The organism is Pseudomonas sp. JQ170C (genome assembly GCF_035581345.1).
Taxonomy (GTDB): domain Bacteria; phylum Pseudomonadota; class Gammaproteobacteria; order Pseudomonadales; family Pseudomonadaceae; genus Aquipseudomonas.
Map to the genome: position 1 here is coordinate 4,977,518 of NZ_CP141608.1, position 56,580 is coordinate 5,034,097.

Sequence of the window (56,580 nt, forward strand, 5' to 3'; positions counted from 1 at the left end):
GGTGTGGTTGCGTGAGGCCGGGGTGGCGCGCGAAACCATCGGCTACGCCAGCCTGATCGGCCTGGCCTATGCCTTCAAGTGGGTCTGGTCGCCGCTGCTAGACCAATGGCGCCTGCCATTTCTCGGCAAGCTTGGCCGGCGCCGCTCCTGGCTGGTGCTGTCACAGGTGCTGGTGGTGATCGGGTTGGTGGGAATGGGCTTTTGTGATCCGCAAAAACACCTGTCCTGGCTGATTGCCCTGGCCGTACTGGTGGCCTTTGCCTCCGCTACCCAGGACATCGCTGTCGACGCCTACCGCCTGGAAATCGCCGATGACCAGCGCCAGGCCGCTTTGGCCGCCAGCTACATGGCCGGCTACCGCGTCGCCGCCCTGCTCGCCACTGCCGGTGCCTTGTTCTTCGCCGAAGGCTTCGGTTCCACCGGCTTCAGCTACCTGCACAAAGCCTGGACCGGCACCTACGTGCTGTTCGGCGTGCTGATGCTGCCCGCCGTCATCACCACCCTGTTGATGCGCGAACCGCCCGTGCCATTGCGCACCCAACTGTCGGCGGCACGGTATGGCCTGACCCACCAGCTGGTCTCGGTGTTCGTGCTGATCATCCTGCTGGTGTCGGTACCGGCGACTTTCACCCAGCTGTACAACACCGACTTCGCCAGCGTGCTGTTCGAGGGCGTCAGCCTGCTCGACCTGCTGCTTGAAGATCGCGCCTTCCTGCGCGCCATCCTCTACATCACCTTGACCGCACTGTGCCTTTCGTCCCTGGGCCGTCGCGGCCTGGCGCCGGTGCTCACGCCGGTCAACGACTTCATCCTGCGCTACCGCTGGCAGGCCCTGCTGCTGCTCGGCCTGATCGCCACCTACCGGATGTCCGACACCGTGATGGGTGTCATGGCCAACGTGTTCTACATCGACCAGGGCTTCACCAAGGACCAGATCGCCAGTGTCAGCAAGATCTTCGGCCTGATCATGACCCTGGTCGGCGCCGGCATGGGCGGCCTGCTGATCGTGCGCTTCGGCATCCTGCCGATCCTGTTCATCGGCGGCGCGGCCTCGGCAGGCACCAACATCCTGTTCCTGATGCTGGCCGACATGGGCCCCAATCTGCAGATGCTGGTGGTGACGATCTCCCTCGACAACTTCAGTTCGGGACTGGCTACCTCTGCCTTCGTCGCCTATCTGTCGAGCCTGACCAACCTCAAGTTCTCCGCCACCCAGTACGCCCTGCTCAGCTCGATCATGCTGCTGTTGCCGCGCCTGATCGGCGGCTACTCAGGCGTCATGGTGGAAAAGTTCGGCTACCACGACTTCTTCCTGATCACCGCCCTGCTTGGCGTGCCGACCCTGATCCTGATCGTGTTGCACTGGCGCCAGGAACTGGGCCGGGGCAAACAGGAACCGGTCGACAATCCCGTTGCCGAGCAGCGCCCCTGAGGCCTGCTGAGGCGTTTGCCGGGTTATTCCGGCAACGCCTCAGGCTGATCGCCCGAAGCGCTCAGAACGATCTTCAGCGGCCATAGCGCGACGATACCGGCAACCCCGGCAGCCACCGCGAAACTCAGCAGACTGGCGCCCGCCCCGATCATCGCCAGCAAGGCGCCGCCCAGGCCGAGCAGTGCGATGGTGATCATCCCCAACATGGCCGAGACCAGGCCTTTGCTCTGCTCGCTGGAAAACAGCGTCATGCGGTACAGCACCGCGTTGGCGATGCCCAGGCCCAGGGCATAGAGCGACAGCCCGGCCACCAGGCTCGCCACGCTGGGCACCAGCCAGGTGGCCAGCATCATGCTCACAAGCCCCGCGAGATAGGGCCACAGCGCGCCGCGCACCAGACGGGTCAGCGCATAACGATCAGCGATTCGGTTGATGATCAGGTTGCCCAGAATCAGCCCGCCGAACACCGGCAACTGCCACAGCGCGTAGTCCAGGGTGCTCAGGCCTTCATCGTGAATCAGCAACACGGGTGACAGGCCGATCCAGCCGATCAGTGGCAGACCGACCAGGCCCAGGGCAGCACTGCCAGCGACAAAACGGCGATTGGCCAGCAACTGCCCGTAACCGGCCAGCAGCGGCAGCAAGTGAATCGGCTGGAATGCCAGGCGCGAACCGTCACGCCGCTCCACACCCAGGGTTTCGGGCATGAACCGGTACAGCGCGAACCAGGCAAGCACGGCCGCTGCACCGAACAACACGAACAGCCAGCGCCACGACACCCACTCCAGCAACAGGGTGCCGACCAGCGGCCCAAGCAGTGGCGACAACAGGGCGATGTTCGCCAGCAAGGCCATCATGCGTACCGCATCGGCCTCGCTGAACGCCTCGTTGAGTGCCGGGTAACTGACCGTCACCACAAAGCCCAGGCCGATGCCTTGCAACAGGCGCAGCACGTTGAACAGCTCGATGCTCTGCACCCAGAACGAAGCCAGGCACGCCACGCAGAAAAACGCACAGCCAACGAGCAGCAACGGCCGCCGACCGTAACGGTCGGCCAACGGCCCGATCAGCCACTGCAGCAGCACACCACCGAGCAGGTAGAGGTTCAGGGCATGGGGGATGAATTCAGGGCTGGCGTTCAGGTCACCGACCACCACCGGCATGGCGGGCATCACCACATCGCTGGCCAGGTAGGTCAGGAGCTCGAACAGGGCCAGGGTCATGGCGAAGCAAAACGCACGCAGCGGCGTGATGTTGATCAGGGGGGTAAGCATGATGAGACCGGGCGTACAAAAGTAAGCCAGCCTGTATGCCAGAAAGCGGGGGGATCAGGTAGGACCAAGACGTGAACAAGTGTAATGGCGATTACAACATCGCGGGGCAAGCCCGCTCCTGCACCTGGCAGGAGCGGGCTTGCCCCGCGATCAGATCGGCATTACTGCACTGCGGTTTCCTGCACCACGCGAATCACACGCTGCGGAAAGGGAATGTCGATACCCTCATCCCTCAGGCGATCACGGGCATGCTCGTTGAGCATGAACATCACGTCCCAGTAGTCGGCGGTGTTCACCCACACCCGCAACGACAGGGTGATGGAGCTGTCGCCCAGCATCGAGACCACGGCCTGTGGTGCCGGGTCCTGGTGAATGCGTGGATCTTTGGCCAGTTCCAGCAGCACCTGGCGAGCCTTCTGCAGATCAGCCTCGTAATCGACACCGACATCGAACACGACCTTGCGAGTCGGCTGGCGATTGGTGTTGGTAATGATGCCGTTGGACAGGCTGCCGTTGGGCAGGATCACGGTCTTGTTGTCACCGGTGCGCAGCACGGTGTGGAAGATCTGGATGCTGTCCACGGTGCCCGCGACACCCTGGGCTTCGATCCAGTCACCCAGGCGGAACGGACGGAACAGCAGGATCAGCACGCCACCCGCGAAGTTCGCCAGGCTGCCTTGCAGTGCCAGGCCGATTGCCAGGCCCGCCGCACCGATGGCCGCGACAAACGAGGTGGTCTCGATGCCGATCATCGAGGCCACGCTGACCACCAGCAAAATCTTCAGAATGATGTTCGCCAGGCTGCTGATGAAACCTTGCAGCGCCAGGTCCGCGTTACGCAGCGCCAGCAATTTGCCCAAGCGGTAGGTCACCTTGTTGATCACCCACCAGCCAATGGCCAGGGTCAGCAGCGCCAGCAACAGGCGGCTGCCGTATTCCATGATCATGGGGACCCAGGTTTGCGACGTTTTAACCAGCTGATCGACTTCAGCACTCAAATCCATAATGTTCTCCTGATGCCGAGGGGCAAAAGCTGTAAAAATCGCGCCGCAATCGTTTCAGCGGCCACAGAGACCTCGGACGCCAAAACGGCGCCAAGGTTCCGAAGTGCGCTGATCAGTCGCGGAAGTTGTTGAACTGCAGCGGCATGCCGAATTCCTTGGCACGCAGGGCGGCGATGGCTTCCTGCAGGTCGTCACGCTTCTTGCCGGTGACACGCACCTGCTCGCCCTGGATGGCAGCCTGGACCTTGAGCTTGGCGTCCTTGATGTGCGCGACGATCTTTTTCGCCAGCTCTTTGTCGATGCCTTCCTTGAGGACCGCTTCCTGCTTCATCACCTTGCCCGAGGCGAAGGCGTCTTTGACTTCCAGGCACTGGACGTCGATCTTGCGCTTGACCAGGGCCAGCTTGAGGATGTCGATCATCGCTTCGAGCTGGAATTCGGCTTCAGCGGTCAGGTTGACGGTCAGTTCCTTTTCCTTGAACTCGAAGCTGCCCTTGCCCTTGAGGTCATAGCGGCGGTCCAGTTCCTTCACGGCGTTCTCAACGGCGTTGGTGACTTCGTGCTTGTCCAGTTCCGATACCACGTCGAACGACGGCATAGAGATTCTCCAAAAATAAACGCGCGCTCGCGGCCCTGATTGAAGAGCGTGATGGAGCGCGTCGGGTTTGACGGTTAAAATGCGGGCTCATTATAACGGTTGCGAAACGCTGATGAGCAGCACCTGGCATATTCTCGGCGCAGGGAGCCTGGGCAGCCTCTGGGCCTGCCGACTGGCCCGCGCCGGCAAAGCGGTCCGACTGATCCTGCGCGATACCGCACGCGTGCAGGCTTACGAGGCCTCCGGCGGCCTGACCCTGATCGAACAGGGCCAGGCACAACTGCACGCGATTCCTGCGCAAACCGCCGAAGACGCCACCCCCATTCATCGCCTCCTGGTCGCCTGCAAGGCCTACGACGCCGAGCAGGCGGTCGCGCAACTGGCCCCACGCCTGAGCCACGGCGCCGAACTGATCCTGCTGCAAAACGGCCTGGGCAGCCAGGACGCCGTGGCCAACAAGGTTCCCCATGCTCGCTGTATCTTCGCCTCCAGCACCGAAGGCGCGTTTCGCGAGGCCGACTGGCAGGTGAACTTTGCCGGTCACGGCTTCAACTGGGTCGGCGATCCGGCCAACCCCCTGCCGCCGGAGTGGCTCGACGACCTGGCCGATGCCGGTATCCCGCACCAGTGGACGCCCGACATCCTCACCCGGCTGTGGCGCAAGCTGGCGCTCAACTGCGCGATCAACCCGCTGACCGTGTTGCATGACTGCCGCAACGGTGGCCTGCAGGATCACGCCTGCGAAGTGGCCACCTTGTGCGCGGAGCTTGGCGAACTGCTGCAGTGCTGCGGCCAACCGCAAGCCGCCGAGGGTTTGAATGAGGAAGTGGAGCGAGTGATCAAGGCCACCGCGGCCAACTACTCTTCCATGTATCAGGATGTTCGTCAGGGTCGGCGTACCGAGATTCACTATTTGCTGGGGCATGCCTGCCGGGTCGCCAGTCGCCACGGACGCCAGCTACCCCATCTGGAACGGCTCTACCGGCGCCTGGTCGAACACCTGAATACGCGCGGTTTGCCCAGCGACTGAACGCAGCGCTACCCTGCCCCTTCACCTACACACCGGGATCTCGCTTACACATGACGCTGCGCGAACGCCTGGAAAACCTGCCGGTCGGCCAGAAATTGCTGGCTGCCCTGCTGGTATTGCTGATCACCATCCTGTTGGTGGCCAACCTGACCTTCATCAGCGCCGCCTACTGGATCTCCCAGGAAAGCATGGCGCCCCAGGCCCTGCAGACCATCGGGCGGCTGGTGGCCAATCCGCAACTGGCCACGCAGGCGGTGGATTCGCCCGAGTCGGCCAAGGCCCTGCTCAAGGAACTCGACAGCTATACCCCGCTGCGCGCTGCCGCGGTGTATGGCAGTGACGGCAAATTGCTCGCCCAATTGCAGCACGGCGAAGTCCTGCCCTTGCCCAAGCGCTACCGCAACATAGAGAACTGGCGCCTGACCGAGTTCCGCAGCACCCAGCTGACCAAGCTGCCACGCCCCGGCGGCCCGCCTGGCTACCTGCTGCTGGTGGCCAGCAGCGAATTGCCCGTGGCCTTCTATACCGGCACCCTCACCGCGAGCCTGGGCATCCTGGTGTTCAGTATCCTGCTGTGGATGATTATCGCCCGGCAGATCAAGCGGCTGATTACCCAACCGATCTACCAGCTCGAAGAACTGTCGCGCCAGGTCACCCGCGAGGAGGACTACGCCCTGCGTGCCAAGCGCGGCAATGACGACGAGATCGGCAGCCTGGCCGAAGCCTTCAACACCATGCTTTCGCGCATCGAAGCCCGCGAACAACAGCTCAAGCGCACCCGCGACGAATTCCAGCAGGCCTATGACCAGGCCCAGGGCCTGGCCGAAGAGACCCGCCATACCAACCGCAAGCTGGAGCTGGAAGTTCAGGTCCGCAGCAAGATCGAGAAGAAGCTCACCGGCTTTCAGAACTACCTCAACAGCATCATCGACTCCATGCCATCGGCGTTGATCGCCCTGGATGAGCAGCTGTATGTCACCCAGTGGAACCAGGAAGCCAGCGCCCTGTCCGGCACGCCCCTGGACGAAGCGTTGAACCAGCCGATTTTCCTCGCGTTCGAGCCGCTCAAGCCATTCTTGCCGCAACTCAAGGACAGCGTCGAAAAGCACCGGGTGGAAAAGATCGAACGAGTCACCTGGACCAAAGGCGACGACGCCCGACATTACGCCCTGACCTTCTACCCGCTGATGGGTGGCGGCGGCCGCGGCGTGGTGATTCGTATCGACGACATCACCCAGCGCCTTTCGCTGGAAGAAATGATGGTGCAGTCGGAGAAGATGCTCTCGGTCGGCGGCCTGGCTGCCGGTATGGCGCATGAGATCAACAACCCGCTGGGGGCGATCCTGCACAACGTACAGAACATCCGTCGGCGCTTGTCGCCAGACCTTGCGAAAAACATGGAGCAAGCCGACGAGATCGGCATCGACCTGCCCACCGTCAACCGCTACCTGGACAGCCGTGAAGTCCCGCAATTACTTGACGGTATCCAGCAGGCCGGCGCACGCGCGGCCAAAATCGTTACCCACATGCTCAGCTTCAGCCGGCGCAGCAATCGCCAGCTGGCGCCCTGCGACCTGCCAGCCTTGATCGACCAGGCCGTGGAGATTGCCGGCAATGATTTCGACCTGACCATCGGCTTCGACTTCAAGGGCCAGGCCATCGTCCGCCAGTTCGATCCCAACCTGGGCCCCGTCCCCTGCACTGCCAACGAGCTTGAGCAGGTCCTGCTCAATCTGCTGAAAAACGCAGCCCAGGCCATTCACTTGCGCGAAGACGACAGCGAACCGGGGCGCATCACCCTGCGCACTCGCCTCAATCCGCCCTGGGCGGAAATCCAGGTGGAGGACAACGGCGTCGGCATGCCTGAAGCGGTCCGCAAGCGCACGTTCGAGCCGTTCTTTACCACCAAGGAAATCGGCCAGGGCACAGGCCTTGGGCTGTCGGTCTCGTACTTCATCATCACCAACAACCACAAGGGCCAGATGGAAGTGCAGTCGGCGCCGGGCCAAGGCACCTGCTTCACCTTGCGCCTGCCACTGGCCAACAGCCCGGCCCCAGCGGCCGAGCCTCACAAGACGGAGTCATGAACATGGGTTTTCGATTGTCGAAGATCTACACCCGCACCGGCGACAAAGGCGAAACCGGCCTGGGCGATGGTCGACGGGTGCCCAAGGATCATCCAAGGATCGAAGCCATTGGCGAGGTCGACAGCCTCAACAGCCAGCTGGGCCTGCTACTGGCCGGGCTGACTGAACAGGGGCTGGAGGAAGTCATCGAGGTATTGGCACCTTGCCAGCACCGTCTGTTCGACCTGGGTGGCGAGCTGGCGATGCCCAGCTACCAGGCGCTGAATGCGGCGGAAGTGGAGCGCCTGGAGGCGGCAATTGACCGCTGGAATGAAGAGCTGGGGCCACTGGAGAACTTTATCCTGCCCAGTGGATCGGCGTTGATTGCCCATGCGCACGTTTGCCGCAGCCTGGCGCGCAGTGCCGAGCGGCGTTGCCAGCAGTTGAACAGCGTCGAGCCTTTGGCCGGTGTGGGGTTGGCCTATATCAACCGGCTGTCGGATTTGCTGTTTGTGGCCGCACGGTTGATTGGGCGGCGCCAAGGGGTGGCTGAGGTGCTTTGGGTGGCTGCGGCGAAGCCTTGATAAATTTCGCGGGGCGAGCCCGCTCCTACCGTAGGAGCGGGCTTGCCCCGCGATTAGTTCTCAAACCTCAGGCCAGAACGCCCGGATACCCGCAACACCCTGGGCACCATGCTGCCAGGCCTTCTCCCGCTCGGCAGCACCCACACCGCCAAGCAGATACACCGGCTTGCTGAAGCCCGCGATCAGTTGCTGCGCCTGTTCCCAGCCCAGCGGCTGGGCATCAGGGTGCGTCTGGGTCGCCTGCACCGGCGACAGGGTGACGAAGTCCACGCCCATCTGCTCGGCCAGGTCCAGCTCCTCGGCGTTGTGGCAAGACGCCGCCAGCCAGCGCTCTTTCGGAAACGGCCGGCCCTTACTCGCATACTTGCGCAACTGCTCGGAGGTCAGGTGCCAGCCGGCAGCCGGGAAATCACCCAACCACTCCAACGGCCCCTTGAGCATGAGTTGCGCCTTGCCTGCACACAAACCCACCGCATCTACCGCCACATCGCGATACTTGGGGTCGTACATGTTCGGGGCGCGCAATTGCACCAGCTTGATCCCGCCGGCAATGGCCTTCTGGATGCCGCGCAGCATCTGCGGCACTTCCAGGCCATCCGGGGTAATCAGGTACTCACCCGGCAGCCGTGCTGCCGCGACGATCGGCTGGTTCGCCTCGGGGAAGTCGTACTGCGGCAATTCACGGGCCGTCACCCAGGCCAGCGGCTGGCCTTCGGCGCCATGGGGTTCACCGCTGAAGCCGCTGACTTCCCAGACATCCAGCAACACCTGTTTGTCCGGGTAGTCATGCTTGATCTTGATCAGCGGCCGGGCGGCGCTGACGACGATACCCAGCTCTTCATTCAGCTCGCGGGCCAGGGCGACTTCGACTGCTTCGCCCTCCTCCACCTTGCCCCCAGGAAACTCCCACAAGCCCCCCTGGTGCTGGCTATCGGCGCGGCGGGCAATCAGGATACGACCGTCAACACCCCGGATTACCGCAGCCGCTACATGTACACGTTTCACCCTTCACGCTCCGCCAGGCCAGCTTTCTGCCAAGCCTGGAAGGCTGGCCAGTTGTAGATTGTCTCGATGTAGGCCGCCGCCTCAGCCGGCACCTCTACCCGATACGTGCGCAGGCGCACGGCGACCGGTGCAAAGAAGGCGTCTGCCAGGCTTGGCGTGCCGAACAGGAATGGACCGGCTTGCTTGGCGGCCAGGCGGCATTCGGACCACAGCGCGACGATGCGGTCGATGTCGACCTGTACATCCAGCGGCATGTTCTCCAGCGCTTCATCGCGAGACAGGTCGAACGGCATGTTGCCGCGCAAGGCGAAGAAGCCGCTGTGCATCTGCGCGCAGGCGGAACGTGCCTGGGCGCGGGCGCCGATATCGGTCGGCCACAGATTGGCTTCGGGGTGACGCTCGGCCAGGTACTCGGCGATGGCCAGCGAATCGGCAATCACGCCATGCTCGCACTTGAGCAGCGGCACCTTGGCGGTGGGCGAATGCTCGAGCAGGCGCGCGCGGGTATCTGGCTGATTGAGTTTGATCAGGGTTTCTTCGTAGTCAGCGCCGGCCAGTTCAAGGGCCAGGGCGCCGCGCAGCGACCAGGAGGAATACAGCTTGTCGCCGATGATCAGGTGGTAGCTCATGGTTCGGCTCCTTGCGCGGGGCAAGCCCGCTCCTAGACGTAGGAGCGGGCTTGCCCCGCGATGATGTCAGGTACGGTACTCGGCGTTGATTTTCACGTACTCGTGGGACAGGTCGGTGGTCCAGATGGTTTCGCTGCACTGGCCACGGCCCAGCTCGATACGGATGGTGATTTCTTCTTCAGCCATCACTGCCGAGCCCTGGGCTTCAGTGTAGGTGGCACTGCGACCGCCCTTGCTGGCGATGCAGACATCACCCAGGTACACGTCGATCAGGCTGACGTCCAGGTCCGGCACACCGGCACGGCCGACTGCGGCCAGGATCCGGCCCCAGTTAGGGTCAGAGGCAAACAGCGCGGTCTTGATCAGTGGCGAGTGAGCCACGGCGTAGCCAACATCCAGGCATTCCTGGTGGTTGCCGCCGCCATTGACTTCGACGGTGACGAACTTGGTCGCACCCTCGCCATCACGGACGATGGCCTGGGCCACCTCCATGCACACCTCGAACACCGCCTTTTTCAGCGCCTCGAACAGCGGGCCGCGGGCTTCGGTGACTTCGGCGACAGCGGCCTTGCCGGTAGCGATCAGCATGCAGCAGTCGTTGGTCGAGGTATCGCCATCAATGGTGATGCGGTTGAACGACTTGTTGGCACCGTCGAGCATCAGGTCCTTGAGCACATGCGGCGCGACCTTGGCGTCGGTGGCAATGTAGCCGAGCATGGTGGCCATGTTCGGACGGATCATCCCGGCGCCTTTGCTGATGCCGGTAACGGTGATGGTCACGCCTTCGTGCTGGAACTGACGGCTGGCACCCTTGGGCAGGGTGTCGGTGGTCATGATGCCGGTGGCGGCCTCGGCCCAGTGGTTTTCCGACAGATTGTCGAGGGCGGCCTGCAGGGCGCCTTCGATCTTCTCGACCGGCAGCGGCTCGCCGATCACACCGGTGGAGAACGGCAGCACCGCACTGGCATCGACGCCGGTCAGCTCAGCCAGCTTGGCACAGGTGCGCTCGGCGGCGGCCAATCCCGGTGCACCGGTGCCGGCGTTGGCATTGCCGGTGTTGGTCAGCAGGTAGCGAACAGTACCCTGCACGCGCTGCTTGGCCAGGATCACGGGGGCGGCGCAGAACGCGTTGAGGGTGAACACACCGGCAACGCTGGAGCCTTCGGCACAGCGCATGACCACTACGTCCTTGCGCCCCGGGCGCTTGATACCCGCAGAGGCGATGCCGAGTTCAAAACCTGGAACCGGGTGCAACGTTGGCAAAGGACCAAGACCAACAGCCATGTAAGCGCTCCTAGAAAAAAATACACCGGGCCGATGATGCCGGTGCTTGAGATGGAACAACGCCGCGACGGTTCAAGACCGGTCGCGGCGCGGTGTTCATGAATCAGCGTACTGCCGGGCAGATGACTTAGTTGATCTGGCCGTGGCAGTGCTTGAACTTCTTGCCCGAACCACACCAGCACAGCTCGTTGCGGCCCAGCTTCTGCTCGTTGCGCACCGGGGCAGCGGCGACGGCGACTTCAGCGCCTTCTTCCTGCTCCTGGACTTGCTCCAGACCCGGTGCTGCAGCGTGCTGGAACTGCATGCGCGATGCCAGCTCTTCGGCTTCGCGGCGCAGGCGGGCTTCTTCTTCGACCGGATCTTCGCGACGAACCTGAACATGGGAGAGCACGCGGATGGTGTCGCGCTTGATCGAATCGAGCAGCTCCTGGAACAGGCTGAACGACTCGCGCTTGTACTCCTGCTTGGGGTTCTTCTGGGCGTAGCCACGCAGGTGGATACCGTGACGCAGGTGATCCATGGTCGACAGATGGTCTTTCCACAAATCGTCCACTACACGCAGCAGGATCTGCTTCTCGAAGGTACGCAGGGCTTCGGCGCTGGCCTGCTCTTCCTTCTCGTTGTAGGCCGCCAGCAACTCTTCCATCAGCTTCGCGCGAAGGGTTTCTTCGTACAGGTGATCGTCTTCGTCGAGCCACTGCTGGATCGGCAGCTTGACGCCGAAATCGCTGGCCAGGGCCGCTTCCAGGCCAGCCACGTCCCACTGCTCGGGCAGCGATTGCGGCGGGATGTGCTGGGAAACGGTGGCGTCGAGCACTTCCTGGCGGAATTCGGCGATGGTGTCGCCAATGTTGTCGGCTGCCAGCAGGCTGTTACGCATGTGGTAGATGACTTTACGTTGCTCGTTGGCCACGTCGTCGAATTCGAGCAGTTGCTTACGAATGTCGAAGTTACGGCCTTCGACCTTGCGCTGGGCCTTCTCGATGGCATTGGTGACCATGCGGTGCTCGATGGCTTCGCCGGACTGCATGCCCAGGGCCTTCATGAAGTTCTTCACCCGGTCAGAGGCGAAGATGCGCATCAGGCTGTCTTCCAGCGACAGGTAGAAGCGGCTGGAACCCGGGTCGCCCTGACGGCCGGAACGACCGCGCAGCTGGTTGTCGATACGACGCGATTCGTGACGCTCGGAGGCGATCACGTGCAGGCCGCCGGACTCGATCACCTGCTGGTGACGCTTCTGCCAGTCGGCCTTGACCTGGGCGATCTGCTCAGGCGTCGGGTTCTCCATGGCAGCGACTTCGACTTCCCAGTTACCGCCCAGGAGGATGTCGGTACCACGACCGGCCATGTTGGTGGCGATGGTCAGCGCGCCCGGACGACCGGCCTGGGCAATGATCTCGGCTTCTTTTTCGTGGTACTTGGCGTTCAGTACCTTGTGATCGATGCCTTCCTTCTGAAGCAGGTTGGACATGTGCTCGGACGTTTCGATGGTGGCAGTACCCACCAGCACCGGACGGCCCTGGGCCATGCTTTCCTTGATGTCGGCGATGATCGCGGCGTACTTCTCGTCGGCGGTCAGGTAGACCAGGTCGTTGAAGTCCTTACGCGCCAGCGGCTTGTTCGGCGGGATGACCATAACGTTGAGGTTATAGATCTGGGCGAACTCGAAGGCTTCGGTGTCAGCGGTACCGGTCATGCCGGACAGCTTGTTGTACAGACGGAAGTAGTTCTGGAAGGTGGTCGAGGCCAGGGTCTGGCTCTCGGCCTGGATATTGAGGTTTTCCTTCGCCTCGATGGCCTGGTGCAGGCCTTCGGACAAGCGGCGGCCGGGCATGGTACGACCGGTGTGCTCGTCGATCAGCAGGACCTGGCCGTCCTGGACGATGTACTCGACGTTGCGGTGGAACAGCTTGTGCGCGCGCAGGCCGGCGTAAACGTGGGTCAGCAGACCCAGGTTGTGCGCCGAGTAGAGGCTCTCGCCTTCGGCCAGCAGGCCGACCTGGGCAAGCATCTCTTCGATGAACTGGTGACCGGCTTCGTTGAGCTCGACCTGGCGGCTCTTCTCGTCGATCTTGTAGTGGCCCTCTTGGGTCACTTCGCCTTCCACTTCCTCGATGTGCTGCTTGAGGCGCGGGATCAGCTTGTTGATCTCGATGTAGAGCTTGGAGCTGTCTTCGGCCTGGCCGGAGATGATCAGCGGGGTCCGCGCTTCGTCGATCAGGATGGAGTCGACTTCGTCGATCACGGCGAAATTCAGCTCACGCTGGAATTTCTCTTCCATGCTGAACGCCATGTTGTCGCGCAGGTAGTCGAAACCGAATTCGTTGTTGGTGCCGTAGGTGATGTCGGCCGCATAGGCAGCGCGCTTCTCTTCTGGCGGCTGGAACGGCGTGACGACGCCGACGGTCAGGCCGAGGAATTCATACAGTGGACGCATCCAGTTGGCGTCACGGCGGGCCAGGTAATCGTTGACCGTAACCACGTGCACACCCTTGCCCGACAAGGCATTGAGGTATACGCCCAAGGTTGCGACCAAGGTCTTGCCTTCACCGGTGCGCATTTCTGCGATCATGCCTTCGTGCAAGGTCATGCCGCCGATCAGCTGCACATCAAAGTGACGCATGCCCATGACCCGCTTGCCCGCTTCACGGGCTACCGCAAAGGCTTCAGGCAACAGCTGGTCGAGGGTTTCGCCTTTGGCCAGGCGCTCTTTGAACGCAGCGGTCTTGGCCCGCAGCTGCTCATCAGAGAGAGCCACCATCTGCTCTTCGAAGGCATTGACGATCTGTACCGTCTTGAGCATGCGTTTGACTTCACGCTCGTTCTTGCTTCCAAAAAGTTTTTTTAACAAAGGCGCAAACATATTGGCAGGATCTTCCACACGTAGGGATGGAGGGCGGCCCCGTGAGTCGCCCGTGCAGCCCTTATGGCCGCATGCGAACGAGCATTCTACCCGGAAACGATGGTGAGGAAAGTGGTGGATTTCCACGATGCTGGCACAGCGCTTTGACGGGGCTTTTTTACAATAAGGGCTTTTTTGACAACTTCAACCCATTGGCTACATGAAGTTTTCAACCGGCACCCGGGCACGGCGCTTGCCAGGGGATCTGATAAGATGCCTGTTCTGTAACTTCAGGTGTATCCCCATGGCTTTTCGCCCCTTGCCGGCACGCGCCCCAGCCGTTCTGCTGCGCGAAGCACGGCCGCTCAAAGCCCTGTTCAGCCAGGCCCAGCGCCTGGCGCAACTGCAAAAGCTGCTCGACAGCCAATTGCAACCGGCTGCCCGCGAACACTGCCATATCGCCTCCTGGCGCGAAGGCACGCTGCTGCTGATTGTCACCGACGGCCACTGGGCTACCCGCCTGCGCTACCAGCAAAAACGCCTGCAACGCCAGCTGCAGACGCTGGACGTGTTCGCGAGCCTGACCCGCATCCTGTTCAAGGTACAACCGCCGACCACCCAGAGCCGCGCTGCGGGGCACACTGCCGACCTCTCTACCCGCGCCGCCGAAAGCATCCAAGCCACCGCCGAAGGAATCAGTGATCCGAAGCTGCGGGCGGCGCTGGAGCGTCTGGCCAGCCATGCGCGCGACAAGAGCGCTGACTGACACCGTGGGAGCGGGCTTGCCCCGCGATAACTGTGGGATCGCAATCGCGGGGCAAGCCCGCTCCAACAGGCATAAAAAAGGCCACCCGAAGGTGGCCTTAATCACTAGAGAGAGTGCTCGAACTTACACTGCCGCAACCGGACGCATGTAAGAGATCGGTGCCGTACTGGCATCTTCGAATGTCACCACTTCCCAGGCATCAGTTTCCTCGATCAGCTTGCGCAGCAGCTGGTTGTTCAGCGCGTGTCCGGACTTGTAGCCCTTGAACTCGCCAATCAGGCTGTTGCCCAGCAGGTAGAGGTCGCCGATGGCGTCGAGGATCTTGTGCTTGACGAATTCGTCTTCGTAACGAAGGCCGTCTTCATTGAGCACGCCGTCCTTGTCGACCACGATGGCGTTTTCCACGCTGCCGCCGAGCGCGAGGTTGTGCTTGCGCAGGTACTCGATATCGCTCATGAACCCGAAGGTCCGGGCGCGGCTGACTTCCTTCACGAACGAGGTGCTGGAAAAGTCCACGCTGGCACTTTGGGTCCGGTTACGGAACACCGGGTGATCGAAGTCGATCTCGAAACTCACCTTGAATCCGTCGAACGGCAGGAAAGTAGCGCGCTTGTCGCCGTCTTCCACTGTCACTTCGCGCAGGATGCGGATGAATTTCTTGGCTGCGTCCTGTTCTTCCAGGCCGGCAGATTGAATCAGGAATACAAAGGGCCCAGCGCTACCGTCCATGATTGGCACTTCGGACGCGGAGAGCTCGACGTAGGCGTTATCGATGCCCAGGCCAGCCATGGCCGAGAGCAAGTGCTCCACCGTGTCTACCTTGGTATCGCCATTGACCAGAGTCGTCGACATGGTCGTCTCGCCGACATTCGCCGCGCGGGCAGGAATTTCCACCACGGGGTCGAGGTCGGCACGGCGAAATACGATGCCGGTATCCACAGGTGCGGGTTTGAGGGTCAGGTAAACCTTTTCCCCGGAGTGCAGGCCGACACCTGTGGCACGGATAATATTTTTCAGGGTGCGTTGTTTAATCATGGCATTGGCCGCTTCAGCGCAAATTGCGAACTGGTATCAACAAAGGCTGGGGATAATACCAGACCCGGCCTTTGCTGAACACCAATCACCCTTATACTCCTGATAAATTCCATCAATCGGCCTGACGACGCAGGAACGCTGGAATGTCCAGGTAATCCAGATCGTCTTGCGGATTGAGCTTGGCAGCGGCGGCTGCACCCGCGTGCGCCTGGTTGCGCATCACGGTCGGACGCTCCAGGTCACGGTAGTTCACCGACGGTTGCTCCTGACGCACAGGCGCAGGTGCTGCGGTCTGCATGGCGACAGTCTGCATGGTGTTGTCGATGACCTTGACCGGCTTCTCGATCTTCGCGCCCAGACCGGTGGCAACCACAGTCACGTGCAACTCGTCGCGCATGTCCGGATCGATAACGGTACCGACCTTGACCATGGCGTGATCGGAAGCGAAGGCTTCGATGATGCTACCGACGTCCGAGTACTCACCCAGCGACAGGTCAGGACCTGCGGTGATGTTGACCAGGATACCGCGAGCACCCTGCAGGTTGACGTCTTCGAGCAGCGGGTTGCGGATGGCTGCCTCGGTCGCTTCACGTGCACGGTTCGGACCGCTGGCGCAGCCAGTGCCCATCATGGCCATACCCATTTCGCTCATCACGGTGCGAACGTCGGCGAAGTCGACGTTGATCATGCCCGGACGCTTGATGATGTCGGAGATACCGCGAACGGCACCGGCCAGTACGTCGTCAGCCTTGGCGAAAGCGGACAGCAGGCTTGCATCCTTGCCCAGGATGGTCAGCAGCTTCTCGTTCGGAATGGTGATCAGCGAGTCAACGCTCTCTGCCAGCGAGCGGATGCCTTCATCGGCGATCTGCATGCGCTTGCGGCCCTCGAACGGGAACGGACGGGTCACCACCGCAACGGTGAGGATGCCCAGTTCCTTGGCCACTTCGGCGATGATCGGTGCAGCACCGGTACCGGTACCGCCACCCATGCCAGTGGTGATGAACACCATGTTGGTGCCCTGCAGCACTTCAGCGATGCGCTCGCGGTCTTCCAGGGCGGCCTGACGACCGACTTCCGGATTGGCGCCAGCACCCAGGCCCTTGGTCACGCCGGTGCCCAGTTGCAGGATGGTGCGTGCGCCGATGTTTTTCAGCGCCTGAGCATCGGTGTTGGCGCAGATGAACTCAACGCCTTCGATGTTGCTCTTGACCATGTGATTGACGGCGTTGCCACCGCCGCCACCGACGCCGATCACTTTGATGACCGGACTTTGCGGGACGTTGTCTACGAGCTCGAACATTTTCCCTCTCCTTACTGTTCTCTAGTTTTTGCGCCTACTACTACTGCTTTGAAACTTTTAAAAGTTGCCTTTGACCCAGCGAGTGAAACGCTCGAACGCTGGTGCCTTGGGTTCATCGCCATAGTTGCTGCTGCTGTTGCCGGTCAGGGTCACGCCGTCGGACTGCTTTTGCAGGCCGTAGGTCAGAAGGCCCACGCCGGTGGAATAAATCGGGTTACGCACGACGTCGCTCAGACCCCGAACGCTATGCGGTACGCCCAGGCGTACCGGCATGTGGAAAATCTCTTCGGCCAGCTCTACCGCACCTTCCATCTTCGAGGTACCGCCGGTCAGGACGATGCCAGCAGGCACCAGGTCCTCGTAGCCGCTGCGACGCAGTTCGGCCTGGATCAGGGTGAACAGCTCGTCGTAACGCGGCTCGACCACCTCGGCCAGGGCCTGGCGCGACAGCTCGCGCGGCGGACGATCGCCAACGCTCGGCACCTTGATGGTTTCGCCAGCACCGGCCAGTTTGGCCAGGGCGCAGGCGTAGCGGATCTTGATCTCTTCTGCGTACTGGGTCGGGGTGCGCAAGGCCATAGCGATGTCGTTGGTCACCTGGTCGCCGGCAATCGGGATCACGGCGGTGTGGCGGATGGCGCCTTCGGTGAAGATGGCAATGTCGGTGGTACCGCCGCCAATGTCCACCAGGCACACGCCCAGCTCTTTCTCGTCATCGGTCAGTACCGAGTAGGCCGAGGCCAGCTGCTCGAGGATGATGTCGTCGATTTCCAGGCCGCAGCGGCGTACGCACTTCTCGATGTTCTGCGCGGCATTGACGGCGCAGGTAACCACATGGACCTTGGCCTCCAGACGAACGCCCGACATCCCCAGTGGCTCGCGCACGCCTTCCTGGTTGTCGATCACGTAGTCCTGCGGCAGGGTGTGCAGCACGCGCTGGTCGGCCGGAATGGCAACAGCCTGGGCGGCGTCGAGCACACGCTCGAGGTCGGCAGTGCTGACTTCACGGTCGCGAATGGCGACGATGCCGTGGGAGTTCAGGCTGCGGATGTGATTGCCGGCCACACCAACGAAGGCGGAGTGGATCCGGCAGCCGGCCATCAGCTGGGCTTCTTCCACCGCGCGCTGGATCGACTGCACGGTCGACTCGATATTGACCACCACGCCCTTCTTCAGCCCGCGTGACGGGTGGGTGCCGATACCGACGATTTCCAGGGTGCCGTCGGCGGCGACTTCGCCTACCAGCGCCACTACCTTGGAGGTGCCGATATCCAGCCCGACGATCATTTTGCCGCTGTGCGCATTTGCCATGGTCCTGCCTCTCTCTAATTCTTCGCAACGGCGGGTTGGGCCGTCGTCGGTGCAATCGTTTCCCGCCAGCCAACAGCCAGGCCGTTGGCGTAGCGCAGATCGATGCGGGCGATGTTCGTGATCTGTTCTTTGAGTGTCTTGTCGTAAATGGCAATGAAACGGCGCATCTTTTCCACCAGATGATCGCGTCCCAACAGCAGTTCGACACCAGGCCCTGCGCTACCGGCGCCAGTGGTCAGGAACCAGCTGCCGCGTTCACGCAACTCCAGTCGGGCAATCGAAAAGCCCATTGGCCGCAACATCTGGCTCAGTACCTGATACTGCTGCATCACTTGTTGCTGCGCCCGCTGCGGCCCGAACAGCTGCGGCAGGTGCTCATAGTTGGCCAGCTCGCGCGGGGTGAAGGCCTGGCCCTGGTTGTTCAGCAAGGCCTCCTCGCCCCAGCGCGCCACCGGCAACTGTTCTTCCAGGCGGATCACCACTTCGTCCGGCCACACCCGGCGTACCTCGGCATGGGCGATCCAGGGCATCTGCTCCAGTTCTGCGCGCATGCTGGCCAGGTCGACGGTAAAGAAGCTGGCCGCCACATACGGGGCGATTCGCTGCTGCACCGCCTGCTGGCTGATGTAGCTCAGGTCGCCCTGCACGGCAATCTTGGTGATTGGACGGTCGGCATAGGGCATCAGGCGTTGCGCGCCCTCATAGGCGGCAAAACCTGCGGCCACCAACAGCACCGGCCACAGCAGACGCTTGAAGACGCTGAAGTTGGCCTTGGGCAGGCGCGCCGACAGTGGCTCCTTGGCCACCATCCGGCTGGCACCGCGCGGCACCGGCTTGCTACGGCCGGTGGCGGGTTGCTGATGACGTAACATCGCGCCTTGCATGGGCTTAACCTCGCGCCTCGACGCTGGCCGCCAGGATTGCCAGCACCAATTGCTGGAAGTCCAGGCCGGCTGCGCGTGCCGCCATGGGGACCAGGCTGTGATCAGTCATGCCTGGTGCGGTGTTGACTTCGAGCAGCCAGAAACGCCCCTGCTCGTCCTGCATCACGTCCAACCGACCCCAGCCAGCGATACCAACGGCGTCGCAGGCACGGGCGGTGAGGTCGATCAGTTCCTGCTCTTTTTCGGCGCTCAAGCCGCAAGGAATCCGGTACTGGGTATCGGAAGCCAGGTACTTGGCGTCGTAGTCGTAGAACGTATGGGGGGTGCCCAGTGCGATGGGAGGCAAGACCTGCCCACGCAAGGTCGCGATAGTGAACTCCGGACCGTGAATCCATTGTTCGACCAACACTTGCGAATCGTAGGTGGCGGCGTCTTTCCAGGCGGCGATCAATTCGTCGACGCTGGTCACTTTCGCCATACCGATACTGGAACCTTCATGGGCCGGTTTGACGATCAAAGGGAAGCCCAGTTCCGTGCCCGCAGAAATACAGTCGGATTCGCTGCCCAGTACGGCGTGGCGCGGGGTCGGAATACCCAGGCTCTGCCAGACCTGCTTGGTGCGCAGCTTGTCCATGGCCAGGGCCGAGGCCAGGATGCCGCTACCGGTGTAGGGAATGCCCAGGCACTCGAGCAGACCCTGCATGCTGCCATCTTCACCGCCACGGCCGTGGAGGATGATGAAGGCGCGGTCGATCTTCTCGCGCTGCAGGCGATCGAGCAGGTCGTCGCCCACATCGATGGCTACCACGTCGACACCGGCACTGGTCAGCGCCTCGATCACAGCCGCACCGGACTTCAGCGAAACTTCACGCTCAGCGCTCTTGCCGCCATAGAGCACGGCCACGCGACCGAAGTCTTTCACGGGGATGGTCGAATGCAGCTTGTCGTATTGGTTAACAGTCATTTCGACTTCCCCTGACTGGCGACGGCACCAGCGAACAACGGACTCTTGATAAGTTGCGGGGCCAGGCCACCGATATCACCGGCGCCTTGGCACAGCAGGATGTCGCCTGCACGCAGCAGCGGCTTGACCAGCGGCGCCAGCTCGATGCCGCGCTCGATGTAGATCGGGTCGAGCTGACCGCGCTGACGGATGCTGTGGCACAGCTGGCGGCTGTCGGCGCCCGGGATCGGCTCCTCGCCAGCCGGGTAGACCTCCATCAGCAGCAGCACGTTGGCATCGGCCAGGACCTGGACGAAATCGTCATAGAGGTCACGTGTACGGCTGTAGCGGTGCGGCTGGTAGACCATCACCAGGCGCCGCTCAGGCCAGCCACCACGTACGGCCTTGATCACCGCGGCCACTTCGGTCGGGTGATGGCCGTAATCGTCGACCAGCATCACGCTGCCACCGTCCACCGGCAGTTCGCCGTAGACCTGGAAGCGCCGCCCTACCCCTTGGAACCCCGAAAGGCCCTGGACGATGGCTTCATCGCTGATGCCCTCGTCGGTGGCGATTGCAATGGTTGCCAGGGCGTTGAGCACGTTGTGGTTGCCCGGCATGTTGACCGACACATCCAGCGGCTCGCGGTCGCGACGCAACACGGTGAAGTGGGTCTGCATGCCCGACTGACGAACATTGATCGCGCGCACGTCGGCTTCTTCGGTGAAGCCATAGGTGACGGCAGGACGCTTGACCAGCGGCAGGATCTCGCGCACCACCGGGTCGTCCAGGCACATCACGGCCAGGCCGTAGAACGGCAGGTTGTGCAGGAACTCGACAAAGGTCTTCTTCAGCTTGTTGAAGTCGCCTTCATAGGTCGCCATGTGGTCGGCGTCGATGTTGGTGACCACGGCTACCATCGGCTGCAGGTGCAGGAAGCTGGCATCGCTTTCATCGGCTTCAGCGATCAGGTAGCGGCTGGTACCGAGCTGGGCATTGGTGCCAGCTGCATTCAGGCGGCCACCGATAACGAAGGTCGGGTCCAGGCCGCCGGCAGCGAACACCGAGGCCAGCAGGCTGGTGGTAGTGGTCTTGCCGTGGGTACCGGCAACGGCGATGCCGTGGCGGTAGCGCATCAGCTCGGCAAGCATTTCGGCACGCGGCACCACCGGAATACGACGCTCCAGTGCAGTAGCGACTTCCGGGTTGGCCGTGTTGATGGCGCTGGAGACCACCAGCACATCGGCGCTGGCAGCGTTCTCGGCGCGGTGACCGATGAAGATCTGCGCGCCGAAGGATTCCAGCCGCTCGGTAACTGCCGAGGTCTTGAGGTCGGAGCCCGACACCTGGTAACCCAGGTTCAGCAGCACTTCGGCGATCCCGCACATGCCCACACCGCCAATACCGACGAAGTGGATGCGGCGGATACGGCGCATTTCCGGTTGCGGCATGGCTTTCTGACTTTCAACCATGGGCCACCTCCAGACAGATATCGACCACGGTGCGGGTGGCCGCAGGTTTTGCCAGGCGCCGGGCAGTGGCGGCCATGGTGGTGAGTTTTTCCGGTTGCATCAGCACCTCGTTCAGGCGTTCAGCGAGTTCCGCTGCGCCGGTTGTCGCTTGTGGCATCAGGAAGGCAGCGCCTTCACGGGCCAGATAATGGGCGTTATGGGTCTGGTGATCGTCGATGGCATGGGGCAAGGGCACCAGCATCGATGGCAAGCCGGCCGCAGCCAGCTCACTGACGGTCAGCGCGCCGGCGCGGCAGACCACCAGATCGGCCCAGCCATAGGCTTGGGCCATGTCCTTGATAAACGGCTCTACCTGAGCCTCGACTCCAGCCTCGCGGTAGCGCTCGGCGGTAATCTGGTCGTGTTGCTTGCCAGCCTGGTGGAACACCTGCGGACGAATATCCACAGGCACCTTGGCCAGGGCTTGGGGCAGCAATTTGTTCAAAGGTTCCGCGCCCAGGCTTCCGCCCAGTACCAGCAGGCGTGGCTGGCGCGTGCCCAGTGGCTCACGCGGGGTTTCCATGAACAGCTCACTGCGCACCGGGTTGCCGGTGGTGCGCAGTTTGTCCGATGCACTGAAAGTGCCGGGGAAAGCTTCGCAGACTCGGCCGGCCAGTGGCACCAACAGCCGATTGGCGGTACCGGCGCGGGCGTTCTGCTCGTGCACCACTACAGGCACACCGCACAGCCTTGCGGCCACGCCGCCAGGCCCGGTCACATAACCACCAAAGCCGACCACACAGACCGGCTTGAGCTGACGAATGATGCGACGGGCCTGCAGCACCGCCTTGACCAGGGTAAACGGCGCCTTGAGCAGCGACAGCTTGCCCTTGCCCCGCAGACCGGTGACGTTGATCAGGTGCAACGGCAGACCGGCCTGGGGTACCAGCTCGTTCTCGATGCCGCGCGGGGTGCCCAGCCAATGCACGCTGTAACCGCGCGCCTGGAATTCACGGGCGCAGGCCAGGGCCGGGAACACGTGGCCCCCGGTACCGCCCGCCATGATCAGTACGTTCTTGCCGTCAGCGGCCATGATTGGTCTCCTCGGCAAAATCGCTTTCATCAAATTCATGCTCTTCGCTGCCCAGGTGGGTTCGACTCTCCCACTCGATCCGCAGCAACAGCCCCACGCAGGCACAGCAGATCACCAGCGAGCTGCCCCCGTAGCTCAGGAATGGCAGGGTCAGGCCCTTGGTCGGCAGCAGACCGACGTTCACGCCGATGTTGATCAGGAACTGGCCGATCCACAGGAACGCCAGGCCGAAGGCCATGTAGGCGGCAAAGTATTGTTTGGCTTTCTCGGCCCACAGGCCGATGTACAAGGCGCGCACGGTGACGAACACGAACAGCGCGACGGTGACCAGCGAGCCGATCACGCCCAGCTCTTCGGCCAGTACCGAGAACACGAAGTCAGTGTGCGCTTCGGGCAGGTAGAACTGCTTCTGCACGCTGTTGCCCAGGCCGACGCCAAGCCATTCGCCGCGACCGAAGGCAATCAGTGCCTGGGTCAACTGATAGCCGGAACCGAACTGATCCGACCAGGGGTCGGTAAAGGTGATCAGACGCGCCATCCGATAAGGCTGGGCCTGGACCAGGACGAACACCGCCCCTACCGCCAGCACCACCATCAGGCTGAAGCGGAACAACCCGACGCCGCCGAGGAACAACATCGCAGCCGCTGCGCCCATCATTACGACCGTGGCACCGAAGTCCGGCTCCATCAGCAGCAGGCCAGCCATTGGCAGCAACACGATGAACGGCTTGAAGAAGCCCATCCAGCTCTCGCGCACTTCCTGCTGGCGACGCACCAGGTAGCCGGCAAGGTAGATCACCACGAACACCTTGGCGATTTCCGAGGGCTGCACGTTGAAGAAGCTGAAACCGATCCAGCGCATCGAACCGTTCACTTCGCGGCCGATGCCCGGCACCAGTACCAGGACCAGCAGGCCAAACGCACCCACCAGCATGGTGAAGCCCATTTTCTGCCAGGTCGCGATCGGTACCATCATGGTGACGATGCAGGCGAAAACGCCGATGGCCACGTACACCAGGTGACGGAACATGTGATAGAGCGGGTTGCCCGACTGCGCCGCAGCCACTTCCGAGGAAGCCGAGGTGATCATCACCAGGCCAAGGCCCAGCAGCGCCAGGCAGCCGGCGAGCATGGCGAAATCGAGGTCGATGCCACGGCCGCTGATCAGCGGCGACGGATAGGGCTTGATGATGCCGAAGATCATGCCAGCCCTCCTACGGCCTGGGCGAACAGACGCCCACGCTCTTCGAAGTTCTTGAACATGTCGAGGCTGGCGCAGGCTGGCGACAACAGCACCGCGTCGCCTGGCTGGGCCTGTTCGGCGCATTGCTGAACGGCTTCGTCCAGGGTCTTCACGCGGATCAGCGGGACGCTGTCGCCCAGTGCCTCGGCCAGACGTTCGGCGTCACGCCCCAGCAGCACCACAGCGCGGCAATGCGCCGCCACCGGGGCACGCAGGGCACTGAAGTCGGCGCCTTTGCCATCGCCACCGGCGACCAGCACCAGCTTGCCGTCGATATCGGCGCCCAGGCCTTCGATGGCAGCCAGGGCCGCACCGACGTTGGTGGCCTTGGAGTCGTCGTACCAGCTCACGCCGTTACGCTCACGCAGCCACTGGCAACGATGGGCAAGGCCGGCGAAGGTGCGCAGGCTGGAGAGCATGGCGTCCATCGGCAGGCCAACCGCGTGCCCAAGTGCCAGCGCCGCCAGGGCGTTGGACTGGTTGTGTGCGCCGCGGATTTTCAATTCGCGTACCGGCATCAGGTTCTGGAACTCGAACGCCAGGTACTTTTCACCCTTCTCTTCACGCAGGCCGAACGCCTTGAAGTCGGGCGCGTTCAGACCGAAGGTCCACACCGGCTGACCTTCTGCCAGCAACGGGCGGCTCAGGGCGTCCTGACGATTGACCACCACCTGGTGGGCACCCCGGAAGATCCGGTGCTTGGCCAGGTGATAGGCCGGCAAGCCGCTGTAGCGATCCATATGGTCTTCGCTGACATTGAGCACGGTGGCCACTTCAGCATTGAGTTGGTCGGTGGTCTCCAGCTGGAAGCTGGACAGTTCCATCACGTACAACTCGACGTCGTCGTTGAGCAGGTCCAGCGCCGGGGTACCGAGGTTGCCGCCGACAGCCACACGTTTGCCTGCCGCAGCGGCCATCTCGCCTACCAGGGTGGTGACGGTGCTTTTCGCATTCGAGCCGCTGATGGCAATGATCGGCGCCTTAGCGTTACGCGCGAACAGTTCGATGTCACCGGACAGCTTCACGCCACGGGCAGCCGCTTGCTGCAGCGCCGGGGTGGCCAGGGCCAGGCCGGGGCTCACATAGAGTTCGTCGGCACGGCAAAGGAACTCGACGTCCAGCTCGCCACAGCGCACTTCCACCTGCGGGTAATCACGGCGCAGGGTTTCCAGTTCCGGTGGGGTCTCACGGGTGTCGGCGACCGCAAAGGCAACGCCCCGGTTCGCCAGGAAGCGAACCAGGGACATGCCGCTCTTGCCGAGGCCGACAACGATGCGGAAGTGGTCAGAAGCGATCAATGACACGCGTTTCTACCTCAGTTTCAGGGTGGCAAGGCCGATCAGCACCAGAATCACGGTGATAATCCAGAAGCGGACGATCACCCGAGGCTCGGGCCAACCCTTGAGTTCAAAGTGGTGGTGGATCGGCGCCATGCGAAACACCCGACGGCCGGTCAGCTTGAAGGAGGCCACCTGGATCACCACCGACAGGGTCTCCATGACGAACACACCGCCCATGATGAACAGGACGATTTCCTGGCGAACGATAACGGCAATAGTGCCCAGCGCCGCACCCAGTGCCAGGGCACCGACGTCGCCCATGAACACTTGGGCCGGGTAAGTGTTGAACCACAGGAAGCCCAGACCGGCACCGATCAGCGCGCCGCAGAACACGATCAGCTCGCCCGCGCCCGGCACGTAGGGGATCAGCAGGTATTCAGCAAATTTCACGTTGCCCGACAGATAGCAGAAGATGCCCAGGGCACCGCCCACCATCACCGTCGGCATGATCGCCAGGCCATCGAGGCCGTCAGTCAGGTTGACCGCGTTACTCGAACCGACAATCACGAAATAGGTCAGGACCACGAAGCCGGCACCCAGCGGGATGGTGAGATCCTTGAGCATCGGTACGATCAGAGTGGTTTCCACGCTGCTCGGCGCAGTCATGTACAGGAAGATCGCCGCGCCCAGGCCGAACACCGACTGCCAGAAATACTTCCAGCGGCTCGGCAGGCCTCGGGAGTTTTTCTCGATCACCTTGCGGTAGTCATCGACCCAGCCGATCGCACCGAACAGCAACGTGACGACCAGCACGACCCATACATAGCGGTTGGTCAGGTCGGCCCACAGCAAGGTACTGATACCGATGGCCGACAGAATCAGGGCGCCACCCATGGTCGGGGTGCCGGATTTGGACAAGTGTGATTGCGGGCCGTCGTTACGAACCGCTTGACCGATCTGGCGAATCTGCAGGGTACGGATCATCCAGGGGCCCAACCAAAGGGCCAGCGACAACGCGGTCAGTACACCCAGAATCCCGCGCAGGGACAGGTACTGAAAGACCGCGAAGCCTTTGTAGAACTGTTGCAGATACTCAGCCAGCAGCAGCAGCATTAATGTTTCTCCCCGCTGGAACCGCACAAGGCCGCCACGACGTTTTCCATCGCAGCGCTGCGCGAACCCTTGATCAAAATAGTGGTGTTAGTGGCCTGCTCGGCGGCGCAAACGACGTCGATCAGGTCAGCTTGATTAGCGAAATGTCGGGCATTGGCGCCGAACGCTGCGACCGCGTGAGCCATGTTCGGCCCCACGGCATACAGTGCCGAAACCTTGTCTTTGGCGTAGTCGCCTACCTGCCGATGCCCTTCCTCGGCCCACTGGCCCAATTCGCCGATATCCCCGAGCACCAGGACGGTGCGGCCGGAAAAGCCGGCGAGTATATCAACGGCAGCGCACATAGAGGTGGGGTTTGCGTTGTAGGTGTCATCGATCACTCGCACACCGTTGGCAGCCATTTTCACCACGGTGCGGCCCTTGACCGGTTGCACGTTGTTCAGGCCCTGGGCGGTATCCTCCAGCGACACACCGAACGCGTGTGCGGCAGCGGCCGCAGCCAAGGCATTGCTGACGTTGTGAGTGCCGAGCAAATTGAGCTGGACCCGCGCCGTTCCCACGGGGCCGTGCAGGTCGAACGCGGGGCAGCCTCGCTCATCAAAGGTGACAGTGCCCGCATGGAAATCAGCGGCGCCATTGGTCAAGGCGAAGGTCAGCACGCGGTGATTGCCGGCGCGCTTTTTCCAGGTATCGAAGGCCTTGTCATCAAGGTTCAACACCGCGACGCCATCCTGGCCCAGACCCTCGAGGATCTCGCCCTTGGCTTCGACAATTTTCTCTGGCCCGCCGAACTCGCCGACATGCGCCGTGCCTGCATTGTTGATCAACGCGACCTGCGGCTTGGTCAGCCCGACGGTATAGGCAATTTCACCGATCCGCGAAGCCCCCAGCTCGATGACCGCAGCAGTATGCTCCGGGGCAAGTTCAAGCAGGGTCAGCGGTGCGCCGAGGTCATTGTTCAAGTTGCCGCGGGTCGCCAGAACCGAACCACGGGTGCGCAGAATGCTGGCGAGCATTTCCTTGACGGTGGTCTTGCCGCTGGAGCCGGTGATAGCTGCCACCGGCTTGTCGAACGCAGCACGGTTCAAGGCACCCAACTGGCCCAGGGCCAAGCGGGTATCGGCGACCAGCAACTGAGGCAGGGTGGAGCCTGGCACTTCACGCTCTACCAAGGCGGCGACAGCACCTTTTGCCTGTACGTCGTTCAGGTAGTCATGACCGTCGAAGCGCGGCCCGGCCAGGGCCACAAAGAGCTGCCCGGCAGTGATTGCACGACTGTCGATGCTCACGCCGGTAAAGGTTGCATCGCCACCCACCAGGCGGCCCTGCAGGGGCGCGGTCAACTGGCTTAGGGTCAGTGGCTTAAGCATGGGGGGTCTCCCAGTGCGCGAGGGCTTTCTCGGCTTCAACCAGATCGGAGAAGTCGTGACGCTCACCGTTGATTTCCTGGTAATCCTCGTGGCCCTTGCCCGCCAGCACGATCACGTCGTCGACGCCAGCATTGGCAATCAGCTGGGCAATGGCTGCGCCGCGACCGGCAACGAACGCGACAGCATCGGCATTGGCAAAGCCAGGACGAATGTCGGCAAAGATCTGTTGAGGGTCTTCGGTACGAGGGTTGTCATCAGTGACCAGCACCTGGTCAGCCAGGCGCTCGGCCACTTCGGCCATCAATGGGCGCTTGCCGCGATCGCGGTCGCCGCCGCAGCCGAACAGGCACAGCAACTGGCCCTTGGCGTGCGGACGCAAAGCCTGGAGCACTTGCTCCAGGGCATCCGGGGTGTGGGCATAGTCGACCACCACCAGCGGCTTGCTGCCGCCACCCAGGCGCTGCATGCGCCCGATAGGTCCTTCCAGGGTTGGCGTGACCTTGAGGATTTCGTCCAGCGCATAATCAAGCGCCAGCAATGTGCCGACTGCCGCCAGCATGTTGCTCAGGTTGAAGCGACCCAGCAGACGGCTGCGCAAGGTGCGCTCACCTTGGGCAGTGACGATTACAGCGCGCACACCATCATCGTCGAAGTGCGCTTCGCGGCAGTACAGCGAAGCAGCGCTGTCTTTGAGGCTGTAGGTGATCAAGCGCGATTCGGCATCAGCGTCGGCAAGACGACGGCCGAACTCATCATCCAGGTTGACCACACGGCAACGCAGGTTCGGCCAGGCGAACAGACGCGCCTTGGCATCTTCGTAAGCCTGCATGCTGCCGTGGTAATCCAGGTGATCGCGTGACAGGTTGGTCATCACCGCGATATCGAATTCCAGTGCTGCAACCCGGCCCTGATCCAGGGCATGGGAGGAGACTTCCATGGCAACTGCCTTGGCGCCGCCCTTTTTCAGGTCATTGAGCGTGGCCTGGACGGCAATCGGGTCCGGCGTGGTCAAGCGGCCGCTTTGCAGCTCGCCATAGAAGCCGGTGCCGAGCGTGCCAATCAGGCCGCAATGCTGACCGAGCTTGTCCAGGGCCTGGGCCACCAGCTGGGTGACGCTGGTCTTGCCGTTGGTACCGGTGACACCAATTAGATTCAGTTGACGACTCGGCTCACCGTAAAAGCGCCCGGCGATGTCCGACAGCTGGGCAATCAGGCCCTTTACCGGAATCAGCGGTGCTTCAGTGATCGGCAGCACAGTGGCGCCTTCGGCTTCATAGGCCACGGCGGCCGCACCACGCTTGAGCGCGTCGGCAATATGATCGCGACCATCAACGCGCGCGCCCGGCACCGCCAGGAACAGGTCGCCCGGACGGATGTTACGGCTGTCCAGCGTCAGCTCGCGGATCAACGGATCGCGGCTGGCTTGGGCGAATAGTTTGCTCAGAGGCATTGTCATTAACCGCGCCCTCCCTTGGCGGGCGCAGCATTGACCTGCTGCGGTGGTGTCGCCGGCGGCAGGTTGTCCGGCGGAATATTCATCAGGCGCAAGGTGCCAGACATGACTTTGCTGAAGACCGGCGCAGAGACCAGACCACCGAAGTAGCCGCCTTTGCTCGGTTCATCGATTACCACCACCACCGCATAGCGCGGGTCGCTCATCGGGCCGAAGCCTGCGAACAGCGAGCGGTAGGAGTTCTCGGTGTAGCCCTTGGAACCGATAGTGGCCTTACGCGCCGTACCACTCTTGCCACCTACGTGGTAGAACGGCACCTGCGCACGGAACACACCGCGCGGCGCTTCGATGACCTGCTGGACCATGCCCTGGATGGTCTTGGCGACTTCCACCGGCACCACTTGCGTGGACTCCGGCGTCTTGTCGACCTTGAGAATGCTCAGCGGCACCATCTTGCCGTCGTTGGCCAGCGCGGCGTAGGCATGCACCAGTTGCAGCGCGGTCACCGACAGGCCGTAGCCGTAGGACAGCGTTGCAGTTTCTGCCTTGCGCCACTCGCGGTGGTTAGGCAGGTTGCCCACCCGCTCACCCGGGAAGCCCAGGCCGGTGTACTGCCCCAGGCCTAGCTGGGACATCACGCGGTAGATGGACTCTCCACCGATATCGAAGGCAATTTTGCTCATGCCGACGTTACTGGAGTTGATCAGGATGCCGGTCAGGTCGAGGATCGGGCCTTCGCTTCTGGACACGTCACGAATGGTGTAGCGCCCCAGCTGCAAGGTGCCCGGATAGACCTCGACCTTGTCGGTCGGCTTCCAGCGGCCGCTTTGCAGGGCCGCACTCATCGACAGCGGCTTGACCGTGGAGCCTGGCTCGAACACGTCAATGATCGCCCGGTTACGCATGGCGGCCGGGAACATGCTGCGACGGTTGTTCGGGTTGTAGGTCGGCTGGTTGACCATGGCCAGTACTTCGCCAGTCTTCACATCCAGGATCACCAGGCTGCCCGCCTTGGCTTCCTGCTCGGCAATCGCATTGCGCAGCTCGCGGGTCGCCAGGTATTGCAGGCGCAGGTCGATGGACAACGCCAAGGTCTTACCGGCCTTGGCGTTTTTGGTTACCTGGATGTCTTTGATCAGCCGGCCACGCCGGTCCTTGATGACCTGTCGCTTGCCGGGCACGCCGGCAAGCCACTCATCGTAGGCCAGCTCGACCCCTTCCCGACCATGATCATCAAGGTCGGTAAAGCCAACCATGTGCGCGGCCACATCACCGGCCGGGTAGAAACGACGAAATTCCTCGATGCCATAGACACCGGGAATTTTCAGATCAAGGATCACCTGCCCTTGCTCCGGCGTCAGGCCCCGGACCAGGTAGATGAATTCTTTGCCGGCCTGTTGTTCCAGACGCTGGGAAAGCTGTTGCGGGTTCTGCTTGAGCGCTGCGGCCAGTGCCGGCCAGCGATCCTTGTAGGCCTGCATTTCCTTGGGGTTGGCCCACAGGGTAGTAACCGGCGTACTCACCGCCAGCGGTTCGCCGTTACGGTCAGTGATCAGGCCGCGGTGCGCAGGAATAGGGATATGCCGCAGGCTGCGAGCGTCGCCCTGCCCCTTGAGGAAGTCTCGGTCGACCACTTGCAGGTCGATGATGCGCCAGGCGATCGCACCGACCATCAAGGCCAGCAGGCCGATGACCACGCGAAACCGCCAGGGATAGAGTGCGCCTTCAAGTTTCATCATGGCGCCACCATCCGTACTTCATCGGCCGCCGGAATGCGCATTTTCAGTTGTTCGCTGGCCAGGTTCTCGATCCGACTATGGGCGGTCCACGTGCTTTGTTCGAGAATCAGCCGGCCCCACTCGGCTTGCGCTTTGTCGCGCTCGCTGAGTTCGCCATAGAGAGTGTTGAGCAGTTGACGGTTCCAGTGCGCGCTGTAAGACACCGCCACCGAAGAAACGAGCACGGCGATAAACAGCAGAAGCATCAGGAAGCTTCCGCCTGGCAAAGGCTTGGCGAACAAGCGGCTCACCGCAGCTTCTCGGCAACGCGCATGACGGCACTGCGCGAACGTGGGTTAGCCTTGAGCTCGGCCTCGGAGGCGAACTGCGCCTTGCCGTGAACCTTGATCTTCGGCTCGAAATGCTTGTGCTGCACAGGCAGGTTGCGTGGCAGGTTATCGGACTCGCCCTTGACCAGCTTGCGCATGAACAGTTTGACGATGCGGTCTTCCAGGGAGTGGAAGCTGATCACTACCAGGCGACCGCCTACTTCAAGGGCCTCGAGCGCAGCTTCAAGGCCAGCCTCCAGATCACCCAGTTCGTTGTTGACGTGGATGCGCAGGCCCTGGAACGCACGGGTAGCCGGGTTCTTGCCCTTTTCCCAGGCAGGGTTGGCCACCTTCAGCACTTCGGCAAGATCTGCGGTGCGGGTGAACGGTTCGGTCTCACGGCGCAGCACCACGGCACGGGCCATGCGCTTGGCAAAACGCTCTTCACCGTATTCCTTGAATACCCGGGCGATTTCTTCTTCCGGCGCATTGGCGATGAATTCGGCAGCGCTGACACCGCGCGAAGGATCCATGCGCATGTCCAGCGGGCCATCATTGAGGAAGCTGAAGCCGCGCTCAGGGTCATCGAGCTGCGGCGAAGACACGCCCAGGTCCAGCAGGATGCCGCTGACCTTGCCGTCGATACCGCGCTCGGCCACTTCGGCACCCAGCTCGGCAAAACTGCGCTGCACAATGACAAAGCGGCCGTCTTCGGCCGCCAGCGCTTGCCCGGTGGCAATCGCTTGAGGATCTTTGTCAAAACCCAGAAGCCGTCCTTGCGGACCGAGCTTGCTGAGGATCAACCGGCTGTGGCCGCCGCGACCGAAGGTGCCATCCAGATAGCAGCCATCGGCGCGTACGGCGAGAGCCTCGACGGCTTCGTCAAGCAGTACGGTGATGTGGTTAAAGCCGCTATCTATAGTCACAGGATCAAATCACGCAGTTCGTCAGGCATGGCGCCCGGTTGTTGGATAGCTGCAAGGTCGGCTGCCGAAACTGCGTTCCAGGCATCCTCGTCCCACAGCTGAAATTTGTTCAGTTGCCCCACCAGCATCGCTTTCTTGTCGAGCTTGGCGTATTCGCGCAAACGCGGAGGCACCAGGAAACGCCCACTGCCATCAAGCTCCAGATCCACCGCATTGCCGATCAGCAAACGCTGCAGGCGACGGTTCTCTTCACGCAATGACGGCAAGGCGCGCAACTTGGCTTCAATCAGCTCCCACTCATCGAGCGGGTATACACACAAGCAGGGATCTACCGCATCAATCGTCACGATCAACTGCCCGGAACTACGCGAATCGAGCTCGTCACGGTACCGGCTCGGCATTGCGAGACGGCCCTTTGCGTCGAGGTTGATAGCGTTGGCTCCGCGGAACACGGCTTCGATTCCCCATTTGTTAGCTTTTTTGTGTCAGAAAACCCACTTTATGCCACTTCCTGCCACTTGCGCACACTATAGGAATCCGCCTACCACACCGTCAAGGCACGCTTATAAGGAAATCCCTTACAGATCGGAGATTTAGCGCGGTAGGGGAAGATGAAAGATCAAATCAGAGAAATTTCAGACACAAAAAATCAAACTCACTCAGACGGATAGAGTCCGAAGTTAAAGTAATTTATTAAGAGTAAGATTTTTTCGGTATTACGAAGACACATCTGCTATCGATTCAAGCAGGAGGGGAAAAAGGTGGAGAGTCGATCTGTAAGCCGGGTTCTGTCGAGGACAGTCATTCCTCTACGACGGCCATCACTGGACGCCTTTAGCAACCTACCCGGTTCCAACGCGGGCCGCGCCATATGGAACCCTATTTGGTCTTGCTCCGAGTGGGGTTTACCTAGCCACGAACTGTTACCAGTCGTGCGGTGCGCTCTTACCGCACCTTTTCACCCTTACCGGCACCGAAGTGCTTAGGCGGTTATTTTCTGTGGCACTTTCCGTAGGCTCGCGCCCCCCAGGCATTACCTGGCACTCTGCCCTATGGAGCCCGGACTTTCCTCCCCCCTCTTTTGCGAAACAAAAGAAGGCAGCGACTGTCCAATCGACTCTCCGCCGCAAAGGTTAACGGTAGAGGCCGCCAAGAACAAGCGATAAAACAATTAATATCACGGTGCCACTAGTGGCCTTTCTGTTTTTCCAACGCAACCTGATACAAAACATTCTTGCGTACACCAGTGATTTCCGCAGCCAGTGCCGCTGCACGCTTGAGCGGCATCTCTGCCAACAGCAAATCTAGCACTCGCATCGCCTCGCTGCTGACCGCTTGCTCATCTTCCGGCGCACTCCAGCCAGACACCAACACCACACACTCGCCACGCTGCTGATTACTGTCGGCCTCGACGAAAGCACGCAGCTCACCCAGCGGCAAACCCTTGAGCGTTTCAAAGGTCTTGGTCAGCTCGCGCGCCAGCAACGCCGGGCGCTCGGCACCAAAAACCTCTTCCATGTCCTGCAAACACTCCAGAATCCGGTGCGGTGCCTCATAGAAGATCAGGGTGCGCGGCTCTTCCTTCACCTGGCTCAGGCGCGCCTTGCGCCCTACTGCCTTGGCCGGCAAAAAACCCTCGAAAATGAAGCGATCCGATGGCAGGCCCGCTGCCGACAACGCCGCGATCAATGCACACGCGCCCGGCACCGGCACGACCTGGACCCCCGCCGCACGCGCCTGACGCACCAGGTGGTAACCCGGGTCAGAGATCAGCGGCGTCCCCGCATCGGAGATCAGTGCAACGTTGTCACCTGCCAGCAAACGCGTCAGAAAACGGCTGCCTTCCTCGCGCTCGTTGTGCTCATGGCAGGCCGCCAGCGGAGTGTTGATACCGAAATGCTGCAACAGGCGAATGGAGTGACGGGTGTCCTCGGCAGCAATAAGCGCGACATCACCGAGCACCTTCAGCGCTCGTGCGCTCATGTCATCCAGGTTGCCAATAGGCGTGGCCACCACGTAAAGCGTGCCAGCAGTGGAATGGGTAGCCCCTGGAACTTCAGTCACAACACACACCTGTCATCTAGATCAAACCGCCATTGTAGCCCGACTGCCGGTAACAATGCGTCACCGACAATGTCGCTGTGGTGCGCTGCACGACCTATATTGAAGGATTAGCGCCAGCAAGATCGCGCCCCGGCCAGCGCTTGGGTACAATTGCCAGTTAATTTGATCGAGTAACAGGACCCTTACATGATCGCTTGCCTGCGGCTGTTCACAGCCCTTTGCCTCGCCGCCCTGCTGGCAGCCTGCGCCAGTTCGCCTTCGTCGAGCCTTGGCGAACTGCCACGCACCCCGGACGCCAGCATCGAGCAACTGCTTGAACAGGCCGCCACCAGCAAGACACCGGAACAAGCCGCCCTGTTGCGCCTGAGCGCCGCTGACCTGGCTTACCGACAAAAGGACAACGCTCAAGCCGCGCGCATTCTTGAGCAGGTTCCGGTGGATCAACTCAAACCCGCCCAGCAGATTTTCGCCAGCACCCTGAGCGCCGAGCTGGCCATGGGCCGCAACCAGCCCAAAGCGGCGCTGACTGCCCTGAGCCATCCCAGCATGGCCCGCCTGGGCGAGCTGCCAGAGGACCAGCAAATACGCACCCGCAGCGTCCAGGCCAGCGTACTGGAAGCCAACGGCCAACCCCTCGAAGCCGCCAAGGTCCGCGTAGAGCTCGCCCCCCTGCTCAAAGGCAACGCCGCCAGCAGTAACCAGGATGCCATCTGGAACCTGGTCGCCGCACTGCCCAGCGAGCAACTGCAAAGCCTCAGCACCGGCACGGACACCCTGGCCGGCTGGGCCAGCTTGGCCTTGGCCGTGAAAAGCGCCGGCACCCTGGAGCAACAACAGGCTGCCATCGACACCTGGCGCGGTCAGCACCCCGAACATCCGGCGGCACTGCAACTGCCACTGCCGCTGGTCAAGCTCAAGGAGCTGGCCAGCCAGCCGCTGAACAAAATTGCCCTGCTGCTGCCCCAGGAAGGCCAACTGGCCGGCGTCGCACGCGCCCTGCGCGACGGGTTCATGGCTGCACACTTCCAGGCCCAGCAAGCCGGTCAGAAGCCGCCAGCCATTCAAGTATTCGACAGCTCGCGCCTGACCTCCCTGGATGATTTCTATCGCCAGGCCCAGGCCGCCGGCGTGCAACTGGTAGTAGGCCCGCTGGAAAAGCCACTGGTGAAGAAGCTGGCCGCCCACCCTCAACTGCCGATCACCACTCTGGCCCTGAACTATAGCGACGTCGGCCAGAGCAGCCCGCCCCAGCTGTTCCAGTTCGGCCTGGCCGCTGAAGACGAAGCCCGCGAAGTGTCGCGTCGCGCACACGCCGACGGCATGGTCCGCGCTGTTGCCCTGGTACCGCGCGGCGAATGGGGCGACCGCGTCCTCAAAGCTTTCCGCCAAGACTGGGAAGCCAAGGGCGGCACCTTGCTCGCCGCCGAGCACATCGATCAGCCTGTAGCCCTGGCCCAGCAAATCGCCGACCTGTTCCAACTGCGCCAGAGCGAAGGGCGCGCCAAGAGCCTGCAGAACACTGTCGGCGGCGCCGTTTCGGCCCAGCCGTCGCGCCGCCAGGACATCGACTTCATCTTCCTGGCCGCCACCCCACAGCAAGGCCAGCAAATCAAACCAACCCTGAACTTCCAATACGCGGGCGACGTCCCGGTGTATGCCACCTCGCACTTGTACAGCGCCAGCGGCGACGTCAACCAATACAACGATATGAACGGCATTCGCTTCTGCGAAACCCCGTGGCTGCTCGACACCAACAACACCCTGCGCCAGCAAGTCGTGAGCCAGTGGCCACAAGCCGCCGGCAGCCTTGGTCGCCTGTACGCCATGGGCATCGACGCCTACAGCCTGGCGCCACGCCTGGGCCAGCTCAAGGCGCTGCCAGACAACCGCATCGAAGGCTTCTCCGGCAGCCTGAGCATGAACCCGAACCAGCGTATCGAGCGTCAGTTGCCGTGGGCCGAATTCTCCGGCGGCCAGATCAAGCGCCTGCCTGATACCCCACGCTGATGCCCGGCAGTTCGCCCCGGCGCGCAGGCCAGACTGCCGAACGGCACGCCCTTGAATACCTTCAAGGGCAAGGCCTGCGCCTGCTGGCGCAGAACTGGCGATGCAAACGCGGCGAGCTTGATCTGGTCATGCTCGACAGCGATACAGTAGTATTCGTCGAGGTCCGCTATCGATTGCATGCGGACTTTGGCGGAGCGCTCGGCAGTATCGACGAGCGCAAGCAGGACAAGCTGGCGCTAGCCGCCGAGACTTTTCTGCAAACGGAAACACGCTGGGCCAACCATCCCTGCCGTTTCGACGTAATCGCCGTGCAAGGCAGAGGCCACTCGGGCCAGGCACTTCAATGGCTGAAAAATGCCATCGAACGCTGAGCCCGCCCCTGTACCTTTACCCCTATAACTTTTTTGCTCTTTGCTTCGCGGGCTGCACAGTCATGTGCCGGGACCCTTTCTGTACACTCCCGACACGCCCGACCAGCCGCCCTACTTAAGGTCTCACTGATGGACATGCAATCCCGAATTCGCCAGCTTTTCCAGGCCAGCATCAACACCAAGCAACAGGCGATGGAAGTCCTTGCACCGCACATCGAGCAGGCCAGTCAGGTCATGGTCAACGCCCTGCTCAACGAAGGCAAAATGCTCGCTTGCGGCAATGGCGGCTCGGCCGGCGACGCCCAGCACTTCTCCTCCGAGCTGCTCAACCGCTTCGAGCGTGAGCGCCCAAGCCTGCCGGCCATCGCCCTGACCACCGACAGCTCGACCATCACCTCGATCGCCAACGACTACAGCTACAACGAAATCTTCTCTAAGCAGATTCGCGCCCTGGGCCAACCAGGCGATGTGTTGCTGGCGATTTCGACCAGCGGTAACTCGGCAAACATTATTCAGGCGATCCAGGCCGCACATGATCGCGAAATGATTGTCGTAGCTCTGACCGGACGCGACGGTGGCGGCATGGCCTCCCTGCTGCTGCCCGAAGACGTCGAGATCCGCGTACCGGCCAACGTCACCGCACGTATCCAGGAAGTCCACCTGCTGGCGATCCACTGCCTCTGCGATCTGATCGACAGCCAATTGTTCGGGAGTGAAGAATGACCCCTAACCGCCTCGGCCTGATGGCCCTGACCCTGTGCCTGAGCCTGACCGGCTGCAGCTCGGTCCTCACCGCCACCCGCGACACCCCGATCGAAGACGATCGCGGCACCCGCACCTTCGGCAGCAAGATCGATGACTCACTGATCGAAACCAAGGTTGCCGTCAACGTCGCCAAGGCCAGCCCTGACCTGGACAAGAATTCGCATATCGTGGTCAGCAGCTTCAACGGCATTGTCCTGCTCGCCGGGCAGACCCCGCGTGCCGACCTCAAGAGCCTGGCCGAACAGGCTGCAGGCCAGGTCCAGCGGGTGAAGAAGGTACACAACGAACTGCAGGTGCTGCCCCCCTCCTCGATCCTGGCGCGCAATAACGACGCCTGGCTGACCACCAAGATCAAGACCCAGATGCTGACCGACAACAGCATTCCCGGCTCACGGATCAAGGTCATTACCGAGAACGGTATCGTCTACATGCTCGGCCTGCTGACCCAGCAGGAAGCCACCCGCGCCACCAACCTGGTGCAGGGCGTGTCGGGCGTGCAGAAAATCGTCAAGCTGTTCGAGTACATCGACTGACTTGCCAACTCATCACTGGGCAAGCCCACTCCTACAGGAGCCGGCTCGCCCAGCGATCCAACTACCCTAGGAAGCACCCATGAAAAACGGCCTGCTGTCGACCCTTCTGATCGGCGCCCTTGCCACCCTGGCCGGCTGCTCCACCCCCAGCCTGATCACCCTCAACGACGGCCGCGAATTCCAGGCAGTCGATGCCCCTCGCTTCGAGCGCAGCACCGGTTTCTACGAGTTCGAGCAACTGGACGGTAAAGTGACCCGCGTGAACAAGGACCAGGTACGCACCATCAGCGACCTGTAATCCGGCTGACGCACATAAAAAAAGGCGATCCCTATGGATCGCCTTTTTTATTACTTCACAACCTTCAGGCTTGGACGCCCGGACGGCCGCGGTGGCTGCCCACTCGGCGGGCCGTCGTCATCCGGCTCGATGGTTTCGTCGTCTTCGTACTCATCATCCTCAAGCACTGGAGGCTCGAGTTCGAAGACCATGCCCTGGCCGTTTTCCCGGGCGTAGATGCCAAGAATCGCACCGGCCGGCACGAACAGGGTATGAGCAACCCCGCCAAAGCGCCCCTCGAAGCTCACAGCGTCGTTATCCATGTGTAGATGACGTACGGCATTGGGTGAGATGTTCAGGACGATCTGGCCGTCACTGGCGAAGTTCTGGGGTACCTGTACCGCCGGGTACTCGGCATTGACCAGCATATGCGGGGTGCAGTCGTTGTCCACGATCCACTCATAGAGTGCACGTACCAAATAGGGGCGACTGGAGTTCATCGACAGCTCCTTAAAACCTAGCGCATTTCACGTTCAGCAGCGGACAGGCTTGCCTGGAAAGCCTCACGGGCAAACTGTCGCTCCATATAATCAAGCAACGGCTTGGCCGGCCGCGGCAATTCAATACCCAACACCGGCAAACGCCAGAGTATGGGCAGTAGACAACAATCGACCAGACTTTGCTCCTCGCTGAGGAAACAAGGCTTGTCGGCAAACAACGGAGACACTCCGGTCAGGCTCTCGCGCAGTTCCTTGCGGGCCTGCACGCGGGCGGCCTCCTTGCTGCGCGGATCGAGAATCAGGTCAACCAGTGCGCACCAGTCGCGCTGGATGCGGTGAATCAACAGCCGGCTGTTGGCACGCGCCACCGGATAGACCGGCAACAACGGCGGATGCGGGTAGCGCTCGTCAAGGTATTCCATCACGACCGTCGATTCGTACAACGCCAGGTCGCGATCGACCAGGGTCGGTACACCACCATAGGGGTTCACTTCGACCAGCTTGGGCGGCAGTCGACCGGGATCAACATTGATGATCTCGACGCTGACACCCTTCTCGGCGAGAACGATGCGCACCCGATGAGAATAGTGGTCAGCGGGGTCGGAGTAGCAGGCTAACCGGTTGGTCACGCCCATAGTGGTCCTCCTCGCAGATGAAATTATAGAAGCTACAAATGCAAACGCGCCCTGCGGGCACCTCCGTTGTCCAGAGGCGCCCCAGGGCGCGTTCAACTACCAGAAACTACTGCGTGATCAGTGCACGTCCTTCCAGTATTCGCGCTTGAGCAGATAAGCGAATACGAAGAAGAAGGCCAGGTACAACAGTACGTAGGTACCAATGCGCTGGCTTTCCAGTTTGACCGGGTTGGCCGAGTAGGCCAGGAAGGTCACCAGGTTCTTGACCTTCTCGTCGAACTGCTCTTCGGTCAGGGTACCAGATTTCGGCTCTACAGTTAGCTGGTCGCACGCTTCATGGGTCAACGGCGAGCCGGTCAGCGGGTCGTATTGCTTCTTGCCGTCGACCACGGTCTGCACTTGTTTGCAGCCAATCACCTGATTGCCCTGCAGGCCAACCAGCACGTTCGGCATACCCACGTTCGGGAAGACCTTGTTGTTCACGCCGTACGGACGCGACTTGTCTTCGTAGAAGCTGCGCAGGTAAGTGTACAGCCAGTCGGTGCCACGAACCCGGGCAACCAGGGTCAGGTCCGGTGGCGCGGCACCGAACCAGGTCTTGGCATCGTCAGGCTGCATGCCGATCTTCATGTGGTCGCCAATCTTGGCGCCAGTGAACACCAGCTTCTCTAGCATCAGCTCGTGAGGAATGCCCAGGTCGTCGGCAACACGCTCGTAACGCTGGAACTTGGCGCTATGGCAGCCCATGCAATAGTTTGCAAAGGTGCGCGCGCCGTCCTGCATGGCGGCCTTGTCGGTCAGATCGATATCAACCTTGTCCAGAACCAGGCCGTGTTCGGCCGCGAAGGTCAACGAGGGCATCACTGCCAGGATCAATACTGCAAGTAGCTTTTTCATCAGCCAGTCACCCTTTCCGGAACCGGTTTGGTCTTCTCAAGCCTGGTGTAGAACGGCATCAGAATGAAGTAGGCGAAATACAGGAAGGTGCAAACCTGCGACAGCAACGTGCGACCCGGCGTCGGTGCCAGTACACCTAGCACACCCAGGATCACGAACGAGATGCAGAACACCAGCAGCCAGGCCTTGCTCATCCAGCCCTTGTAGCGCATGGACTTGACCGGACTGCGGTCGAGCCACGGCAGCACGAACAGCACGGCAATCGCAGCACCCATGGCAATGACACCCAGGAGCTTGTCCGGAACCGCCCGCAGAATCGCGTAGAACGGGGTGAAGTACCAGACCGGGGCAATGTGTTCAGGGGTCTTGAAGGCGTTGGCCTGCTCGAAGTTCGGTTTCTCCAGGAAGTAACCGCCCATTTCCGGGAAGAAGAACACCACGGCACAGAACACGAAGAGGAACACGACGACACCGACGATATCCTTCACGGTGTAGTAAGGATGGAACGCGATGCCATCGAGCGGCACACCGTTCTCGTCCTTGTGTTTCTTGATGTCGACGCCATCAGGGTTGTTCGAGCCCACTTCGTGCAGTGCCAGGATGTGCAGCACCACCAGACCGAGGATAACGATCGGCAAGGCCACGACGTGCAGAGCGAAGAAGCGGTTCAGGGTAATACCCGAGATCAGGTAGTCACCGCGGATCCACTGGGTCAGGTCATCGCCGATCACCGGGATGGCACCGAACAGCGAGATGATCACCTGGGCACCCCAGTAGGACATCTGGCCCCACGGCAGCAGGTAGCCCATGAAGGCTTCGGCCATCAGCGCCAGGTAGATCAGCATGCCGAACACCCAGACCAGCTCGCGCGGCTTCTGGTACGAGCCGTACAGCAGGCCGCGGAACATATGCAGATAGACGACGATGAAGAACGCCGAAGCGCCGGTGGAGTGCAGGTAGCGCAGGATCCAGCCGTACTCGACGTCACGCATGATGTATTCGACCGAGGCAAATGCCTCTTCGGCCGACGGGGTGAAGCTCATGGTCAGCCAGACACCGGTAACGATCTGGTTGACCAGCACCAGCAGTGCCAGGGAGCCGAAAAAGTAGAAGAAGTTGAAGTTCTTCGGTGCGTAATACTTGCTGAGGTGGTCTTCCCACATCTTGGTCGCGGGGAAGCGGGCGTCAACCCAATCCATGAACTTACTCATCACGCGTTCTCCTGATCGACGCCGACGACAATGATGTCGTCCGACTCATAAGAGTGCGGCGGCACTGGCAGATTGAGCGGCGCCGGCTGGGATTTGTAGACGCGGCCTGCCAGGTCGTAGTGGGAACCGTGACATGGGCAGAAGTAACCACCGACCCACTTGGGGCCCAAGTCCACAGGAGCGACTTCAGGACGGAAGGTTGGCGAGCAGCCCAGGTGGGTGCACAAACCGACCAACACCAGGATCTCCGGCTTGATTGCGCGGTTCTCCGGGTTGACGTAGGTGGGCTGAACCGAAGCCTTGGACTCAGGGTCGGAGAGGTCACCAGTGATCTTCTTGAGGTTGCCAAGGATCTCTTCGGTGCGACGGACGATGAAGACCGGCTGGCCACGCCATTCAGCAATCATCTGCTGGCCTGGCTCTACCTTGGCGATATTGACCTTCACCGGTGCACCTGCGGCTTTCGCCTTGGCACTGGGGAACCATGACCCCACGAACGGGACCGCAGCCCCCACCGCTCCTGCAGCACCCACCACGGATGTGGCTGCTACGAGGAAGCGACGCCGGCCTGCATTGACGCCGTCATTGCTCATTCAGTCCTCTCCCATCAGCTTTATGGCCTGTTACAACAGGCATCTACTAAGTAATTTCTGAACTGCTTAAAATTTGCCGCATGGTAATGAAAAGACCCTTCTCTGACAAGGTGATTAGCCGTGGCAAAGGGCTGCATCCCTTATAGCACTTGACTTGCGTCTATGCGGCAAGTTGTCACACTAAAGGCCAACATGATTATTCAAGACATAAAAAAAGCCCGGTTCCACTGGAACCGGGCTTTTTTTGACACCGAAGCGAAAATTAACGCTTGGAGTACTGAGGACGCTTACGTGCTTTACGCAGACCCACTTTCTTACGCTCAACTTCACGAGCGTCGCGGGTAACGAAGCCAGCGCGGCGCAGAGCGCTACGCAGAGTCTCGTCGTAGTCCATCAGTGCACGGGTGATACCGTGACGGATCGCACCAGCCTGGCCGCTGACACCACCACCGATAACGGTGACGTAGATGTCAAACTTCTCGGTGGTTTCAGTGAGTTCCAGCGGCTGGCGAACTACCATGCGCGCGGTTTCACGACCGAAGAAGGTGTCCAGAGGACGGTTGTTGATGGAGATGTTACCGGTACCTGGACGCAGGAAAACGCGAGCGGTTGCGGTCTTGCGACGGCCAGTGCCGTAATTTTGAGTCGCCGACATAATGAACTATTCCGTTAAATCTTCAGTTCTTGGGGCTGCTGAGCAGTATGAGGGTGAGCAGCGCCCGCATAGACTTTCAGCTTACGGTACATGTCGCGACCCAGTGGGTTTTTAGGCAGCATGCCTTTAACCGCGGTCTCGATCACGCGCTCTGGGGCCTTGGCGATCAACTTCTCGAAGTTGATTTCCTTGATACCGCCCGGGAAGCCGGAGTGGGAGTAGTACATTTTGTCCGTAGTTTTGGCGCCAGTAACACGGATCTGCTCGGCGTTGATGACGACGATGTAGTCGCCGGTGTCAACGTGAGGAGTGTATTCTGGTTTGTGCTTGCCACGCAGACGGCTAGCGATTTCGGTAGCCAGACGACCCAGGGTCTGACCAGCGGCATCAACTACGAACCAGTCGCGCTTTACTGTTTCCGGTTTAGCAGTAAAAGTTTTCATTCTTTATAGCCTCAGGGGCCGCCCAGCGAAAATTAAGACGGCGGATCTTACTGGATAGTGCGCACCTTGACAAGTCAAGGACACAGCCGCACACGGACGCTATCGGGGGCTCGGGTCAGCGCGTCCAATATTCGGCAGGGTTCTTCTATGAAGCGGGGCATCACTCCCACAGCACGGAGAGGGGCTGAATTATCCAGATTGCGAAAAAAAATTCAACCTGCTTTTATGGTTCTTTTGCCAGGGAGATGCCGATGGACTACCGCCAACTGGGCCGTACCGACCTCAATGTCAGCGCCCTGTGCCTGGGCACCATGACCTGGGGCGAGCAAAATGACCAGGCCGAGGCATTCGCGCAGATCGAACGCGCCAAGGCCGCCGGAATCAATTTCATCGATACCGCAGAGATGTACCCGGTTCCCCCACGCCCTGAAACCTACGCCGCTACCGAGCGCATCATCGGCAGCTGGTTCAAGGCCCGCGGCGACCGCGCCGACTGGATCCTGGCCAGCAAAGTGGCCGGCCCCGGCAACGGTATCAGCCACATTCGCGACGGCCAGCTCAAGCACAACCGCCAGCACATCGTCGCGGCCCTGGACGACAGCCTCAAGCGCCTGCAGACCGACTGGATCGACCTCTACCAACTGCACTGGCCCGAACGCAGCACCAACTTCTTCGGCAAGCTGGGCTACCAGCACCTGCCCCAGGACCACTTCACCCCGCTGGAAGAAACCCTGGAAGTGCTCGACGAGCAGGTCAAGGCTGGCAAGATTCGCCATATCGGCCTGTCCAACGAAACCCCGTGGGGCACCATGAAGTTCCTGCAACTGGCCGAGAGCCGCGGCTGGAGCCGTGCCGTGTCGATCCAGAACCCTTACAACCTGCTCAATCGCAGCTTTGAAGTGGGCCTGGCGGAAATCGCCATTCGCGAACAATGCGGCTTGCTCGCCTACTCGCCCCTGGCCTTTGGCATGCTCTCGGGCAAGTACGAAAACGGCGCACGCCCGGCAAAGGGCCGACTGACACTGTTCAGCCGCTTCTCGCGCTACTCCAATCCGCAGACCGTGGCAGCCTGCAGCCGCTACGTGAAGCTGGCCCGCGATCACGGCCTGGACCCGGCGCAGATGGCCCTGGCCTTCGTCACCCGCCAGCCATTCGTCACCAGCAACATCATCGGCGCTACCAGCCTGGAGCAACTCGACAGCAACCTGGCGAGCTTCGACCTGAAGCTCTCCGACGAGCTGCTGGCAGGCATCGAAGCCATCCACCAGGACCAGCCCAACCCCGCCCCTTGAGACGCAATACCGGTTCTCGTGCATTGCGCGGGAACCGAGGGTAGACACAACGGCCAAAAAATAAGACGATCCAGCCGGTGATTGACCACTCTACCCTATAAGAATAAAGAAAATGATGTTTACCCAACCCTCCGCGTCCTTGCGGCGCGTCAGCATCCTGGCCATCGACAACGTCTTCGCTTCTACCCTGATGCAGGCCAAGGACTTTTTCCACCTCGCCAGCCTGCGTTACGGCAAGCAACTGGGCCTGGGGCTTCGGCCGATATTCGAGACCCGCCTGGTCAGCCCTGACGGCGAGCCGGTGCGCAGTTTCAGCGATGTCCAACTACCCGTAGATGGCGGCCTTGAAGAGGCCGACGTGATCATTCTGCCGGCCTTCTGGGACGACTTTGACGCCCTCTGCCAGCGTTACCCCCAGGTACTGCCCTGGCTGCAGCAACAGCATGCCCGTGGCGCGGTGCTCTGCGGCGAAGCCAGCGGCGTGTTCTGGCTGGCCGAAGCGGGCCTGCTCGATGGCAAGGAGGCGACCACTTACTGGCGCTTCTTCAACCAGTTCGCCGAGCGCTTTCCCAAGGTCAGCCTGAACCAGGACAAGCACCTGACCGATGCAGACAACCTCTACTGCGCAGGCGGCACCACCTCGGCCTGCGACCTGTATATCTACCTGATCGAGCGTTTCTGCGGGGCCAATGTGGCCCAGGCCGTAGCCCGCGACACCCTCTACGAGGTGCAGCGCAACTACACCCCGGGGCGCATAGGCTTTGGTGGGCAGAAACTGCACCAGGACCTGATCATCCTGCAGATCCAGCAGTGGCTTGAAGAGCACTTTGCCGACAAGTTCCGTTTCGAGGACGTGGCCCGCAACCACGGCATGAGCATCCGCAACTTCATGCGCCGCTTCCAGAGCGCCACCGGAGACAAGCCCCTGCATTACCTGCAGCGGCTGCGGATCGAAACCGCCAAGGGTTTATTGTCGGGAACACGCAAGAGCATCAAGACCATCAGCTACGAAGTCGGCTACGACGACGCGAGCTTCTTTGCGCGACTGTTCAGGCAGCACACCGAATTGTCACCGAATCAGTATCGGCAGCAATTCATGCAGGAGGCCTGAAGGCCTCCCAGCGGCAAGCCACAAGCAAAAAAGCGGCAAGAAAAAGCAGGAGCACATCGCGCTCCCAGCTTCTTCTTGCCGCTTGCAGCTTAAAACTTAAAGCTGCCCCTAAGGCTTATGCGCCCGCGCAAGGAATTCGTGGGACTGCATTTCCAGCAACCGGCTGAGGGTCCGCTGGAACTCGAATGTCAGGCGACCGCCGGTGTACAAATCCTTGAGCTCAACTTCGGCCGAGATGATCAGCTTGACGTTGCGGTCATAGAATTCGTCGACCATGTTGATGAAGCGACGGGCGATGTCATCGGTGGCAACGCTCATCTGCTCGACGTCGCTGAGCAGCACGGCATGGAAAATCTTGCCCAGCTCAATGTAGTCGTTCTGGCTGCGCGGGCCATCGCATAGCTCGCGAAACTCGAACCAGGCCACGTCGTCACAGGTACGCAGGGCACGAATTTCACGGTTCTCGATCACCAGCACGTCGTTCTCGACGGCCGCGGTACACTCCGGCGTCAATGCCCTGAAGCTTTTACGCAGGCTTTCGTGAGCGGCTTCGTCCAGCGGGAAGTGGAACAGCTCGGCTTGTTCCAGGTGACGCAGGCGATAGTCGACGCCGCTGTCGACGTTGACGATATCGGTGTTCTGCTTGATCAGGGCGATTGCAGGCAGGAAGCGCGCACGTTGCAGGCCGTCCTTGTACAGGCCGTCCGGCACGATGTTGGAAGTGGCCACCAGGGTTACGCCGTTCTTGAACAGCTCTTCCATCAAGGTGCCGAGGATCATCGCGTCGGTGATGTCGGAAACGAAGAACTCGTCGAAGCAGATCACCCGCGCCTCTTCAGAGAAACGCTTGGCAATGATGGTCAGCGGGTTCTTCTCACCCTTGAGGGTTTTCATTTCCTCGTGCACACGCTTCATGAAGCGGTGGAAGTGCGTACGCACTTTCTGCTTGAACGGCAGCGCTTCAAAGAAGGTATCAACCAGGTAGGTTTTACCGCGCCCTACCCCACCCCAGAAATACAAGCCCTTGACCGGCGCCTGCTCCTTCTTGCCGAACAACTTGCCGAACACACCCGGCTTGTTGTTCTGCGCCGCGATCAGATCGTCGTACAGGCGCTGCAAATGACGCACCGCTGTTTCCTGCGCCGCGTCATGGAAGAATTCGGGACGTTTCAGATCTGCTTGATATCGTTCTAGGGGCGTCATAATTCGTTAGCAAGGCAACAAAAGCGGGCCGTCACTGTAGCGACGGCCCCGGATAATGGCAATCAGACTTGCGTCAGAGCGTTCAGTCCTGCTGCGGCTGCAAGGCAGCGCGCAGGCTCTCGATGGCGGCGTCGCGCGCCGCTTCGTCGGCCAACTGCGGACCGTCGGCAACGCATTGCCCTTCCAGCCACAGGCTGAAGCCCAGGCCTTCGGTGCGCACGTCCAGCTCGCCGCCCTGTTGCAATTGCTTGCTCACGGCGCCGGCGGTCTTGCCATCGGCGAAGTTGCGCGACAGCAACAGTTGCTCGCCGTCAGCGGCCAGCAGGCGGAAACGGAAGCTGCCATCGTCTTCGCGGAAGCTGACGAAACGTGCCGCCTTGGCCGCCTTCTTCTTGACCTGGGCAGTGCCCTGCTCAATGGTGCGGAACGAGCGCAGGCCCACGGCTTCGCGCAGCTCTGCCAGAAACGGCGTGGCGACCTTGCGGGCTTTTTGCGCACCGGCCAGCAGGATGTCTTCCAGGTCGCCCGGGCGGCTGATTAGCTGGTGATAGCGCTCGCGCGGCTCGCTCAACTGGCCGTCGAGCAGCTGGAACAGGCGTTGCTTGGCCTCGCCCCAGCCCAGGCCCTGCAGCAATTCGCTGCGGAACTCGTCGGCTTGTGCGGGACTGGCGAAGGCCTGGAACAAGGTGAACAGGTGCGAGTTGTCCGGGTCCTTGGCTTCGCCCGGCGCGCGCGAATCGGTGACGATGCGCGAGATGGCGTCTTTCATGTCCTTGGCGCTGGTGAACAACGGAATGGTGTTGTCGTAGCTCTTGGACATCTTGCGACCGTCCAGGCCAGGCAGCGTCGCCACGCTTTCCTCGATCAGCGCTTCAGGCATGGCAAAGAACTCCTTGCCCTGGCCGAACAGGTGATTGAAGCGCTGGCCGATATCACGAGCCATTTCCACGTGCTGGATCTGGTCGCGGCCGACCGGCACCTTGTTGGCGTTGAACATCAGGATGTCCGCGGCCATCAGTACCGGGTAGCTGTACAGGCCCATGCTGATACCGGCATCCGGGTCTTCACCGTTCTCCAGGTTCTTGTCCACCGAAGCCTTGTAGGCGTGGGCACGGTTGAGCAGGCCCTTGGCCGCCACGCAAGTCAGCAGCCAGGTCAACTCGGGGATTTCGGGAATGTCGGACTGGCGATAGAAGGTCACACGCTCAGGGTCCAGGCCACCGGCCAGCCAGGTCGCGGCGATTTCCAGACGCGAACGCTGGATGCGTTGCGGGTCATCGCACTTGATCAGGGCATGGTAGTCGGCCAGAAAGTAGAACGAGTCGACACCTGGCTCACGGCTGGCGAGGATTGCCGGGCGGATGGCTCCGGCGTAGTTGCCCAGGTGAGGCGTGCCCGTGGTGGTGATACCGGTAAGGATGCGCGTAGTCATGGGTAATCGCTTATCAGGCTTGTATCAGTTCAAAAGGCGCGGCAGCACCAGATCCTTGAGGTCGGTGAGCTTGCCGTGGAAAAAGTGTCCGCATTCTGCCACTTTCAGCAGCTCATGGGGGCGTGGGAGTGCGTCGGACCAGTCGTAGACGAGCTGCGGGTCAATCACTTCGTCGGTATCGGGCTGAATAACGCTGAGGGCACAGGCTTGCGGCACGGCATCCTGGTCCTGCAGGCGCATCACCGCCGGAGCGACCATGAATAGCTGCTTGAGCGCGATGCCATCGGCTTCCAGGCGGCCGCCAAGGCTTGCGGCAACGAAACCGCCAAAGGAAAAGCCCATCAAGGTCAATGGCAGTTGCGGGTGCTTCTCCAGCAACCAGGCCGCTGCTGCCTGGGCATCGTCCACCTCGCCGCTGCCCATGTCATGGCTGCCGGCACTGGTGCCGACGCCACGGTAGTTGAAACGCAAGGTGATGTAGCCGGCATCGCGGGCGGTGCGCTGCAGCATCGACACCACTTTGTTGGTCATGGTCCCACCCTGCACCGGGTTGGGGTGGCACAACAGCACGATGCCGCGTGCATCGGCGACATCAAGGTACAAGGCTTCCAATTGGCCGACCGGGCCATCGATGAATACGGGGGTTTCGCGGATAAGCAAGGATAAACTCCGTGACCTCGGAAAGGGTCGACTCGTCTAGCTGAATGATTCTGTCTGAGATATTGCGAGCGTTCGCGGTATACAGCGCAGGTCCGAGCCGTTAACGTAAAGCAAAGCCGTTTATAGAGGAAGGACTCGTGGAACTCTCGCTCTTAGTTTGGTTGTTGCCGACCCTGGCCCTCGTCGTGGGCGTCGTCGTTGGTTTCCTGGTCGCCCGCTTGCTGCCCAATGCGGCGCCGAGCAGCACCCAGCGTCAGCTGGATGATATCCAGGAACGTTTCGACAGCTACCAGAATGAGGTGGTTACCCATTTCAACAGTACGGCTGCACTGGTCAAGAAACTGACCCAGAGTTACCAGGAGGTCCAGGATCACCTGGCCGATGGCGCCAACCGCCTGGCCCTCGACGAACTGACCCGCCAGCGCCTGCTGGCCGCCCTGCATTCGGAGGCCGCCCAGGCTCCGCGTGATCGCCTGACACCGCCGAAGGATACCGAAGTACCTCGCGACTACGCACCGAAAGCGCCGAACGCACCAGGCATGCTGGATGAGCAGTACGGGCTCAAGCGCAACTGAGTCGAGCTGGTCGTACGCGAACAAAAAATGCCCCGCCTCGAAAGAGGCGGGGCATTTTCATTCAAGCACCAGGCTGCAGGACCAACTCGAGGTATGAAGGTCACGCCTCAGCAGTACCAGGGCGCCTCCCCCTCCCGATAGCCATAACGCTCCAGTGCCTCATCCAGCAGGTGCTGACTGATCCCACCCTGACGCACCAGACTGTGCAGGCTGGCCAACACGATACTGAAGCGATCGACCTCGAAGAACCGCCGCAGCTGCTGACGGGTATCGCTGCGACCAAAGCCATCGGTACCCAGCGTCACGTAGGGTGCCTGCACATACTCAGCAATCAATTGCGGCCAGGCGCGCACGTAGTCGGTTGCAGCAATCACCGGCGCACTTCCGTCCAGGCATCGGCGCACATGGCTCATTTCAACGCCACCCTGCCCCAGGCGACTGGAGCGATCGACCTCCCGCGCTTCGCGGGCCAGTTCGCTGAAGCTGGTGACACTGAACACCTCGCTTTCAATCTGCCATTCACTGGCCAGCAACTCACTGGCGGCAATGACCTCGCGCAGAATCGCGCCTGACCCCAACAGACGCACCCGCCCCTGTGCATCGACGACCCGCTGTTCGACATAACGGTACATGCCGCGCAACACCTCTTCATGCACCTGCTCGGGCAGGGTAGGCTGTGGATAGTTTTCGTTCATCACCGCCACGTAGTGAAACTCGTCGCGCTGCTCGGTGAGCATGCGCCGGGCTGCATGTTCGAGAATCACCGCCAGCTCTCCGGCAAAGCACGGCTCCCAGGCGCGGCAGTTGGGCACCATCGAAGCCATGACCAGGCTTGAGCCGTCCTGGTGCTGCAGCCCTTCTCCGCCGAGGGTGGTGCGCCCTGCCGTCGCACCGAGCAACAGCCCGCGGGCTCGCTGGTCTGCGGCGGCCCAGATCAAGTCGCCGACGCGCTGGAAACCGAACATCGAGTAGTAGATGTACACCGGCAGCATCGGCTCCCCGTGTACCGCATAAGACGTGGCCGCCGCGACCCAGGACGACAGTGCCCCGGCCTCGTTGATGCCCTCTTCCAGCAGTTGACCGTCGCGGGCTTCCTTGTACGACAGCAGCGAGCCGGCATCCTCGGGCTCGTAGCATTGCCCCTGCGGGGAATAGATGCCGATCTGCCGGAACAGGCTGGCCATACCGAAGGTACGCGCCTCATCGGCAACAATCGGTACCACCCGCGGCCCCAGCGCCGGGGCCTTGAGCCAGGCACCCAACATTCGTACCGCGGCCATGGTGGTGGACATTTCCTTGCCGTCTGCCTGTACGGCAAAGGCGCCCATGGTGTGAAGATCGGGCACCGGAACGGGTTTTACTTCGCTGCGGCGCCTTGGCAGGGGGCCGCCGAGAACGGCACGGCGCTCGCGCAAGTAGCGCAGCTCCGGACTGTCTTCGGCAGGACGGCAGAATTGCAGCTGTTCGACCTGGCTGTCGCTCAGCGGCAGATGGAAACGATCGCGATAGGCCAGCAAGGCTTGAACGTCGAGTTTCTTGGCCTGGTGTGCGGTCATCTTCGACTCGCCCGCCGCGCTCATGCCGTAGCCTTTCTTGGTCTTGGCCAGGATCACCGTCGGCCGTCCCTTGCAGGCCTTCGCCGCGGCATAGGCGGCGTACAGTTTTCGCAAGTCGTGACCGCCGCGCTTGAGCCCGTTGATCTCGGCCGAGCTCATGTGCTCCACCAGCTTTTGCAAGGCCGGGTGCTGGTTGAAAAAGTGTTCGAGGTTATAGGCGCCGTCCTTGGCGCCCAGGTTCTGGAACTGGCCATCGGGCGTTGCCGCCAACTGACGCAGCAGCACATGCTCGGTGTCGCGGGCAAACAAGGCATCCCATTCCGAGCCCCACAACACCTTGATCACATTCCAGCCGGCGCCGCTGAACAATGCCTCAAGCTCCTGGATGATCTGGCCATTGCCACGCACCGGACCATCCAGGCGTTGCAGGTTGCAGTTGACCACGAACGTCAGGTTATCCAATTGCTCGCGCGCGGCCAGGGTCAGGCCGGCGATGGATTCGGGCTCGTCCATTTCGCCGTCACCGAACACGCCCCACACATGCCGCTGCCGGGTGTCGGCCAGGTTGCGATGGTGCAGGTAGCGCATGAACCGCGCCTGGTAGATCGCATTGATCGGGCCAATGCCCATTGAGCCGGTGGGGAACTGCCAGAAGTCCGGCATCAGCCACGGATGGGGATAAGAGCACAGGCCGTTGCCCGCCACTTCCTGGCGATAACTGGCCAGCTGTTCTTCGCTCAGGCGCCCTTCCAGGTAAGCCCGCGCGTAGATGCCCGGCGCCGAATGAGGCTGGAAGAACACCAGGTCGGCACGGCGTTGCTCGCCGCCATCGTCACCCTGGAAAAAATGCTGGAAGCCGACCTCGAAAATCTCCGCCGCCGAGGCATAACTGGCGATATGCCCGCCCAGGTCGCCATAGGCATGGTTGGCCCGCATGACCATGGCCAGCGCATTCCAGCGCAGCAGGCTGGTGATCCGTTCCTCAAGCTCCAGGTCCCCTGGGTACGCGCCTTGCTGCTCGACCGGGATGCTGTTGCGGTAGGCCGAATACGCCTGAACACCACGGGCCACACCCAACTCCCGGGCATGGGCCTCAAGCTGCTCCAACAAGAATCGGGCCCGCTGTGGACCACAGTGATGCAGGGTCGACTCCAGCGCCTCCAGCCACTCGGCTGTCTCGCCCGGATCGCTGTCGACCTCAGCCTCATCGCCAGGCCGACGCGGTACACCTTCACCCGGCACCAGGTTCATCATTGCCACCATTGCATTGATCCCTTCCTTGGTGGGTTCAGGCACAGGCCTTCAGGGCCTGCTCGATGTCTGCCAGCAAATCGTCGATGTCCTCAAGCCCGACGGATAGTCGCACCAGGCCTTCGGAAATCCCGTACTGTGCCCGCTCCTGCGGGGTGTAGCTGGAATGGGTCATGCTCGCCGGGTGCTGGGCCAGGGACTCGGCATCCCCCAGGCTGACTGCCCGGCTGAACAGCTGCAGGGCATTCATGAAACGCCGCCCGGCAGTGATCCCGCCCTTGAGCTCGAATGCGATCATGCCGCCTGGCAAGCGCATTTGCTGACGGGCCAGCGCGTACTGGGCGAAGGTCGGCAAGCCGGGGTAATTGATCATTTCCACCGCGGGGTGCTGCTGGAGGAACTCGGCGATCACCTGGGCGTTGCTGCAGTGACGCTCCATGCGCAAGGCCAGGGTCTTCATGCCGCGCATGAGCAAGGACGCATCGTGGGGCGACATCACCGCGCCGGTCATGTCCTTCAGACCTTCGAGACGAATCCGGCTCACCAGCGCTTTGCTTCCCACCACCAGACCGGCCGTGATGTCGCCGTGACCGCTGAGGTATTTGGTTGCCGAATGCACCACCAGGTCAGCGCCCAATTCCAGCGGGCGTTGCAGGTACGGAGTGCAGTAGGTGTTGTCGACCACTACCTTGATGTCGTGCTTGTGCGCCAGTGTGGCCACTGCCGCAATATCGGCCATCTGCATGTTCGGGTTGGCCGGGGTTTCAAAGTAGATCACCTTCGTTTTGGCACTGATCGCTGCGGCCACGGCAGCAACGTCGGTCATGTCCACATGCCGCACCTTGACCCCGAACTCGCCGATGCCGTGGTGCAGGAAGGCGAAGGTGCAGCCATACAGGGTGCGCCCTACCAGCACCTCATCACCGGGCCGTAGCAGCGTCCACAGGGTCGCGGTGATCGCGCCCATGCCGGACGCCAGTGCCAGCCCGGCCTCGCCGCCTTCGAGCGAAGCTATACGTGTTTCGAGCAAGGCGAGTGTGGGGTTGGAAATCCGACTGTAGAAATGCCCGCCTTCTTCCCCGGCAAAGCAGGCCGCGCCGTATTCAACGGTAGGAAAGGCAAAGGTGGCTGTCTGGTAAACCGGAGGCACCAGCGCCCCCTGATTGGCCAGCGGGTCGTAGCCGTGGTGGATGGCACGGGTAGCAAAACCTGAATCCTTGGTGGAGCCGCTCATGACAACAGCCTCTTGTGGTTTGTTATAAGCTTATGCCACTGAGGTGCTGATTTTTTTCCAAATATGACCACCCACAAACCGGGTTGTTGATAAAAAAACAATAAATCCAGCCTACTGAGGGCAAATCATGCCTAACACCATCGACCGTACCGACCGCGCCCTGCTCGCGGCCCTGCAAGACAACGCCCGCCTGACCGTCTCCGAACTGGCCGACAACGTCGCCTTGACCACCTCGCCGTGCTGGCGTCGGGTCAAGTTGCTTGAAGAAAACGGCTACATCACCGGCTACCAGGCCATCCTCTCGCCCAAGGCGCTGGGCTTTGGCGTCACCGCATTCGTCAGCATCATGATGGACTCGCACACCAAGGAAATGGCCCGCGCGTTTGAACAGCGGCTAATGGAAATTCCCGAGATCGTGGCTTGCCACAATATTTCCGGGCGCTATGACTTCTTGCTGGAAATATTGGCGCGAGACCTGGAATCGTTTGGCGAGTTCGCCCGAGAGGTATTGCAGAGTTTGCCGGGGGTTAAGGAGATCTATTCGAGTTTTTCGTTCAAGGCGGTGAAGGAGAAGCGGGTTATTCCGGTGTCGGAGAAGCATATTTGACATGCTGTGCCAGTTACAACATTTAGCAATGTGCGCCCAAAAGACTCAAAAGACCTACGTCCGGAGCACCATAAGCCTACATAGGATCAGGAAGCATTGATGTATACCTAGCACCCGCACCGAGGGATCATTTCAACCCCCTCGACACGAGCCTAGGTAAATTATGAAAATAATAGCGGGACTTCTGATGTTATCGCTAGCGGCCTGTTCCAACGGTAGGTTTATCTTTAAAGAGATCGCTTATGAAAAACAGTTTAAATGTGACATGGACCCGCTAATGCAACAATGTGAAAGGCGCATTACTCGTTAACCCCATTCCCAATCAAAAACCGGGAAATTAAAAATCAATTTATAGGGTTTAGGCTTTGGGTAGCGCCCAGGCTCAAAGCCGACTCGAGCCCATCGGACCTCACCTGAACGCTGATCATAAATCACCAGATTTCCATCGTCGGTCAATACTAAACAATTGTTATACCAAAAAGACTTATCAGTCGTATGTGTACTCTCCGCTATCCATAGCCTTCCTCTGGATGGGTCATACAAAAACCCGGAGTTACTCACCACAAAATTTAACGACTGGCGCATCTTCTTCCTGCGAATCGTAGAGCTAAATGGCTGATTAGTATCAGCCACCCAAACCTGCGCACCGTCCTGCTCAATGACCAGGTCCCCTTCTGGTTTTAGCCTCAAATAATATCGACCATTTTCAGACATCAGGAACTGACCTGGCAAAAGCATATGGTTTGCAGGCAAAAGCATAGAACCAGAATTTTGAAAGACAACATATTCAACCGACATTTCACACCTCCAATTCCAAACCGGAGATATCAATGTACTGCCAGTCAAAATCACAAAACCATAAATATGCACCACAACGTAGATTTTTATAAAAATATATCCCGTCAATCCTCTTGCAAATTGCGGGCAACACCCAGCAGCTTTCTACAAAGTTAAATTAGTTACATCGCGGGGCAAGCCCGCTCCTACAGTGTAGGAGCGGGCTTGTCCCGCGATACTTTTGTGCAGGCAACAAAAAACCCCACCGAAGTGGGGTTTCTTGTTCACGCCAAATGCTTAGATGGCGCCGCGCTTACGCAGCAACTCCAGCACCTGCTTGACGCCCTCTTCCAGGCTGACGTTCTGGGTGTCGACCACCAGGTCCGCATCCAGCGGCACGTCATACGGGAAGCTTTCGCCCGGGATGTTGTCACCACCGGCGGCGTACAGGCCCTGCGGGTCACGCTCGCGGCAGGCCATTGGCGATGCCTGCACGTAAACGGTGAGCAGGCGCTCCTTGCCGATCAGGGCCTTGGCCTGTTCGCGGCCTTCGGCATCCGGGGCAACGAATGCAGCCAGGGTCAGCAGGCCGGCTTCGTTGAACTGACGCGCCACGTGCGCGGCACGACGCCAGTTCTCGGTACGTCCGGCGCGGTCCTGTGGCAGGCCCTTGTTCAGGTCATGACGCAGGTTCTGGCCATCGAGCACATAGACCGCACGGCCCATGTCGAACAGCTTGCGCTCCACGGCATACGCCAGGGTGCTCTTGCCCGCGCCCGACAGGCCGCTGAACAGCACGGTGGCTGGCTGCTGGCCGAAACGCAGGGCACGCTCTTCGGTGGCCACGTGGGCCAGTTTGCCGTGCTGGCCGATGGTGCCATGCGGCACGACCGGAGGCGCGATGATCATGCCGGCGCCGACGGTGCCGTTGGTCAGGCGGTCGATGACGATAAAGGCACCGGTGGTGCGGTTGCTGTCATAGCCGTCCAGGGCGATCGGTGCGTCCAGGCTGACCTTGACCTTACCGATCTCGTTCAGCTGCAAGGCACTGGCACTACCCTTTTCCAGGGTGTTCACATCGACCTTGTGGCTGATGCTGGCAATCGAACCCGGCACATAGCTGGTGGCGCGCTTGATGTCGTACTTCTTGCCCGGCAGCATCGGCTCTTCAGCCATCCATACCAGCATGGCATCGAACTGATCGGTCACCGGCGGGACGTTGTCGGCATGCACCAGCAGGTCGCCACGGGAGATGTCGATCTCCTCTTCCATGGTCAGGGTCACGGCCTGGCCTGGGCCTGCATTCTCCAGCTCGCCTTCAAAGGTGACGATGGACTTGACCCGGCTGCTCTTGCCCGACGGCAGTACGACGATCTCGTCGCCCTTGTGCACCACGCCACTGGCCAGGGTGCCGGCGAAGCCGCGGAAGTTCAGGTTCGGACGGTTGACGTACTGCACCGGGAAACGCAGGTCGGTGAAGTTGCGATCGGCTGCCACTTCGACGGTTTCGAGGATTTCCATCAACGCAGGGCCGGTGTACCACGGCGAACGCTCGCTGCGGTTGACCACGTTGTCGCCCTTGAGCGCCGACATCGGCACGAAGTGCAGGCTGCTCGGGGTCATGTTGATGGCTTCGGCAAACTTCAGGTAGTCGGCCTTGATGCTCTCGAACACGCCCTCGTCGAAGCCCTTGAGGTCCATCTTGTTCACGGCGACGACGATGTGCTTGATGCCCAGCAGCGAGGCAATATAGCTGTGGCGGCGAGTCTGGGTCTGCACGCCATAGCGGGCATCGACCAGGATGATCGCCAGGTCGCAGGTGGACGCACCGGTGGCCATGTTGCGGGTGTACTGCTCGTGGCCCGGGGTGTCGGCGATGATGAACTTGCGCTTGGCGGTGGAGAAATAGCGGTAGGCCACATCAATGGTGATGCCCTGCTCACGCTCGGCCTGCAAGCCGTCGAC

Annotated in this window: 52 protein-coding genes and 1 other RNA gene (2 of these 53 only partly in view); 14 read left to right on the top strand and 39 right to left on the bottom strand. The window is 61.2% G+C overall.

Features of this window, described 5'->3' with window-relative positions; all coding sequences use genetic code 11:
• On the top strand, positions 1-1,432 hold the 3' portion of the coding sequence (locus U9R80_RS22605; RefSeq protein ID WP_301840282.1) for an AmpG family muropeptide MFS transporter. The gene continues 119 nt to the left of window position 1, outside the view; 1,432 of the gene's 1,551 nt are visible here — the last part of the coding sequence; its start codon lies beyond the left edge, outside the window; the stop codon is at positions 1,430-1,432.
• Between the two features lie 23 nt (positions 1,433-1,455).
• Here the strand turns inward: U9R80_RS22605 and U9R80_RS22610 are convergent, their stop codons facing one another.
• The 3 genes from U9R80_RS22610 to U9R80_RS22620 all read right to left on the bottom strand — a co-directional run bounded on the left by U9R80_RS22610 (position 1,456) and on the right by U9R80_RS22620 (position 4,308).
• Positions 1,456-2,706 carry an MFS transporter gene (locus U9R80_RS22610; protein ID WP_301840281.1) on the bottom strand — a complete coding sequence of 417 codons (1,251 nt, stop codon included), beginning with the start codon at positions 2,704-2,706 and terminating at the stop codon, positions 1,456-1,458.
• A 161-nt stretch (positions 2,707-2,867) separates the two neighbouring features.
• A complete protein-coding gene (locus U9R80_RS22615; RefSeq protein ID WP_301840280.1) occupies positions 2,868-3,710 on the bottom strand; it encodes a mechanosensitive ion channel family protein in 843 nt (280 codons plus the stop codon).
• 112 nt (positions 3,711-3,822) lie between these two features.
• Positions 3,823-4,308 (bottom strand): YajQ family cyclic di-GMP-binding protein, encoded by a 486-nt coding sequence (locus U9R80_RS22620; protein WP_010220808.1) that lies wholly within the window; start codon positions 4,306-4,308, stop codon positions 3,823-3,825.
• A gap of 112 nt (positions 4,309-4,420) precedes the next feature.
• Between U9R80_RS22620 and U9R80_RS22625 the strand changes: the two genes are divergently transcribed.
• The 3 genes from U9R80_RS22625 to U9R80_RS22635 are packed head-to-tail and all read left to right on the top strand — an operon-like array spanning position 4,421 to position 7,988.
• Positions 4,421-5,338, top strand: coding sequence for a putative 2-dehydropantoate 2-reductase (locus U9R80_RS22625; RefSeq protein ID WP_301840279.1), 918 nt, complete (start codon positions 4,421-4,423; stop codon positions 5,336-5,338).
• A gap of 50 nt (positions 5,339-5,388) precedes the next feature.
• Positions 5,389-7,425: an ATP-binding protein gene (locus U9R80_RS22630; protein ID WP_301840277.1), complete on the top strand. Its 2,037-nt coding sequence runs from the start codon at positions 5,389-5,391 to the stop codon at positions 7,423-7,425.
• A gap of 2 nt (positions 7,426-7,427) precedes the next feature.
• The gene (locus U9R80_RS22635) at positions 7,428-7,988 is read left to right on the top strand and encodes a cob(I)yrinic acid a,c-diamide adenosyltransferase (RefSeq protein ID WP_301840276.1); all 561 of its coding nucleotides are present in this window, start codon (positions 7,428-7,430) and stop codon (positions 7,986-7,988) included.
• A 60-nt stretch (positions 7,989-8,048) separates the two neighbouring features.
• On the opposite strand, the gene U9R80_RS22640 is transcribed toward U9R80_RS22635, so the two are convergent.
• The 4 genes from U9R80_RS22640 to secA form a co-directional block, all read right to left on the bottom strand.
• Positions 8,049-8,993: a Nudix family hydrolase gene (locus U9R80_RS22640; protein WP_301840275.1), complete on the bottom strand. Its 945-nt coding sequence runs from the start codon at positions 8,991-8,993 to the stop codon at positions 8,049-8,051.
• Positions 8,990-9,622 (bottom strand): glutathione S-transferase family protein, encoded by a 633-nt coding sequence (locus tag U9R80_RS22645; protein WP_301840273.1) that lies wholly within the window; start codon positions 9,620-9,622, stop codon positions 8,990-8,992. Before U9R80_RS22645 ends, U9R80_RS22640 begins: the two co-directional genes overlap by 4 nt.
• A gap of 66 nt (positions 9,623-9,688) precedes the next feature.
• Positions 9,689-10,906, bottom strand: coding sequence for a bifunctional glutamate N-acetyltransferase/amino-acid acetyltransferase ArgJ (argJ, locus tag U9R80_RS22650; protein ID WP_301840272.1), 1,218 nt, complete (start codon positions 10,904-10,906; stop codon positions 9,689-9,691).
• A gap of 127 nt (positions 10,907-11,033) precedes the next feature.
• Entirely contained in the window at positions 11,034-13,769 is a 2,736-nt protein-coding gene (gene secA / locus U9R80_RS22655; RefSeq protein ID WP_301840271.1) for a preprotein translocase subunit SecA, read from the bottom strand.
• A 283-nt stretch (positions 13,770-14,052) separates the two neighbouring features.
• On the opposite strand from secA, the gene U9R80_RS22660 reads away from it, so the two are divergent.
• Complete coding sequence (locus tag U9R80_RS22660) at positions 14,053-14,514, top strand: DUF721 domain-containing protein (RefSeq protein WP_301840269.1); 462 nt, start codon at positions 14,053-14,055, stop codon at positions 14,512-14,514.
• Positions 14,515-14,637: 123 nt separating this feature from the next.
• Here U9R80_RS22660 and lpxC read toward each other — a convergent pair whose 3' ends face one another.
• From lpxC to rsmI, 18 genes are all read right to left on the bottom strand, one after another.
• Positions 14,638-15,549: a UDP-3-O-acyl-N-acetylglucosamine deacetylase gene (gene lpxC, locus U9R80_RS22665; protein WP_028943297.1), complete on the bottom strand. Its 912-nt coding sequence runs from the start codon at positions 15,547-15,549 to the stop codon at positions 14,638-14,640.
• Positions 15,550-15,661: 112 nt separating this feature from the next.
• Entirely contained in the window at positions 15,662-16,852 is a 1,191-nt protein-coding gene (gene ftsZ / locus U9R80_RS22670) for a cell division protein FtsZ (RefSeq protein ID WP_301840268.1), read from the bottom strand.
• 57 nt (positions 16,853-16,909) lie between these two features.
• A complete protein-coding gene (ftsA, locus tag U9R80_RS22675) occupies positions 16,910-18,163 on the bottom strand; it encodes a cell division protein FtsA (RefSeq protein ID WP_301840266.1) in 1,254 nt (417 codons plus the stop codon).
• A gap of 14 nt (positions 18,164-18,177) precedes the next feature.
• Positions 18,178-19,047: a cell division protein FtsQ/DivIB gene (locus U9R80_RS22680; RefSeq protein ID WP_301840265.1), complete on the bottom strand. Its 870-nt coding sequence runs from the start codon at positions 19,045-19,047 to the stop codon at positions 18,178-18,180.
• Between the two features lie 4 nt (positions 19,048-19,051).
• Positions 19,052-20,011, bottom strand: coding sequence for a D-alanine--D-alanine ligase (locus tag U9R80_RS22685; RefSeq protein ID WP_301840264.1), 960 nt, complete (start codon positions 20,009-20,011; stop codon positions 19,052-19,054).
• Positions 20,008-21,462: a UDP-N-acetylmuramate--L-alanine ligase gene (gene murC / locus U9R80_RS22690; RefSeq protein ID WP_301840263.1), complete on the bottom strand. Its 1,455-nt coding sequence runs from the start codon at positions 21,460-21,462 to the stop codon at positions 20,008-20,010. Before murC ends, U9R80_RS22685 begins: the two co-directional genes overlap by 4 nt.
• Positions 21,455-22,534: an undecaprenyldiphospho-muramoylpentapeptide beta-N-acetylglucosaminyltransferase gene (gene murG, locus U9R80_RS22695; protein WP_301840262.1), complete on the bottom strand. Its 1,080-nt coding sequence runs from the start codon at positions 22,532-22,534 to the stop codon at positions 21,455-21,457. Before murG ends, murC begins: the two co-directional genes overlap by 8 nt.
• Positions 22,524-23,738: a putative lipid II flippase FtsW gene (gene ftsW / locus U9R80_RS22700; protein ID WP_028943290.1), complete on the bottom strand. Its 1,215-nt coding sequence runs from the start codon at positions 23,736-23,738 to the stop codon at positions 22,524-22,526. Before ftsW ends, murG begins: the two co-directional genes overlap by 11 nt.
• The gene (murD, locus tag U9R80_RS22705) at positions 23,735-25,081 is read right to left on the bottom strand and encodes a UDP-N-acetylmuramoyl-L-alanine--D-glutamate ligase (RefSeq protein ID WP_301840260.1); all 1,347 of its coding nucleotides are present in this window, start codon (positions 25,079-25,081) and stop codon (positions 23,735-23,737) included. Before murD ends, ftsW begins: the two co-directional genes overlap by 4 nt.
• Before the next feature lie 6 nt (positions 25,082-25,087).
• On the bottom strand, positions 25,088-26,170 hold the full coding sequence (gene mraY / locus U9R80_RS22710) for a phospho-N-acetylmuramoyl-pentapeptide-transferase (RefSeq protein ID WP_274115046.1): 1,083 nt from the start codon (positions 26,168-26,170) through the stop codon (positions 25,088-25,090).
• Complete coding sequence (locus tag U9R80_RS22715; RefSeq protein WP_301840258.1) at positions 26,170-27,540, bottom strand: UDP-N-acetylmuramoyl-tripeptide--D-alanyl-D-alanine ligase; 1,371 nt, start codon at positions 27,538-27,540, stop codon at positions 26,170-26,172. The genes mraY and U9R80_RS22715 overlap by 1 nt, the downstream gene beginning before the upstream one ends.
• Positions 27,533-28,996 (bottom strand): UDP-N-acetylmuramoyl-L-alanyl-D-glutamate--2,6-diaminopimelate ligase, encoded by a 1,464-nt coding sequence (locus U9R80_RS22720; RefSeq protein WP_301840257.1) that lies wholly within the window; start codon positions 28,994-28,996, stop codon positions 27,533-27,535. Before U9R80_RS22720 ends, U9R80_RS22715 begins: the two co-directional genes overlap by 8 nt.
• On the bottom strand, positions 28,996-30,729 hold the full coding sequence (locus U9R80_RS22725; RefSeq protein ID WP_301840426.1) for a peptidoglycan D,D-transpeptidase FtsI family protein: 1,734 nt from the start codon (positions 30,727-30,729) through the stop codon (positions 28,996-28,998). The genes U9R80_RS22720 and U9R80_RS22725 overlap by 1 nt, the downstream gene beginning before the upstream one ends.
• Entirely contained in the window at positions 30,729-31,022 is a 294-nt protein-coding gene (gene ftsL / locus U9R80_RS22730) for a cell division protein FtsL (protein ID WP_028943284.1), read from the bottom strand. Before ftsL ends, U9R80_RS22725 begins: the two co-directional genes overlap by 1 nt.
• Positions 31,019-31,966, bottom strand: a complete 948-nt coding sequence (gene rsmH, locus U9R80_RS22735; RefSeq protein ID WP_442964922.1) for a 16S rRNA (cytosine(1402)-N(4))-methyltransferase RsmH — start codon at positions 31,964-31,966, stop codon at positions 31,019-31,021. The genes ftsL and rsmH overlap by 4 nt, the downstream gene beginning before the upstream one ends.
• Entirely contained in the window at positions 31,963-32,418 is a 456-nt protein-coding gene (gene mraZ, locus U9R80_RS22740) for a division/cell wall cluster transcriptional repressor MraZ (protein WP_010220775.1), read from the bottom strand. Before mraZ ends, rsmH begins: the two co-directional genes overlap by 4 nt.
• A gap of 309 nt (positions 32,419-32,727) precedes the next feature.
• Positions 32,728-33,087: RNase P RNA component class A (rnpB, locus tag U9R80_RS22745), an RNA gene on the bottom strand.
• Positions 33,088-33,154: 67 nt separating this feature from the next.
• The gene (gene rsmI / locus U9R80_RS22750; RefSeq protein ID WP_324805261.1) at positions 33,155-33,949 is read right to left on the bottom strand and encodes a 16S rRNA (cytidine(1402)-2'-O)-methyltransferase; all 795 of its coding nucleotides are present in this window, start codon (positions 33,947-33,949) and stop codon (positions 33,155-33,157) included.
• Between the two features lie 267 nt (positions 33,950-34,216).
• Between rsmI and U9R80_RS22755 the strand changes: the two genes are divergently transcribed.
• From U9R80_RS22755 to U9R80_RS22775, 5 genes are all read left to right on the top strand, one after another.
• Positions 34,217-36,037 (top strand): penicillin-binding protein activator, encoded by a 1,821-nt coding sequence (locus tag U9R80_RS22755; protein WP_301840248.1) that lies wholly within the window; start codon positions 34,217-34,219, stop codon positions 36,035-36,037.
• Complete coding sequence (locus tag U9R80_RS22760; protein WP_301840247.1) at positions 36,037-36,408, top strand: YraN family protein; 372 nt, start codon at positions 36,037-36,039, stop codon at positions 36,406-36,408. Before U9R80_RS22755 ends, U9R80_RS22760 begins: the two co-directional genes overlap by 1 nt.
• A gap of 129 nt (positions 36,409-36,537) precedes the next feature.
• Complete coding sequence (locus U9R80_RS22765) at positions 36,538-37,131, top strand: phosphoheptose isomerase (protein ID WP_026001179.1); 594 nt, start codon at positions 36,538-36,540, stop codon at positions 37,129-37,131.
• Complete coding sequence (locus U9R80_RS22770; RefSeq protein ID WP_301840241.1) at positions 37,128-37,706, top strand: BON domain-containing protein; 579 nt, start codon at positions 37,128-37,130, stop codon at positions 37,704-37,706. Before U9R80_RS22765 ends, U9R80_RS22770 begins: the two co-directional genes overlap by 4 nt.
• 79 nt (positions 37,707-37,785) lie before the next feature.
• Positions 37,786-38,004 (top strand): YgdI/YgdR family lipoprotein, encoded by a 219-nt coding sequence (locus tag U9R80_RS22775; protein WP_301840240.1) that lies wholly within the window; start codon positions 37,786-37,788, stop codon positions 38,002-38,004.
• A gap of 50 nt (positions 38,005-38,054) precedes the next feature.
• On the opposite strand, the gene U9R80_RS22780 is transcribed toward U9R80_RS22775, so the two are convergent.
• The 7 genes from U9R80_RS22780 to rplM all read right to left on the bottom strand — a co-directional run bounded on the left by U9R80_RS22780 (position 38,055) and on the right by rplM (position 42,917).
• The gene (locus U9R80_RS22780) at positions 38,055-38,483 is read right to left on the bottom strand and encodes a ClpXP protease specificity-enhancing factor (protein ID WP_301840238.1); all 429 of its coding nucleotides are present in this window, start codon (positions 38,481-38,483) and stop codon (positions 38,055-38,057) included.
• Between the two features lie 17 nt (positions 38,484-38,500).
• A complete protein-coding gene (locus U9R80_RS22785) occupies positions 38,501-39,118 on the bottom strand; it encodes a glutathione S-transferase N-terminal domain-containing protein (RefSeq protein WP_038607195.1) in 618 nt (205 codons plus the stop codon).
• A 117-nt stretch (positions 39,119-39,235) separates the two neighbouring features.
• The gene (locus U9R80_RS22790) at positions 39,236-40,015 is read right to left on the bottom strand and encodes a cytochrome c1 (protein ID WP_028943274.1); all 780 of its coding nucleotides are present in this window, start codon (positions 40,013-40,015) and stop codon (positions 39,236-39,238) included.
• Entirely contained in the window at positions 40,015-41,226 is a 1,212-nt protein-coding gene (locus U9R80_RS22795) for a cytochrome b (protein WP_028943273.1), read from the bottom strand. The genes U9R80_RS22790 and U9R80_RS22795 overlap by 1 nt, the downstream gene beginning before the upstream one ends.
• Positions 41,226-41,819, bottom strand: a complete 594-nt coding sequence (petA, locus tag U9R80_RS22800) for a ubiquinol-cytochrome c reductase iron-sulfur subunit (RefSeq protein WP_028943272.1) — start codon at positions 41,817-41,819, stop codon at positions 41,226-41,228. The genes U9R80_RS22795 and petA overlap by 1 nt, the downstream gene beginning before the upstream one ends.
• Positions 41,820-42,081: 262 nt before the next feature.
• Positions 42,082-42,474: a 30S ribosomal protein S9 gene (gene rpsI, locus U9R80_RS22805; RefSeq protein ID WP_274115035.1), complete on the bottom strand. Its 393-nt coding sequence runs from the start codon at positions 42,472-42,474 to the stop codon at positions 42,082-42,084.
• 14 nt (positions 42,475-42,488) lie between these two features.
• A complete protein-coding gene (rplM, locus tag U9R80_RS22810) occupies positions 42,489-42,917 on the bottom strand; it encodes a 50S ribosomal protein L13 (protein ID WP_158459941.1) in 429 nt (142 codons plus the stop codon).
• A gap of 251 nt (positions 42,918-43,168) precedes the next feature.
• Between rplM and U9R80_RS22815 the strand changes: the two genes are divergently transcribed.
• On the top strand, positions 43,169-44,209 hold the full coding sequence (locus U9R80_RS22815) for an NADP(H)-dependent aldo-keto reductase (protein ID WP_301840236.1): 1,041 nt from the start codon (positions 43,169-43,171) through the stop codon (positions 44,207-44,209).
• Between the two features lie 190 nt (positions 44,210-44,399).
• Positions 44,400-45,320, top strand: a complete 921-nt coding sequence (locus U9R80_RS22820; protein WP_301840424.1) for a GlxA family transcriptional regulator — start codon at positions 44,400-44,402, stop codon at positions 45,318-45,320.
• 108 nt (positions 45,321-45,428) lie between these two features.
• Here U9R80_RS22820 and zapE read toward each other — a convergent pair whose 3' ends face one another.
• The 3 genes from zapE to U9R80_RS22835 all read right to left on the bottom strand — a co-directional run bounded on the left by zapE (position 45,429) and on the right by U9R80_RS22835 (position 48,615).
• Complete coding sequence (gene zapE / locus U9R80_RS22825) at positions 45,429-46,523, bottom strand: cell division protein ZapE (RefSeq protein WP_301840235.1); 1,095 nt, start codon at positions 46,521-46,523, stop codon at positions 45,429-45,431.
• Positions 46,524-46,605: 82 nt separating this feature from the next.
• Positions 46,606-47,955, bottom strand: coding sequence for a tryptophan--tRNA ligase (locus U9R80_RS22830; RefSeq protein ID WP_301840233.1), 1,350 nt, complete (start codon positions 47,953-47,955; stop codon positions 46,606-46,608).
• Positions 47,956-47,979: 24 nt separating this feature from the next.
• Positions 47,980-48,615, bottom strand: a complete 636-nt coding sequence (locus U9R80_RS22835) for an alpha/beta hydrolase (RefSeq protein ID WP_301840232.1) — start codon at positions 48,613-48,615, stop codon at positions 47,980-47,982.
• Positions 48,616-48,752: 137 nt separating this feature from the next.
• On the opposite strand from U9R80_RS22835, the gene U9R80_RS22840 reads away from it, so the two are divergent.
• On the top strand, positions 48,753-49,190 hold the full coding sequence (locus tag U9R80_RS22840) for a YhcB family protein (protein WP_028943264.1): 438 nt from the start codon (positions 48,753-48,755) through the stop codon (positions 49,188-49,190).
• Positions 49,191-49,297: 107 nt separating this feature from the next.
• Here the strand turns inward: U9R80_RS22840 and mdeB are convergent, their stop codons facing one another.
• Both mdeB and U9R80_RS22850 read right to left on the bottom strand, forming a co-directional pair.
• Positions 49,298-52,009 carry an alpha-ketoglutarate dehydrogenase gene (mdeB, locus tag U9R80_RS22845; RefSeq protein WP_301840423.1) on the bottom strand — a complete coding sequence of 904 codons (2,712 nt, stop codon included), beginning with the start codon at positions 52,007-52,009 and terminating at the stop codon, positions 49,298-49,300.
• 25 nt (positions 52,010-52,034) lie between these two features.
• Entirely contained in the window at positions 52,035-53,231 is a 1,197-nt protein-coding gene (locus U9R80_RS22850; protein ID WP_301840231.1) for a methionine gamma-lyase, read from the bottom strand.
• Between the two features lie 127 nt (positions 53,232-53,358).
• Here U9R80_RS22850 and U9R80_RS22855 point away from each other — a divergent pair, with 127 nt between their 5' ends.
• Positions 53,359-53,838, top strand: a complete 480-nt coding sequence (locus tag U9R80_RS22855) for an Lrp/AsnC family transcriptional regulator (protein WP_301840230.1) — start codon at positions 53,359-53,361, stop codon at positions 53,836-53,838.
• A 306-nt stretch (positions 53,839-54,144) separates the two neighbouring features.
• Here the strand turns inward: U9R80_RS22855 and U9R80_RS22860 are convergent, their stop codons facing one another.
• Together U9R80_RS22860 and cysN are read right to left on the bottom strand one after the other, a co-directional pair.
• Positions 54,145-54,636, bottom strand: coding sequence for a hypothetical protein (locus tag U9R80_RS22860; protein ID WP_301840229.1), 492 nt, complete (start codon positions 54,634-54,636; stop codon positions 54,145-54,147).
• 276 nt (positions 54,637-54,912) lie between these two features.
• A protein-coding gene (cysN, locus tag U9R80_RS22865; RefSeq protein WP_301840227.1) for a sulfate adenylyltransferase subunit CysN crosses the window boundary here: on the bottom strand, positions 54,913-56,580 show its 3' portion. 234 nt of this gene lie beyond the right edge of the window; only the last 1,668 of its 1,902 coding nucleotides appear in the window; its start codon lies off the right edge, out of view; its stop codon occupies positions 54,913-54,915.

What these genes read in the sequence shown, in the direction of transcription:
- U9R80_RS22610 (WP_301840281.1), bottom strand. Translation starts at nt 2,706, where the DNA reads ATGCTTACCCCCCTGATCAACATCACGCCGCTGCGTGCGTTTTGCTTC.
- U9R80_RS22615 (WP_301840280.1), bottom strand. Translation starts at nt 3,710, where the DNA reads ATGGATTTGAGTGCTGAAGTCGATCAGCTGGTTAAAACGTCGCAAACC.
- U9R80_RS22620 (WP_010220808.1), bottom strand. Translation starts at nt 4,308, where the DNA reads ATGCCGTCGTTCGACGTGGTATCGGAACTGGACAAGCACGAAGTCACC.
- U9R80_RS22625 (WP_301840279.1), top strand. Translation starts at nt 4,421, where the DNA reads ATGAGCAGCACCTGGCATATTCTCGGCGCAGGGAGCCTGGGCAGCCTC.
- U9R80_RS22630 (WP_301840277.1), top strand. Translation starts at nt 5,389, where the DNA reads ATGACGCTGCGCGAACGCCTGGAAAACCTGCCGGTCGGCCAGAAATTG.
- U9R80_RS22635 (WP_301840276.1), top strand. Translation starts at nt 7,428, where the DNA reads ATGGGTTTTCGATTGTCGAAGATCTACACCCGCACCGGCGACAAAGGC.
- U9R80_RS22645 (WP_301840273.1), bottom strand. Translation starts at nt 9,622, where the DNA reads ATGAGCTACCACCTGATCATCGGCGACAAGCTGTATTCCTCCTGGTCG.
- argJ (WP_301840272.1), bottom strand. Translation starts at nt 10,906, where the DNA reads ATGGCTGTTGGTCTTGGTCCTTTGCCAACGTTGCACCCGGTTCCAGGT.
- secA (WP_301840271.1), bottom strand. Translation starts at nt 13,769, where the DNA reads ATGTTTGCGCCTTTGTTAAAAAAACTTTTTGGAAGCAAGAACGAGCGT.
- U9R80_RS22660 (WP_301840269.1), top strand. Translation starts at nt 14,053, where the DNA reads ATGGCTTTTCGCCCCTTGCCGGCACGCGCCCCAGCCGTTCTGCTGCGC.
- lpxC (WP_028943297.1), bottom strand. Translation starts at nt 15,549, where the DNA reads ATGATTAAACAACGCACCCTGAAAAATATTATCCGTGCCACAGGTGTC.
- ftsZ (WP_301840268.1), bottom strand. Translation starts at nt 16,852, where the DNA reads ATGTTCGAGCTCGTAGACAACGTCCCGCAAAGTCCGGTCATCAAAGTG.
- ftsA (WP_301840266.1), bottom strand. Translation starts at nt 18,163, where the DNA reads ATGGCAAATGCGCACAGCGGCAAAATGATCGTCGGGCTGGATATCGGC.
- U9R80_RS22680 (WP_301840265.1), bottom strand. Translation starts at nt 19,047, where the DNA reads ATGCAAGGCGCGATGTTACGTCATCAGCAACCCGCCACCGGCCGTAGC.
- U9R80_RS22685 (WP_301840264.1), bottom strand. Translation starts at nt 20,011, where the DNA reads ATGACTGTTAACCAATACGACAAGCTGCATTCGACCATCCCCGTGAAA.
- murC (WP_301840263.1), bottom strand. Translation starts at nt 21,462, where the DNA reads ATGGTTGAAAGTCAGAAAGCCATGCCGCAACCGGAAATGCGCCGTATC.
- murG (WP_301840262.1), bottom strand. Translation starts at nt 22,534, where the DNA reads ATGGCCGCTGACGGCAAGAACGTACTGATCATGGCGGGCGGTACCGGG.
- ftsW (WP_028943290.1), bottom strand. Translation starts at nt 23,738, where the DNA reads ATGATCTTCGGCATCATCAAGCCCTATCCGTCGCCGCTGATCAGCGGC.
- mraY (WP_274115046.1), bottom strand. Translation starts at nt 26,170, where the DNA reads ATGCTGCTGCTGCTGGCTGAGTATCTGCAACAGTTCTACAAAGGCTTC.
- U9R80_RS22715 (WP_301840258.1), bottom strand. Translation starts at nt 27,540, where the DNA reads ATGCTTAAGCCACTGACCCTAAGCCAGTTGACCGCGCCCCTGCAGGGC.
- U9R80_RS22720 (WP_301840257.1), bottom strand. Translation starts at nt 28,996, where the DNA reads ATGACAATGCCTCTGAGCAAACTATTCGCCCAAGCCAGCCGCGATCCG.
- U9R80_RS22725 (WP_301840426.1), bottom strand. Translation starts at nt 30,729, where the DNA reads ATGAAACTTGAAGGCGCACTCTATCCCTGGCGGTTTCGCGTGGTCATC.
- rsmI (WP_324805261.1), bottom strand. Translation starts at nt 33,949, where the DNA reads ATGAGCGCACGAGCGCTGAAGGTGCTCGGTGATGTCGCGCTTATTGCT.
- U9R80_RS22755 (WP_301840248.1), top strand. Translation starts at nt 34,217, where the DNA reads ATGATCGCTTGCCTGCGGCTGTTCACAGCCCTTTGCCTCGCCGCCCTG.
- U9R80_RS22760 (WP_301840247.1), top strand. Translation starts at nt 36,037, where the DNA reads ATGCCCGGCAGTTCGCCCCGGCGCGCAGGCCAGACTGCCGAACGGCAC.
- U9R80_RS22765 (WP_026001179.1), top strand. Translation starts at nt 36,538, where the DNA reads ATGGACATGCAATCCCGAATTCGCCAGCTTTTCCAGGCCAGCATCAAC.
- U9R80_RS22770 (WP_301840241.1), top strand. Translation starts at nt 37,128, where the DNA reads ATGACCCCTAACCGCCTCGGCCTGATGGCCCTGACCCTGTGCCTGAGC.
- U9R80_RS22775 (WP_301840240.1), top strand. Translation starts at nt 37,786, where the DNA reads ATGAAAAACGGCCTGCTGTCGACCCTTCTGATCGGCGCCCTTGCCACC.
- U9R80_RS22780 (WP_301840238.1), bottom strand. Translation starts at nt 38,483, where the DNA reads ATGAACTCCAGTCGCCCCTATTTGGTACGTGCACTCTATGAGTGGATC.
- U9R80_RS22785 (WP_038607195.1), bottom strand. Translation starts at nt 39,118, where the DNA reads ATGGGCGTGACCAACCGGTTAGCCTGCTACTCCGACCCCGCTGACCAC.
- U9R80_RS22790 (WP_028943274.1), bottom strand. Translation starts at nt 40,015, where the DNA reads ATGAAAAAGCTACTTGCAGTATTGATCCTGGCAGTGATGCCCTCGTTG.
- U9R80_RS22795 (WP_028943273.1), bottom strand. Translation starts at nt 41,226, where the DNA reads ATGAGTAAGTTCATGGATTGGGTTGACGCCCGCTTCCCCGCGACCAAG.
- petA (WP_028943272.1), bottom strand. Translation starts at nt 41,819, where the DNA reads ATGAGCAATGACGGCGTCAATGCAGGCCGGCGTCGCTTCCTCGTAGCA.
- rpsI (WP_274115035.1), bottom strand. Translation starts at nt 42,474, where the DNA reads ATGTCGGCGACTCAAAATTACGGCACTGGCCGTCGCAAGACCGCAACC.
- rplM (WP_158459941.1), bottom strand. Translation starts at nt 42,917, where the DNA reads ATGAAAACTTTTACTGCTAAACCGGAAACAGTAAAGCGCGACTGGTTC.
- U9R80_RS22815 (WP_301840236.1), top strand. Translation starts at nt 43,169, where the DNA reads ATGGACTACCGCCAACTGGGCCGTACCGACCTCAATGTCAGCGCCCTG.
- U9R80_RS22820 (WP_301840424.1), top strand. Translation starts at nt 44,400, where the DNA reads ATGCAGGCCAAGGACTTTTTCCACCTCGCCAGCCTGCGTTACGGCAAG.
- zapE (WP_301840235.1), bottom strand. Translation starts at nt 46,523, where the DNA reads ATGACGCCCCTAGAACGATATCAAGCAGATCTGAAACGTCCCGAATTC.
- U9R80_RS22830 (WP_301840233.1), bottom strand. Translation starts at nt 47,955, where the DNA reads ATGACTACGCGCATCCTTACCGGTATCACCACCACGGGCACGCCTCAC.
- mdeB (WP_301840423.1), bottom strand. Translation starts at nt 52,009, where the DNA reads ATGGTGGCAATGATGAACCTGGTGCCGGGTGAAGGTGTACCGCGTCGG.
- U9R80_RS22850 (WP_301840231.1), bottom strand. Translation starts at nt 53,231, where the DNA reads ATGAGCGGCTCCACCAAGGATTCAGGTTTTGCTACCCGTGCCATCCAC.
- U9R80_RS22855 (WP_301840230.1), top strand. Translation starts at nt 53,359, where the DNA reads ATGCCTAACACCATCGACCGTACCGACCGCGCCCTGCTCGCGGCCCTG.
- U9R80_RS22860 (WP_301840229.1), bottom strand. Translation starts at nt 54,636, where the DNA reads ATGTCGGTTGAATATGTTGTCTTTCAAAATTCTGGTTCTATGCTTTTG.